This is a genomic window from Kitasatospora sp. RG8, from assembly GCF_017813315.1.
Classification (GTDB): domain Bacteria; phylum Actinomycetota; class Actinomycetes; order Streptomycetales; family Streptomycetaceae; genus Kitasatospora.
Genome location: NZ_JAGIYX010000025.1, coordinates 1 through 57671 on the forward strand (window position 1 = coordinate 1; position 57671 = coordinate 57671).

The window sequence follows — 57671 nt, forward strand, 5'->3', positions numbered from 1 at the left end:
ACCCTGCGCGCCTCCAAGGCGATGCAGGAGCGCGCCTTCGCCGACCCGAAGATCCGCTTCGAGTGGGACAGCGCGGTCGAGGCGATCCACGGCGACCCGAAGCTGACCGGCGTCACCCTGCGCGACACCACCACCGGCGAGACCCGCGAGCTGGCCGTCACCGGCCTGTTCATCGCCATCGGCCACGACCCGCGCACCGAGCTGTTCAAGGGCCAGCTGGACCTCGACGCCGAGGGCTACCTCAAGGTCGAGGCCCCCTCGACCCGGACCAACGTCCCGGGTGTCTTCGGCGCCGGCGACGTCGTCGACCACACCTACCGCCAGGCCATCACCGCCTCCGGCACCGGCTGCTCCTCCGCGCTGGACGCCGAGCGCTACCTGGCCGCGCTGGACGACCTGGAGGCCCAGGCCGCCACCGTCGCGGTCTGAGCCCCCGCACGACCCGACCGACCCCCACGGGGGTGTTCCACGTGGAACACCCCCGCCCCGCCCAGGAAGGAAACAGAACGGGCCCGCCCGTTGTTCTCCTGGCAGCAGCCCTCTCCGTTTGACCCCGAGGAGTCCCCGTGGCCGGCGCCACCACCACCGTCACCGACGCGACGTTCAAGGCCGATGTCCTGGACAGCGAGAAGCCCGTCCTGGTCGACTTCTGGGCCACCTGGTGCGGCCCGTGCCGCCAGGTCGCCCCGATCCTCGAAGAGATCGCGTCCGAGCACGCCGACAAGCTGACCATCGCCAAGCTCGACGTCGACGCCAACCAGCAGACCGCTGCGGCATACAACGTGATCTCCATCCCGACCCTGATCGTCTACAAGGGCGGCGAGCCGGTGAAGTCGATCACCGGTGCCCGTCCGAAGGCCGCGCTGCTGCGCGAGCTGGCCGAGTTCATCTAGGTCCGGCCCACCGCGACGCCACGAGGGCGGGGCTCCCCATCGGGAGCCCCGCCCTCGTCGTATCCGCGGTCCGCGCCCCTGCCGCTGGTAGCCCGGCCCCGTCCTGCCGGCCCCGACGCGCCCGGCCCGCGCCCTGCCGGCTCGCGTCCAGCCGGCCCACGTCGTCTCCGCTCCGGGGCTAGAACGGCCTCAGGGCCGGCTCCTTGCGCCCACCGCCCAGCAGCCGCTCCAGCGCCACCTCCACGTCCCCGCGCCAGGAGAGCGTGGTGCGGGCCTCCAGCCGGAGCCGCGGGTAGCGCTGGTGCGGGCGGACGGTCTTGAAGCCGACCGCGAGCAGGTGGTCGGCGGGCAGGACGCAGCTCGGCGGCTGCCGTCCGACGGCGCCGAACGCCTCGATCGCCTTCACCCCCCGCCCCAGCAGGTCCTTGGCCACCGTCTGCACCAGCACCCGGCCCAGCCCCTGCCGCTGGTAACCCGGCAGCACCCGGCTGATCATCAGCTGAACGGCGTCGGGCGAGACCGGACTGGTCGGGAACGACTGCGACCGCGGGACGTACGCGGGCGGGGCATAGAGCACGAAGCCGACGGGGTTGTCGTCCACGTAGACGATCCGGCCGCACGAGCCCCACTCCAGCAGCACCGCGGAGATCCACCCCTCCTTCTCCAGCTCCGGCTTCCCGGCCTCCACCGCCGCGCGGCCGCTCACCGGGTCCAGCTCCCAGAACACGCAGGAGCGGCAGGTGGTCGGCAGATCCGCGAGGTTGTCCAGCGTCAGCGGAGCGATCCGGCGTCCCATTCCCCGCACCTCCTCGTCCACTCCACAATCGAGCATTCCCCCCGAACGGCGATGGGTGCATGTTTCACGTGAAACACCGCTCACGTGGAACATGCACCCATCGGGTCGTCGCCTCGGCCTGATCAGCCCTGCGACAGCCGCAGCCCGTCCTCGCCCGGGGCCAGGCTGTCCAGGATCCGGTTGAGGTCCTCCACCGAGCCGAACTCCAGCACGACCTTGCCCTTGCCCAGCTTGCCGCCGCGCTGCGAGACCTCGACCTTGACCCGGGTGTCGAAGCGGTCGGAGAGGCGGCTCGCCAGGTCGTTGAAGGCCGGGGAGAGCAGCTTGCCGGCCTTCGGCCCGGCCGGGCGTTGCTGCTGCGGCTCGGGGTCCATCAGCTTCACGATCTCCTCGGTGGTCCGCACCGAGAGGCCCTCCGCGACGATCCGCTTCGCCAGCTCCTCCTGCCGCTCCGCGTCGGGCACGCCGACCAGGGCCTTGGCGTGGCCCGCGGTCAGCACCCCGGCGGCGACCCGGCGCTGCACGGACGGCGAGAGCTTCAGCAGCCGCAGGGTGTTGGTCACGTGCGGACGCGAGCGGCCGACCCGGTCGGCCAGCTCGTCATGGGTGCAGGAGAAGTCCCGCAGCAGCTGGTCGTAGGCGGCGGCCTCCTCCAGCGGGTTCAGCTCCGCCCGGTGCAGGTTCTCCAGCAGGGCGTCCAGCAGCAGCTTGTCATCCTCGGTGGCCCGGACGATCGCCGGGATCTGCTCCAGCCCGGCCTCCCGGGAGGCCCGCCAGCGGCGCTCGCCCATGATGAGCTCGAAGCGCTCCGGCGCGACCTGGCGCACCACGACCGGCTGGAGCAGGCCCACCTCCTTGATCGAGGCGACCAGCTCGGCCAGCTTGTCCTCGTCGAAGACGTCCCGCGGCTGGCGCGGGTTCGGCGTGATCGAGTCCAGCGGCAGCTCGGCGAAGAAGGCCGTGACCGCCTGCTCCGGCTCCGCCGCGGCGACCGCACCGTCCTGCTCCGCCTGCTCGCGCAGGGTCTCCGCGGCCGCCCGGGCCGCCACCGTGCCCCGGCCGTTCGGCAGCACCGGCACCGCCGTCGGCGACACCGTGCCGGTCGCCACCACCGCGGCCGCAGCGGGCTGTGCCGCCGTCGCGCCCGCCGTCGGCGTTCCGGCCGGGATCAGTGCGTTGAGCCCCCGACCCAGACCCCTGCTGCGACCACTCACCGATTGCCCTCCGTCGTACCGTGCTGTGCCATCGGGGCGCTCTGCCCCGGCTCGCCGTCCCGCTGCTGCCCCACCAACGAGCCGCCGCCTCCTGCGGGCACCGCCCGCATCGCCAGCTCCCGGGCCGCCTCCAGGTAGGAGAGCGCACCGGTCGAGCCCGGGTCGTAGGTGAGCACCGTCTGACCGTAGCTCGGCGCCTCCGAGATCCGGACCGAGCGCGGGATCGCGGTGTGCAGCACCTCCTGCTGGAAGTGCGTCCGGACCTCCTCGGCGACCTGGGCGGCCAGCCGGGTGCGGGCGTCGTACATCGTGAGCAGGATGGTGGAGACGTGCAGCGTGGGGTTGAGGTGCGCCCTGACCAGCTCGACGTTGCGCAGCAGCTGTCCGAGGCCCTCCAGCGCGTAGTACTCGCACTGGATCGGGATCAGCACCTCCTGGCCGGCGACCAGCGCGTTGACCGTCAGCAGGCCGAGCGAGGGCGGGCAGTCGATCAGGATGTAGTCCAGCGGCTGCTCGTACGCGGCGATGGCGCGCTGGAGCCTGCTCTCCCGGGCCACCAGGGAGACCAGCTCGATCTCCGCACCGGCCAGGTCGATGGTGGCGGGGACGCAGAACAGGCCCTCGACGTCCACCACCGGCTGCACCACGTCGGCCAGCGGCTTTCCCTCGACCAGGACGTCGTAGATGGACGGCACCTCGGCGTGGTGGTCGATGCCGAGTGCGGTGGAGGCGTTGCCCTGCGGGTCGAGGTCCACCACCAGGACGCGCAGTCCGTGCATGGCGAGCGCCGCGGCCATGTTGACGGTCGAGGTGGTCTTCCCCACCCCGCCCTTCTGGTTGGCCACCACGATCACGCGGGTGGCGGCGGGCCGGGGCAGCCCTTCGCCCGCTCGGCCGATCGCCTGGACCGCAGCCTGGGCAGCACGCGCGATGGGCGTGTCATCGATCTGGTCGATGGTCTCCGAGTCCTGCATGGAGGTCAGTGTTTCACGTGAAAGCGGAGCGGCAACAGTCGCCGCCCGGAAGAGACCGAGCCCGCGGCGGAGCCGCAGATCCAAAGTGTCCGAGAGGAGAGAGCGACGTTTCACGTGAAACACCATGCCCGCAATGTCGGAAATCTGACGGTGCGACACTCCGATGGGATTCCGTCACCCGGACGGCCCCCGCCCGTCCCCCGCCCGTCCCCCGGCCGTCGCCCACGATCCGGGAAGCCCTCGAAAGCCGACGGGCGGGTGGTCCGAGGACCACCCGCCCGGGGTGAAACACCGTCTCGCAGCGGCCTCAGCGGCTGCGGCGCCGCCCGCCGCGGCCGGTCCCTGCGCCGCGCACCGCACCGGCGTTGCGCCCGGCCCGGGCCGCCTTGGCGCGCCGGGTGGCCGCCTTCACGCCGCCGGGGCTCTCCCCCGCCTTGACCTGGACCACCCGGGTCGAGGTCTCCAGGGTGCCCTCGCCGACCGAGATCACCGTCCACTCGACCGCGCCCAGCTTGGCCAGGCCGGCCCGCGACTCCGCGAGCTCCTGCTCGGCACTGTCACCCTTGAGCGCCAGCATCTGCCCGTGCGGGCGGAGCAGCGGCAGGCCCCAGCCGGCCAGCCGCTCCAGCGGCGCGACCGCGCGGGCCGTCACCACGTCCACCGCGAGCTTGCCGACCATCTCCTCGGCCCGACCGCGCAGCACCGTGACGTTCTCCAGCCCCAGCTCCCGGACGACCTCCTCCAGGAAGGTGGTCCGCCGCAGCAGCGGCTCCAGCAGCGTCACCGAGACGTCCGGACGGGCCAGCGCCACCGGGATGCCGGGCAGCCCGGCTCCGGAGCCGACGTCGCACAGGGTGGATCCGGGCGGCAGCAGCTCGGCCAGCACCGCGCAGTTCAGCACGTGGCGGTCCCAGAGCCGGGGCACCTCGCGGGGGCCGATCAGCCCGCGCTGGACGCCCGCGGTGGCCAGCAGCTCGGTGTAGCGGACCGCGGCGTCGAAGCGGTCACCGAAGACCTCCCGGGCCACGGCCGGGGCCGCGGCCAGCCCCTCGGCGGCCGTGTCGGCCGCGCCATCGGTGCCCGGACCCGCCGGACCCTCGGCCTCGGAACCGCCGGCACCCGCCACCGGTCCTCCGGCAGCCGCGCTCTCCGTGTCCATCTCGACCTCTCTGCTCCCCGGATCCACCGACCCGTTCTCCGCACCGTTTCACGTGAAACATCTCTCGCGGGCAGCAACACCCCGCGAAGGGACGACGACCCCGCCCGCACGAGGCGGACGGGGTCGAGTCCTCTGACGGTCACCGGTCGCCTGCGCGGCCGGTCATCGACTTCCCCTGGCTCAGGCCGGCAGCACGACCACGCACCGCTGGGGCTCCTCGCCCTCCGACTCGCTGCGCAGTCCGGCCGCGGCCACCGCGTCGTGGACGACCTTGCGCTCGAACGGCGTCATCGGCCGCAGCTTGACCTGCTCCCCCGTGCTCTTGGCCTGCTCCGCGGCCTCGGCCCCGAGCGCGGCCAGCTCGGACCGCTTGCGGGCCCGGAAGCCGGCAATGTCCAGCATGAGGCGGCTGCGCTCGCCGGTCTCCCGGTGGACAGCCAACCGGGTCAGCTCCTGCAGCGCCTCCAGCACCTCGCCGTCCTGGCCCACCAGGCGCTGCAGCGCACGGTCGTTGCCGTCGCTGACGATGGACACCAGGGCGCGGTCGCCCTCCACGTCCATGTCGATGTCACCGTCGAGGTCGGCGATGTCGAGCAGACCCTCCAGGTAGTCCGCCGCGATGTCGCCCTCCTGCTCCAGACGCGAGACGAGGCTCTCGTCGGCGCTGGCAGCGTCCTCGACCTCGACGGCGGAGGTGGTGGTGCCTTCCGTCACTGATGGACTCCTTCAAGGATGGGCCCGGTTGGTGGGCCGGGAACGAGGTTCGGGGGCCGCCGGGCGGGGCCGGCCGGTCCGGTCAGGACTTCTTCTTCGGCCTCTGGCCGCCCTGCCCACCGCGCCTCGGCTGCTGCCGGCCGCCCTGCCGGGCCGGGCCCGACTTGGCCCCACCGGGCCGGCTCGCCGCCGGCTTGGCGCTGCCGGAGTCGGCCTGAACGGTTCCCGCGGACTCCACGGGCTCCTCGGCCGGGGCCGCGTCGTCCTTGGTCAGGCTGGCGGTCTGGGCGCCGCCGCTGTGCTGGCGCTGGGCCTTGGTCTGCTTCCGCGGCTGCTGGCGGCGCACCTGCACGGCGTCCTCGACCACGGCCTCCGCGGAGGTCGTCGCCGTCTTCTTCGGCGGCAGGATGCCCCAGAGCGCGCCCTTGATCACCGAGCCGTCCGGGTTGAGCCGGCCCTGCTTCTTCAGTCGGGCCTGGCGCTCGTCCCAGGCCTTGCTGCCCGGAGTCGGGTTGTTGCGGATGACGATCAGCTGCTGGCCCATGGACCAGACGTTGGTGGTCAGCCAGTAGACCAGCACACCGACGGGGAAGTTGATGCCCATCACGGCGAACATGATCGGGAAGACGTACATCAGCATCTTCTGCTGCTGCATGAACGGCGTCTTGACCGTGAGGTCCACGTTCTTGGTCATCAGCTGGCGCTGCGTGATGAACTGCGACAGCGACATCAGGATGATCATCACCGCGGTGACGATCTTGACGCTGGTCTCGGTGCTGCCGACGAAGGTCGCGGACAGCGGGGCACCGAAGATGTGCGCCTTGCCGGCGCTCACCAGCAGGTCACCGTGGATGACACCGATCGGCTTGCCCTTGGCGACCGAGGCCAGCACGCCGTAGAGGGCGGTGAAGAACGGCGCCTGCACGAGGATGGGAAGGCAGCTGGAGAACGGGTTGGTACCCGCCTCCTTGTACAGCTTCATCATCTCTTCGGACTGGCGCTGCTTGTCGTTCTTGTAGCGCTCCTGGATGGCCTTCATCTTCGGCTGGATCGCCTGCATGGCCCGGGTCGCCTTGATCTGCTTCACGAAGAGCGGGATCAGGCAGATCCGGATCACGACCACCATGGAGGCGATGGCCAGACCCCAGGCCCAGCCACCGTCCGGGTCGAAGATGTGGCTGTACAGCGAGTGGAACTGGACGATGATCCAGGACACCGCTGTGTACAGGGGGTTCAGGAAGGAGAAGGTCACCGGTCAGGCTCCTTGGACATTGGGATCGGCCCCAAGGGACCAATGGTCGCCGGGCCCTCGGGGTCCGGACCGGCGGGGGGCGTGGTCACCGGCTGTCCGGCGGCGGACCGGCTGTTCAGCAGGTCTCGCAGTCGGCGGTGCCACACCGGGTGCTTGCGCGGCGGGACATGATCGACCCCGCCGGGCGTCCACGGATTGCAGCGCAGGATGCGCCAGGCGGTCAGGCCGCCGCCCTTGACCGCCCCGTGCACCTTCACGGCCTCGAAGCCGTAGTGCGAACAGGAGGGGTAGTAACGGCACACCGGACCGAGCAGTGGGCTGATGGTCCACTGGTAGACCCGGATCAGACCCATCAGCAGGTACTTCATCGCCCTGCTCCCGTCGGCGCCGTCACGGCGGGCTCCGCCTTCAGCAACCGCTTGAGCGCCGCGTCCAGATCGCGTTCCAGGTCCTGGTACGAGGCGGACGCGGCCTGGGGCAGCGCACGCACCACTATCAGGCTACCGGCGGGCAGCCTGGACAGACGATCACGAACGAGATGGCGAAGCCGGCGCTTGACCAGGTTCCGGACGACGGCCGGGCCGACGGCCTTGCTCACGACGAAACCCGCACGCGCCGAAGGAGTCCCCTCGGCGACGTGCGGGCGGGAGTCGCTGGTCCGGTCGGCCTGCCCCTTCGGGTCACCGTCTCTGCTGAGATGGACGACCAGTAGGGGCCGGCCGGCCCGGCGACCGCGTTTCACCGCGGTCGCGAAGTCCTGGCGCCGCCGCAGCCGATTCTCGGTGGGCAGCACAACAGACTCTGGCGCGGATCAGGCGGAGATGGCGCTGCGGCCCTTGCCACGGCGGGCGGCCAGGATGGCGCGGCCGGCGCGGGTACGCATACGCAGCCGGAAGCCGTGGGTCTTCGCGCGGCGACGGTTGTTCGGCTGGAAGGTGCGCTTGCTCACTCGGGGGCTCCTGAGGTGAATCGTAGGATGACGGGATGTCGCTTGGCCGTCACCGTGCGTCCGCGTGATCTCCCCTGATACGGAAATCCGGCCCATCGCCCCAGTTCGGCTGGGGTTTGAGGCAATCCACGGCGCCCGTGCTGCGCGCCTTATGGAGCGGGTGGACCCGCGGACATGCGGCAGCGGCCATCGACAACTCGACCTGGTTACGGTACGCGGGACGGGGCACGAGGGTCAAACCAGCCGTTCGCGCCGGGCGGGCCCGGACCCGCCGGGCGGCCCTCGGCCGTCCCACCCACCGACCCCGTCGCCCACAGCCTGTGGACAACGACTTGATCCGGCTCTGTTCGCTGACTACCGTTGCAGGACTTGTCTGGTTTGTTCTGCGTCGTCGGACGCCAACGGACCACAGCTCCACAGTCTCTTGATCCACTACCCCTGCTGGAGCCGCGGGGACCCGAGAAAGCGTGCACCAGTGGCTGATGTCAACAGCGACCTCGTCCCGGTCTGGGCGAGAGTCGTCGAGCGGCTGGTCGGCGACCCGGATGTCGGGGAGATGGACAAGCAGTGGGTGCAGCGCACCCAGCCGATGTGGATGATGCACGACACCGCCCTGCTGGCGACCCCCAACGAGCGGGCCAAGCAGGTGCTGGAGGGCCGGCTGCTGCCGCAGCTGACCGAGGCCCTCAGCCGCGAGCTCAGCCGTCCCGTCCGGATCGCCGTGATGGTCGACGCCAACGCCGTGCCCACCGCGCCCGCGCCGGCCCCGGCCGAACCGCCGGCCGCCGAGCAGGCCGGCGAGCCGTGGACGCGCTCCGAGGGCGGCGGCGAGTACGGCCACCAGGCCCACCAGGCCCACCAGGCCCGTCAGCCCCACCCGGGCCACCCCGGCCACCAGTACGAGCGGCCGTACGAGTCCGAGTACGAGCAGGACCAGTACGGGGCAGGCGGCTACCAGGAGCACCAGGCCCCCGCGTACGGCGGTCAGCCCTCGCCCTACGGCGGGCCGGCCCAGCAGCCGCCGTGGGAGAGCCACCAGGGGTACCCGGAGCAGTCCCCCGGCTATCCCGAGCCCGAGCCGCCGACCTCGCGCCCGGCTCCCCGTCCGGTCCCCGGTCCGCCCGCGACCACCCAGGGCGACCTGTTCGGCGGCGCCTACGGCCCCGGTCCCGGCGAGCACCCGCGGACCGCCGCGGGCCGCCGCTCCCCCGCGGCCCGCCCGGCCCCCGGCCGCCCCTCGGACAAGGCCCCGGCCGAGCGCGCCACCGACCGCCCGGCCGTGCCCGGCGTCCCGGCCCCGCCCGGCGCCCCTCCGGCCGGCGGCTCCCGCAAGGACGAGCCGGCCGCCCGGCTGAACCCCAAGTACCTCTTCGACACCTTCGTCATCGGCGCGAGCAACCGCTTCGCGCACGCGGCGGCGGTGGCGGTCGCCGAGGCCCCGGCCAAGGCGTACAACCCGCTCTTCATCTACGGCGAGTCCGGGCTGGGCAAGACCCACCTGCTGCACGCCATCGGGCACTACTCGCGCAGCCTCTTCCCCGGGACCCGGGTGCGCTACGTGTCCTCGGAGGAGTTCACCAACGAGTTCATCAACTCGATCCGGGACGGCAAGGCGGACGCGTTCCGCAAGCGCTACCGGGACATGGACATCCTGCTCGTGGACGACGTGCAGTTCCTGGCGAGCAAGGAGTCCACGCAGGAGGAGTTCTTCCACACCTTCAACACCCTGCACAACGCCAACAAGCAGATCGTCCTCTCGTCCGACCGGCCGCCCAAGCAGCTGATCACGCTGGAGGACCGGCTCCGCAACCGCTTCGAGTGGGGGCTGATCACCGACGTCACCCCGCCGGAGCTGGAGACCCGGATCGCGATCCTGCGCAAGAAGGCGATCCAGGAGCAACTGAACGCCCCCGCGGACGTGTTGGAGTTCATCGCCTCCCGGATCACCCGCAACATCCGGGAGTTGGAGGGCGCCCTGATCCGGGTCACCGCCTTCGCCAACCTCAACCGGGCGCCGGTGGACCTGGAGTTGGCCGGCATCGTCCTCAAGGACCTGATCCCGGGCGGGGACGAGGACGCCGGGCCGGAGATCACCGCGCAGGTCATCATGCAGCAGACCGCCGCGTACTTCGGGCTGGGCGTGGACGACCTCTGCGGCTCCTCGCGCAGCCGCGTGCTGGTGACGGCCCGGCAGATCGCCATGTACCTCTGCCGGGAGCTGACCGACCTCTCACTGCCGAAGATCGGCGCCCAGTTCGGCGGCCGCGACCACACCACGGTGATGCACGCCGACCGCAAGATCCGGTCCCTGATGGCCGAGCGCCGCTCGATCTACAACCAGGTCACCGAGCTGACCAACCGCATCAAGAGCTAGTCCGTCCACAGCCGTTGAAGGGCGTCAGGAGCCATCCTGACGCCCTTTCGGCATATCCACAGGTGTGCGCGGCCGATTCGCTGGGCAGGGTTGCGGGTGACGGACGCCGCGCCACTGCGCAGGCGGCGTCGAACATCTGACCGGGGATTCGAACCCGCCGGGCGCGAACGGCCGTTGTCCACAGCCGGAGCCGCTTCTCCACCGTCCACAGGCCGGTGAGCCCCGAGTTATCCAGAATTCCTCCACAGGCCCGCCGCCGCTACGCTCTTCCGCGCAGGTCAGGTGCCTGTGGACTTGTGCACAACGGTTATCCACAGGATGTGGACAATTGGCGGGCCGTCAGAGGGCCGTCCGGGTTATCCACCGGTTGTCCCCAGGGCCGTCCGGGTTATCCCCAGGTTGTCCACAGCGGCGTCCACAGTTCGACAACCTTGTGGTGGCGTTCATGCCCTGGTGTGAAAGGCGTCACGTAATGTTGACCGGGCCCCGTGGATAACCGGGCCCGGATCTGGGGACAGCGCTGGGGATAACCTGTGGATACCCACCGTCGCCTGTGGGTAACGCTCCGCTGTCCACAGCGGGCCGTGTCCGTCCACAGCTGCCGTCCACACCTCCTGTGGACAAAAAACCGGGCCTGACCTGCCGAAACAGGGTTATCCACGGTTTCCACAGGCCCTACTACTACTGCTACACCTATAGACCAGTCGACTCGTTCAAAAGCGGGTGGGCTCGAAATCTGTGGACAACCGGACCCCGACATTTGTTCGGCTTGCTTCCGCCCGTCTGCCCCGTCTGTCGGTGGAGTACGTCAGACTGTCCTCGGCGACTGGAAGCGGAGTGGCAGAGCTCGGCGGTCAGCCGCACCGAAGACCAAGATCAGAAGAACCAGACGTGCGAGCGGGAGCGCTCGATCCAGGAGGCGGTTACCGGTGAAGTTCCGGGTGGAGCGTGACGTCCTCGCGGAGGCGGTGGCCTGGGCTGCCCGCAGCCTCCCGGCACGGCCGCCGGTGCCGGTGCTGGCCGGCCTGCTGCTGACGGCACAGGACGGCAGCCTGGCGCTGTCCGGCTTCGACTACGAGGTCTCGGCCCGGGTCGAGCTGGAGGCCGACATCGAGGAGCCCGGCACCGTGCTGGTCTCCGGCCGGCTGCTGAACGACATCTCGCGCAACCTTCCCAACAGGCCTGTGGAGATCTCCACCGACGGCCAGCGGGTCAGCGTGGTCTGCGGCAGTTCCCGGTTCACCCTCCCCACCCTCCCGGTGGACGAGTACCCGGCCCTGCCCCAGATGCCGACCGCCACCGGCACCGTCCCGGGCGACGTCTTCGCCTCGGCGGTCAGCCAGGCCGCGGTGGCCGCGGGCCGCGACGACACCCTCCCGGTGCTCACCGGTGTCCGGGTCGAGATCGAGGGCGACCGGATCACCCTGGCCGCCACCGACCGCTACCGCTTCGCCGTCCGCGAGCTGCTGTGGAAGCCCGAGCAGCCGGACATCTCCGCGGTCGCCCTGGTGCCCGCCAAGACCCTCCAGGACATCGCCAAGTCCCTGGGCAGCGGTGACAACGTCTCGATCGCCCTGTCCTCGGGCGGCGCGGGCGAGGGCCTGATCGGTTTCGAGGGCGCCGGCCGCCGGACGACCACCCGGCTGCTGGAGGGCGAGTTCCCCAAGTTCCGCAGCCTCTTCCCGACCGAGTTCAACGCGATCGCCGCGATCCAGACGCAGCCCTTCCTGGAGGCGCTCAAGCGCGTCTCGCTGGTCGCCGAGCGCAACACCCCGGTCCGGCTGAACTTCGAGGAGGGCGTGCTGACGCTGGAGGCCGGTTCGGGCGACGACGCCCAGGCCACCGAGCGGATCGACGCCTCCCTGGAGGGCGACGCCATCTCGATCGCCTTCAACCCGGGCTACCTGGAGGAGGGCCTCAAGGCCATCGACTCCGCCTACGCCCAGCTGAGCTTCACCACGCCGACCAAGCCGGCCCTGCTCAGCGGCAAGGCCTCGGTCGACACCGAGGCGGACGAGGCCTACCAGTACCTGATCATGCCGGTCCGCCTCTCCGGCTGATCCGGTTCGCCCCGGCGTCCCGACGCGTTACCCACAGGCTGTGCTCAGCCTGTGGAAGGCCTCCCCCGGTCGGCCCGACCGCGGGGAGGCCCTTGCGCTTCAGCGCGTAGGCTCAGAGGGCGCGGCAACGGCGCCGCCGGCAGGCATGTCACCACAGGTAAGGACTTGGTCATGGAGCTCGGCCTCATCGGTCTCGGCAAGATGGGCGGCAACATGCGCGAGCGGATCCGCCGCGCCGGCCACACCGTCATCGGTTACGACCGCAACCAGGACATCTCCGACGTCGAGAGCCTCCAGGAGCTCGTCACCAAGCTCCAGGGCCCGCGCGTGGTCTGGGTCATGGTCCCGGCCGGCGCCGCCACCCAGGCGACCGTGGACGAGCTCGCCGAGCTGCTCTCCCCCGGTGACGTGGTCGTCGACGGCGGCAACTCCCGCTGGACCGACGACGTCAAGCACGCCGAGGCGCTGGCCGCCAAGGGCATCGGCTTCGTCGACTGCGGCGTCTCCGGCGGCGTCTGGGGCCTGGAGAACGGCTACGCCCTGATGTACGGCGGCGCGGCCGAGCACGTCGCCAAGGCCAAGCCGGTCTTCGACGCGCTGAAGCCGGAGGGCGACTTCGGCTCCGTGCACGCGGGTGCGGTCGGCGCCGGCCACTTCGCCAAGATGGTCCACAACGGCATCGAGTACGCGATGATGCAGGCCTTCGCCGAGGGCTGGGAGCTGCTGGAGGCCGCCCCCGAGGTCACCGACGTGCGCGAGGTCTTCCGCAGCTGGCAGGAGGGCACCGTCATCCGCTCGTGGCTGCTCGACCTGGCCGTCCGCGCCCTAGACGACGACGAGCACCTGGCCAAGCTCAAGGGCTGGGCCGCCGACTCCGGCGAGGGCCGCTGGACCGTCGAGGCCGCGATCGACCACGCCGTGCCGCTGCCGGCGATCACCGCCTCGCTCTTCGCCCGCTTCGCCTCCCGCCAGGAGGACTCGCCGCAGATGAAGATGATCGCCGCGCTGCGCAACCAGTTCGGCGGCCACGCGGTCGAGTCGAAGTAGTCCCGTCACTGCCCGGGGGCCTGCCCCCGGGCGAGCACAGTCACAGAAGGCGAGCGCAGTCCACAGCCATGCACGTCGCGCATCTGTCGCTCGCCGACTTCCGGTCGTACGCCCGGGCCGAGGTACCCCTCGACCCGGGCGTGACCGCCTTCGTCGGACCGAACGGCCAGGGGAAGACCAACCTGGTCGAGGCGATCGGCTACGTCGCCACCCTGGGCAGCCACCGGGTCGCCACCGACGCGCCGCTGATCCGGCTGGGCGCCGAGCGGGCGGTGGTCCGCGCCTCGGTGGTGGCCGGCTCCCGCACCACGCTGGTGGAGCTGGAGATCACCCCGGGCAAGGCCAACCGGGCCCGGATCAACCGCTCGGACAACGTCCGGCCGCGCGACGTGCTGGGCCTGCTGCGGACCGTGCTGTTCGCCCCCGAGGACCTCGCCCTGGTCAAGGGCGACCCGGGCGAGCGCCGGCGCTTCCTCGACGAGCTGCTGACCGCCCGCGCCCCCCGGCTGGCAGGGGTGCGGCAGGACTACGAACGGGTGCTCAAGCAGCGCAACGCCCTGCTGAAGACCGCCGCGATGGCCCGCCGGGCCGGTGGCGGCAAGGGCGCGGACCTCTCCACCCTGGAGGTCTGGGACGGCCATCTGGCGCGCGCCGGAGCCGAGCTGACCGCCTTCAGGATACAGCTGGTGGCCGCTCTCCAGCCGCTGGTGTCGGCCGCGTACGGGCAGCTCGCGCCCGCGGGCGGGGAGACCGTGCTGGAGTACCGCAGCTCGTTCGAGGGCGAGCTGCCCTCCAGCCGCGAGCAGGCGGAGGAGCAACTGCTGCAGGCCCTCCAGGCGGTCCGCAAGCAGGAGGTCGAGCGCGGGCTGACGCTGGTCGGCCCGCACCGCGACGAGCTGGTGCTCCGGCTCGGCCCGCTGCCCGCCAAGGGCTACGCGAGCCACGGTGAGTCCTGGTCGTTCGCCCTCGCCCTGCGGCTGGCCTCGTACGAGCTGCTGCGCGCCGACGGCGGGGAGCCGGTGCTGATCCTGGACGACGTCTTCGCCGAGCTGGACGCCACCCGGCGGGACCGGCTGGCCGAGCTGGTCGCCGGCGGGGAGCAGGTGCTGGTCACCGCGGCCGTCGCGGAGGACGTGCCGAAGGCGCTGGCCGGGGCCCGGTACGCGGTGGCCGACGGCGCGGTGCGCCGGGTCGACGCCTGACGCCCGGGGCCGGCAGCCGGACCCGACGTCCGGACCAGAGGCCCGTGCCGACGTCCGGGCCGGGCGGCGCCCCCGCCGCCGGGCTCCCCCCGCCCCGCGCAGGAGCGGTCCCCTTCACACCCTCACACTTTCCGCCCGTGCCCGACCGGTGCACCGGCGGCCCGCCGCCCTCCGCTCCCGTACGCTGGACGGCTCACCGTTGTCCACAGCCTGGGGATAGGAGATCGCCGTGAGCGAGCCGGCCGAGAACCCCCCGCAGCCGGCCGGCGCCGGTCCGGACGCCGCCGGACCGACCGGCGCCGATCTGGCCCGCTCGGCGCTGCGGGCGGCCAGGGCGCAGGCCAAGCAGCGCGGCGAGCAGGTCAGGGAGAAGCGCGAGGCGAAGCGGCACGGCCTGCGCAGCGGTGCGCGTTCGGACGGCCGCGACCCGGTACCGCTGGGTGCGGCGCTCAACCGGCTGCTGACCGAGCGCGGGTGGGAGTCCTCGGCCGCGGTCGGCGGCGTGATGGGCCGCTGGCCGCAGATCGTCGGCCCGGACATCGCCGCGCACTGCGCCCCCACCTCCTACGACGACGCGGCCGCGGTGCTCGTCGTGCAGTGCGACTCCACCGCCTGGGCCACCCAACTCCGCTGGCTGGCAAGGCAATTGGTGGCACGTCTGAACCACGAGCTGGGGCACGGCACGGTCAAGACCATCAAGGTGCTCGGGCCGGCCGCGCCGGTCCGCGGCTACGGCCGGCTGCGGGCGCCGGGCAGCAAGGGGCCGGGCGACACCTGGGGCTGACCGGGGCCCGCCCGGTGCCGAGCGGACCGGGATCTTCCGGAACCCCTGACGGCCCTTCCAGGCGCTCTGAGCCCCCGGGGCGAGTATCGGGACATGTGCAGAGGGGATTCAGGGCGGCGTATCTGCCCTCAGAGGCTGCCAAACGCCCATCTCTGTCAGTCGTACCGGTAGACTGAGAGCCAAACACTGTTGCTAGTGGCAACCGAGTCGAAACGCCGTGGTCGCACGCCCGCCCACACGGGGCGGGGATGCGGCCCGTGCTGTGCCAGAGAGGGCGCTTCGTGGCCGATTCCGGCAACCCCAGCCAGACCCCAGACCAGACCGACCAGGGCGAGAAGTCCTACAACGCCAGCAACATCCAGGTGCTGGAGGGCCTCGACGCCGTCCGCAAGCGTCCCGGCATGTACATCGGTTCCACCGGTGAGCGTGGGCTGCACCACCTGGTGCAGGAGGTCGTGGACAACTCCGTCGACGAGGCCATGGCCGGGCACGCGGACACCATCGACGTCACGATCCTGCCGGACGGCGGCGTGCGGGTGGTCGACAACGGCCGCGGCATCCCGGTCGGCATCGTCCCCGGGCAGGAGAAGCCGGCCGTCGAGGTCGTGCTCACCGTGCTGCACGCGGGCGGCAAGTTCGGCGGCGGCGGGTACGCGGTCTCCGGCGGTCTGCACGGCGTCGGCGTCTCGGTGGTGAACGCGCTCTCCACCCGGCTCGCGGTGGAGATCCACACCGAGGGCCACCGCTGGACCCAGGACTACAAGATGGGCGCGCCGACCGCCGCCCTGGTCAAGGGCGAGGCCACCGACCGCAACGGCACCAGCGTCACCTTCTGGGCCGACCCGGACATCTTCGAGACGACGGTCTACTCCTTCGAGACGCTCTCCCGGCGCTTCCAGGAGATGGCCTTCCTCAACAAGGGCCTGAGCATCTCGCTGACCGACGAGCGCCCCGAGCACGCGGACGAGGACGGCAAGCCGCTCTCGGTCACGTACAAGTACGACGGCGGCATCGCGGACTTCGTCACCCACCTCAACTCCCGCAAGGGCGAGGTGATCCACCCCTCGGTGATCGACTTCGAGGCGGAGGACAAGGAGAAGGCGATCTCGGTCGAGGTCGCGATGCAGTGGAACTCCTCCTACACCGAGGGTGTCTACAGCTTCGCCAACACCATCCACACGCACGGCGGCGGTACCCACGAGGAGGGCTTCCGCGCCGCGCTCACCGGTCTGGTCAACCGCTACGCGCGGGACAAGAAGCTGCTCCGCGAGAAGGACGACAACCTCTCCGGCGAGGACATCCGCGAGGGTCTGACCGCGATCATCTCGGTCAAGCTCGGCGAGCCGCAGTTCGAGGGCCAGACCAAGGACAAGCTGGGCAACACCGAGGCGAAGACCTTCGTCCAGCGGGTCGTCCACGAGCAGCTGAACGACTGGCTGGACCGCAACCCCAACGAGGCCGCGGACATCATCCGCAAGTCCATCCAGGCCGCCACCGCGCGCGTCGCCGCCCGCAAGGCGCGCGACCTGACGCGCCGCAAGGGCCTGCTGGAATCCGCCTCGCTGCCGGGCAAGCTGAGCGACTGCCAGTCCAAGGACCCGGCCGAGTGCGAGATCTTCATCGTCGAGGGTGACTCCGCCGGCGGCTCCGCCAAGCAGGGCCGCGACCCGCGGATCCAGGCCATCCTGCCGATCCGCGGCAAGATCCTGAACGTCGAGAAGGCCCGGATCGACAAGGTCCTGCAGAACACCGAGGTCCAGGCGCTGATCTCGGCCTTCGGCTGCGGCATCCAGGAGGACTACGACGAGTCCAAGCTCCGCTATCACAAGATCGTCCTGATGGCGGACGCCGACGTCGACGGGCAGCACATCCGCACCCTGCTGCTCACCCTGCTGTTCCGCTTCATGCGGCCGCTGGTCGAGGCCGGGTACGTGTACCTGGCGATGCCGCCGCTGTACAAGATCAAGTGGGGCAAGGACGACTTCGACTACGTCTACTCCGACCGCGAGCGCGACGCCACCATCGCGGCGGGCGTGGCGGCCGGGCGCCGGCTGCCGAAGGACGACGCGATCCAGCGCTTCAAGGGTCTCGGCGAGATGAACGCCGAGGAGCTGCGCGTCACCACCATGGACCAGGCCCACCGTCTGCTCATGCAGGTCACCCTGGAGGACGCGGCCCGCGCCGACGACCTCTTCTCCGTCCTGATGGGCGAGGACGTCGAGGCCCGCCGGTCCTTCATCCAGCGCAACGCCAAGGACGTCCGCTTCCTGGACGTGTGACGGGGTCCGCCCCCGTCAGCACAGTCCAGTCACGCGTGAAAGGAAACTGACCACCAGTGGTCGACGACAACCGTCCCGACGGCGAGCAGCCGGACGCCGGCACCACCACGGACACCTTCGTCTCCCGGGTCGAGCCGATCGAGCTCGAGACCGAGATGCAGCGCTCCTACCTCGACTACGCGATGAGCGTGATCGTGAGCCGCGCGCTGCCCGAGGTCCGCGACGGCCTCAAGCCGGTGCACCGGCGCGTGCTCTACGCGATGTACGACGGCGGGTACCGCCCCGAGAAGGGCTACTACAAGTGCGCCCGCGTCGTCGGCGACGTCATGGGCAACTACCACCCGCACGGTGACACCTCGATCTACGACACCGTGGTCCGCCTGGCCCAGCCGTGGTCGCTGCGGATGCCGCTGGTGGACGGCAACGGCAACTTCGGCTCCCCGGGCAACGACCCGGCGGCGGCCATGCGCTACACCGAGTGCAAGATGATGCCGCTGGCCATGGAGATGATGCGCGACATCGACGAGGAGACCGTCGACTTCGCCGCCAACTACGACGGCCGCTCGCAGGAGCCCACCGTCCTGCCCGCGCGCATCCCCAACCTGCTGATCAACGGTGCCACCGGCATCGCGGTCGGCATGGCCACCAACATCCCGCCGCACAACCTCCGCGAGGTCGCCTCGGGTGCCCTCTGGGCGCTGGAGCACCCGGACGCCTCCAACGAGGAACTACTGGAGGCCCTGATCGAGCGGATCAAGGGCCCGGACTTCCCGACCGGCGCCCTGATCGTCGGCCGCCGCGGGATCGAGGAGGCGTACCGGACCGGGCGCGGCTCGATCACCATGCGCGCGGTGGTCGAGGTCGAGGAGATCCAGGGCCGCCAGTGCCTGGTGATCACCGAGCTGCCCTACCAGGTCAACCCGGACAACCTCGCCCTGAAGATCGCCGACCTGGTCAAGGACGGCAAGATCGCCGGCATCGCCGACGTCCGCGACGAGTCCTCCTCGCGCACCGGCCAGCGCCTGGTCATCGTGCTCAAGCGCGACGCCGTCGCCAAGGTCGTGCTGAACAACCTCTACAAGCACACCGACCTGCAGACCAACTTCGGCGCCAACATGCTGGCCCTGGTCGACGGCGTGCCGCGCACGCTCGCGCTGGACGCCTTCATCCGGCACTGGGTCAACCACCAGGTCGAGGTCATCGTCCGGCGCACCCGGTTCCGGCTGCGCAAGGCCGAGGAGCGCGCGCACATCCTGCGCGCCCTGCTCAAGGCGCTGGACATGATCGACGAGGTCATCGCGCTGATCCGGGCCTCCGAGTCGGCCGACGCGGCCCGCAGCGGCCTGATGAACCTGCTCACCATCGACGAGATCCAGGCCAACGCGATCCTGGAGATGCAGCTGCGCCGGCTGGCCGCCCTGGAGCGCCAGCGGATCATGGACGAGCACGACGAGCTGCAGCGCAAGATCGACGAGTACAACGCGATCCTCGCCTCCCCGGTCCGCCAGCGGGAGATCATCTCCGAGGAGCTCACCGCGATCGTCGAGAAGTACGGCGACGAGCGGCGCTCCACCCTCATCCCCTCCGACGGCGACCTCTCCATCGAGGACCTCATCGCCGAGGAGGACATCGTCGTCACGATCACCCGTGGCGGCTACGTCAAGCGGACCCGCTCCGACCTCTACCGCTCGCAGAAGCGCGGCGGCAAGGGCGTGCGCGGCGCCCAGCTGAAGCAGGACGACATCGTCGACCACTTCTTCGTGACGACGACGCACAACTGGATCCTGTTCTTCACCAACAAGGGCCGGGTCTACCGCGCCAAGGGCTACGAGCTGCCGGACGCCGGGCGCGACGCCCGCGGCCAGCACGTGGCCAACCTGCTGGCCTTCCAGCCGGAGGAGCACATCACCCAGGTGATGGCGGTGCGCACCTACGAGGACAAGCCGTACCTCGTCCTCGCCACCCGGGCCGGCCTGGTGAAGAAGTCCGCCCTGAAGGACTACGACTCCCCGCGCTCCGGCGGCCTGATCGCGATCAACCTGCGCCAGGACGAGCACGGCCGGGACGACGAGCTGATCGGTGCCGAGCTGGTCTCCGCCGAGGACGACCTGCTGCTGGTCTCCCGGAAGGCCCAGTCGATCCGGTTCACCGCGACCGACGACGCGCTGCGGCCCACCGGCCGCGCCACCTCCGGCGTCAAGGGCATGTCCTTCCGCGAGGACGACGAGCTGCTCTCGATGAACGTCGTCCGTCCGGGCACGTTCGTCTTCACCGCCACCGACGGCGGCTACGCCAAGCGCACCGGGGTGGACGAGTACCGTGTCCAGGGACGCGGCGGCTACGGCACCAAGGCGGCGAAGATCGTCGAGGGCCGGGGCTCGCTGGTCGGCGCGCTGGTGGTCGACGACACCGACGAGATCATGGCGATCACCCTGTCGGGTGGGGTGATCCGCACGAGGGTTTCCGAGGTTCGTGAAACCGGACGTGACACCATGGGCGTCCAACTGATCAACCTCGGAAAGCGCGACGCGGTCGTGGGCATGGCCCGCAACGCGGAGGCCGAGGACGAGGAGTCGCTGGAGGACGAGGTCGCAGGCACCGAGTCCCCCGAGGTGGCCGAGGGTACGGAGACGGTCGCCGGCGGCGAGGACGCCCAGGCCTGAGCCGAACCGTGGGCCGGTGTCGCAGCGTCGAGAAGGATGGGCGCGGCGGCACCGGCCGCCGACCAGTTCCGGGCAATCCCGCCGGGCGCTGGATGACGAGTGACGACGCAGGACGGTGTTGCCGTCCTGGTGGGAAGTGCGGGAGGACCAGTGAGTGGAGCCACGGGTGCTGCGGGAGGAGCCACCGGCGGCCGTCCGGGCGCAGCACAGGGCGGCGGGGGCTACGGGGTGCCGCAGCCGCCGGCCGAGCACCCGGCTTCGTCCACCTCGCTGATGCCACCGGTCGGTGCGGCGGGTCAGGGCGGCGGGGCGACGTACGGCGGCCAGCCGGCCACGCCCCCGCCGTCGGCGGGCGGGTTCTCGCAGCCGACCACGTACGCCAAGGGGCAGCCGACGCCGCCCCGGGGCACCCGGGTGAGCGGTAACACCCCGCCCGGCGGCACGCCGGTCCCCGGCGGTGCCCCGCGCCGTCCGGCCGCCGCGCCGGCCGCGGCCGGGCCGGGCCTGGGCCGGACCCGCAAGGCCCGGCTGCGGATCACCAAGGCCGACCCGTGGTCGGTCATGAAGGTCAGCTTCCTGCTGTCGGTGGCGGTCGGGATCATCATCATCGTGGCGGCCGCCGTGCTGTGGATGACGCTGGACTCGCTCGGGGTCTTCGACTCGCTGACCAAGACCCTCAAGGAGGTCACCGCCGGCGAGGCCCCCAACAGCGGCATCAACCTGATGGACTACGTCGGGTTCGGCAAGGTGATGACCTTCACCTCGCTGATCGCCGTGGTCGACGTGGTGCTGCTGACCGCGCTCTCCACGCTCTCGGCGTTCATCTACAACGCCGCGGCCGGCTTCACCGGCGGCATCGAGCTGACCCTGGCCGAGGAGGACTGACCTCGGGCCGGGAGGAGCCGTTTCCGGCCACCGTGGCCGGTGGCTGACCCCAGGTCAGAAATTCCCCGGTGTACGGAATGAGCGGGCCCCGCAGGCTGTTCCAGCCTGCGGGGCCCGTCGGCGTTCGGGTGACAGCCGACCCCCGCGGCGTGCCGCCCGGATCGGCGTCCGCCACGGTGGGATTTGCTGGGTGCGCTCGTGTCGAGTTTCCGAGTGCCGCAGGCCGCCCCCCGGTCCGAACGGCCGGGGAGGGCACGGCTGTGCAGGTACGGCTGGACGGAGGCGCGCGATGGCTCAGCTCGCAAGGCAACTGGTCGAGGCCCTGGAGGGGCTCCTGGGGGCCCCGGTGCCACTGCGGGTACAGGTCTGGGACGGCAGCACGGCCGGGCCGCCGGGGGCGCCCACCGTCGTGCTGCGCAACCGCCGCGCGCTGCGCCGCCTGCTCTGGCAGCCGGGCGAGCTGGGCCTGGCCCGGGCCTACGTATCGGGCGACCTGGAGGTCGCGCCCGGGACCGACCTCTACGAGGTGCTGACGGCGGTCGCGCACTTCTCCGAGCGCCCCGAGATCCGGCTGCTCCGGCTGGGCCCGGCCGACGTGCTCGGCCCCAAGGGCCGCGCGGTGCTGCGGGCCCTGCTGCGGGCCGGTGCGCTGGGCCCGCAGCCCACCCCGCCGCCGGAGGAGGCCAGGGCGGTCCAGGGGCGGCTGCACAGCCGCAGCCGGGACCGCGCGGCCATCAGCCACCACTACGACGTCGGGAACGACTTCTACGGCCTCGTCCTGGGCCCGTCGATGGTGTACTCCTGCGCGTACTGGGCGCCCGCCGCGAAGAGCCTGGAGGCGGCGCAGGAGGCCAAGCTCGACCTCATCTGCCGCAAGCTCGGCCTGCGGCCGGGGATGCGGCTGCTGGACGTCGGCTGCGGCTGGGGCTCGCTGGTGCTGCACGCGGCCGCGCACTACGGCGTCACGGCGGTCGGCGTCTCCATCTCCGAGGAGCAGGTGGCGCTGGCCCGCCGGCGGGTCGAGGAGGCCGGCCTCGCCGACCGGGTGGAGATCCGCCTCCAGGACTACCGGGAGGTCCCGGACGGCCCGTTCGACGCGATCTCCAGCGTCGGCATGGCCGAGCACGTCGGCACCGAGCAGTACCGGGTCTACGCCGCGGGCCTGTACCGGCTGCTGGTGCCCGGGGGCCGCCTGCTCAACCACCAGATCGCCCGCCGTCCCAACCACCCGGGTGAGCCGTACCGCCCCAGCCCCTTCATCGACCGTTACGTCTTCCCTGACGGCGAGCTCTCCCCCGTCGGTTCCACGGTGGCCCGGCTGGAGGAGGCCGGCTTCGAGGTGCGCGACGTCGAGTCGCTGCGCGAGCACTACGGGCTGACCCTGCGCGAGTGGGTGGCCAACCTGGAGGTGCGCTGGACGGAGGCCGTCCGGCTGGTCGGCCGCGGCCGGGCCCGGGTCTGGCGGCTCTACATGGCGGCCTCCGCGCTCGCCTTCGAGGAGAACCGGATCGGCGTGAACCAGATCCTCGCCGTCCGCACCGGCCCCGAGGGCGCCGCCCGTCTCCCCGCCACCCGCGAGGAGTGGCTGCTCCGTCCCGCCACCGCCCCTCACCAGCAGACCCCTGCCGCGAGCCCCGCCGGACCGGATTTTGGAGATCGGCCGTCGGTCCGCTAATCTTTCAGTGCGGCAAGGGCCTATAGCTCAGACGGTTAGAGCGCTTCCCTGATAAGGAAGAGGCCACAGGTTCAAGTCCTGTTAGGCCCACCACCGCGAAGGGCCCGGAGCGATCTCGCTCCGGGCCCTTCGGCGTTCCCGGGGGCCCGGAGGAACTGCGTGCCGTGCCCGGGAGTTCTCCGGTCGGTGGGGGCGGACGGGCACGGCGGGCGGTGACGGCATGGCGTTGTTCTGGGCGATGAGCATTCCCGGGCTGGTCTGCGCGCTGGTCGTGCTGGCCTTCGTCGACCAGACGGCACTGTGGGCGCGGAAGTCGCGCTGGATCCCGTGGCGGGGAACGGGCCGGGAGGGGCAGGTCTCGGCGACCGGGTTCGAGCAGCTGCACGCGCAGTTCGCGGCGGGCAAGCAGCACGAGCTCGACGAGCGGCGCAGCACCCTGATGCTGCGCGACGAGGAGGGCGAGGGGGCGCCGCCGAGGACCAGGGTGGACCTGGCGGCCGGTACCGCCGTGGTGGTGCCGCCGGCGCGGGACTAGCCGCCGAGGGCCTGCGCGGGCCGGTGGACGACCCGTGCGGGGCGGGCCGGGGACCCCGTCGGGCCGGGCTCGGGCCGGGCCGACCGTACGACAGAAGGTGCGGCGTCAATCCTCCGGCCGGACCGGTCGGTTGGAGGCAGCGGCGGCTGGTCACGATTGGGACACCGGTGTGTATCATCGGCCGCAAGGGCAGTCTGGCACCCGGCAGCCCGTTCGTGCTCGTAACAAATCATGGACTCGTCGGCCCGGCCATCCGGTCGGAGCACGGCTGTTGAGTCCGCTACGCAAGAAGGACGAGGTCCCGCGGTGAAGAAGCTTCTCCTGGTCGCCCTGGTCGCCCTCGGCGGCTTCTTTGTCTACCGTCAGGTCCAGGCGGACCGCGCCGAGCAGGACCTGTGGACCGAGGCCACCGACCCGGTCCCGGCCGGTCGCTGAGGACCCGGACGATCTGACGATCGACGATCTTCGGAGGCGCCGCACGGCGTCTCCCGGGTCGGCCGGCCCGGTCGGGTGACCGGGGCGGCCGGCTTTCCCGGCACCGTCGGGGCGTGAGGTTCCGGGGAGGGCGTGGGATTCCCGCCGGAACCCGGTACGCTAGTGCCCGACGGTGCGCACAGTGCCGTCGAGGGGCTTTAGCTCAGTTGGTAGAGCGCTGCCTTTGCAAGGCAGATGTCAGGAGTTCGAGTCTCCTAAGCTCCACAGTGGAACAGCCGATCGGCCGCCGACCTGAATCCGGGTCAGCGGCCGATCGGCGTTTTCGGGTGTGCTGGACACCCGGGGCGGGCCGGTCAGTGCGGCTTGCGCGGGTCGTGCGGCTTGGGGCGGTCGTCGTCGGGGGCGGGCTTGCCGGGCGGCGGGCCGGGCTTGGGGGCGGTGGTGCCCGCCTCCGCGTGGGGGCCGGCGGCGTCGGACCCGGTGCCCGAGCCGTTCATCTGGGCGTCGGTCTGGCCGGCGCTGCCCGAGGCGTGGGCGCCGGAGTTGCGGGACGTGGTGGCCGTGGCGCCGGTGGCCGCGGTCCGCTCGGGGGCCGGGGGCTCGACCAGCCACTCGGGGTTGCTGTGGTGGCGCCACCACTGCCAGGCCACGATGCCGCTGCCGATCGCGAGGGCGCCGGCGACCGCCAGGCCGGTGGCCCAGCCGCTGCGGTGCTCCCTCCTGGCGTTCCGGGCGGCGAGCTCGCTGATCTCGGCGGAGGTGACGTTGCCGTGCAGGGCGGTCAGCGCGGCGGCGCCGCGGGTCTGGGCCTCCACCGCCACGGGGACGACGGTGGCGCGGGCCTCCTCGACGGCCTGGACGACCCTGGGGCCGATCGTGGTCCGGGCCTGGTCGGTGGCGCGCGCCGCGGAGAGCCGGGCGGCCAGGGCGGCCTCCTGGGCGCGGTGCAGGGCCTTGAGGGCGTTCTGCTGGGCCTCGGGCGGCAGGCTGGCGAAGGCGTGACCGAGCTGCGGGGCGACGTGCTTGACGTACTGGACGCGGGCGCTGTGGGCGGCGTGGGCGGCCTTCGGCCCGACCGCGTCCAGGGCGGGGCCCAGCCGCTGCTTGGCGCCGTCCGCGAGGTGCACCGCGGTCACCTTGGCGGTCACGGCGTAGGGCGCGAGGGTGTCCCGGGTCTTTCCGGCCGTCTCACGAGCTGAGTCCAAACGGGTCACGAGTCTCTCCTCCTGGGTGGCGTCCTATATGCACATATCCACCTGAATGCTGATCATGCATGGTGATTTGTCCCGCAGCACTCCGGGATGGGCCGTACGCGGGGCGGTGCGGGCGGAGGGAGGCCGGGGGGCGGCGCCGAAGGAGACCGGTACGGCGACGTGGGGCGGGGCCGCCCGGGGCCGATCCCGTCGCAGTACGCTGGCGATGCCGGTGTACCCCGTTCGGCGGGGCGCCGCCGGGATTGCGTAGCAGGCGTGCGAGAAGGGGAAACCGCTGATGCTCCCGGACGAGCCCAGGCCGCCGACGGACCGGACCCCGGGGCCCGGGGGAGGCCTGGCGCACTGCTACCGCCACCCCGGGCAGGAGACGGGCATCGGCTGTTCCCGCTGCGGCCGGCCGATCTGCCCGCAGTGCATGGTGAGCGCCTCGGTGGGCTTCCACTGCCCGGAGTGCGTCCAGGGCGCCAACCGCGAGGTCCGGCAGGCCACCACCCGGTTCGGCGGGCAGCTGACCGCGGACGGCGCGCTGGTCACCAAGGCCCTGATCGGGGTCAACCTGGTGGTCTTCGTCCTCGCCGCCTACGTGCTCAAGCCGTGGCTGTCCGAGGACCTCTCGCTGTTCAGCGTGGGCCCGCAGATCACCGGGTTCCCGTACGGCGTCGCGGCCGGACTGGACCAGTGGTACCGGCTGCTGACCGCGACCTTTTTGCACGTCGAGCCCTGGCACATCGCCACCAACATGGTGATGCTCTGGGTGATCGGCCCGCCGCTGGAGGCGGCCCTCGGCCGGGTCCGCTTCCTGGCGGTCTACCTGGTCTCGGGCCTGGCCGGCAGCGCGTTCGCCTTCCTGCTGGCCGGCGGTTTCATGAACTCGCTGGGTGCCTCCGGCGCCATCTTCGGCCTGCTCGGCGCCACCGTGGTGATGTACAAGCGGACCAGGATGCCGCTCGGCCCGGTGGTCGCGCTGCTGGTCTTCAACCTGATCGTCACCTTCTCGGTGAGCGGCATCGACTGGCGCGCGCACCTCGGCGGGCTGATCGCCGGGACGCTCACCGCGATCGGCCTGATGTACGCCCCGCCGGCCCGCCGGCTGCCCGTCCAGACGGTGACGGTGGCCGCGATGGCGGGCCTGGTGCTGGCGATGGTCCTGGTCGGGATGGCCCGCTACGGCGGGTGACGCGCCCGGACGTTTGTCCACAGCGGGTGGGAAGTCGTGCACAGCCAGTTGGGCGAGTGCCCTGTGGACTGCTGTTCTACGCGTGTCCCGCTGTGCCTATTCGGCATTCGGGGGACGGCGCGCGGGGGTGTGGAAAGGGCGCGCGGCGCAGGTTATCCACAGGCCGGGAGGACTTTTCCCCAGTGTGGATAACCATGTGGATAAGCGCGATAAGCGGGATAACCGGATGGTGGAACTCCGGGCGCACGGCCGCGTCCGGGCACACCGCAGCGCCGCCCCGGGCGGAAGTCCTCCCGGGACGGCGCTCGCGCGCTCAGGGCTGGAGCCCCGTCACTTCCACTGGGTGGAGACGCCGAACCCCGCCGCGATGAAGCCGAAGCCCACCAGGATGTTCCAGTTGTGCCAGCTCTCGACCGGCCAGCTGCCACTGGTCACGTAGTAGGTGACGATCCACACCAGTCCGACCAGGAACAGGGCCAGCATCAGGGGGGCAACCCAGCTGCGGCCCGTGCTGATCTTCACCGCGGCGGCCGTGGTCGGCGGGGTGTAATCGGACTTCTTGCGGAGTCGAGACTTCGGCACGAGGAGCTCTCCTGTCGATGCGCTGTGAGACCGCGCAGGGGTTCAGCGGGGGTCGGGCGGCCGGCGATGGCGGTTGTGGAGAACGCTATGGGGACCGCCCCCGCACATGCCACCGGCGTCCGTTAGCGTAGTGGCTCGGCGGGTCCGAAGGAGATAAGGGTACGGTGACTAATTTGTCGATTCCCCCTCGGCCTGCCGGTAGTCGCTCCTCCGGCACCCGAATTGTCGGCCGTGCCCTGACCTGCGCCGTTTTCGCGCTCGCCGGACTGCTCTTCTACATCAGCGCGCAGACCGCCCGCGGGACCGACCTGCGCACCGACAACTCGCTGCTCAGCCTCAGCGACGTGATACGCCAGCGCAGCGCGCAGAACCAGCAGTCCCAGGCGCAGCTCGCCGATCTCCAGGCCCGCTCGCAGGAGCTCACCGAGCAGCAGGGCGGCAACCCCGCCGACGTCTCCCGGCAGGACGCGCTCCGGCAGGGCGCCGCGCTGGAGCCGCTCCAGGGGCCCGGCCTCACCGTGACCCTCAACGACGCCCCGCCGAACGCCACCGCGCGCATCCCCGGGGTGCCCGAGCCCGGCGTCAACGACCTGGTCATCCACCAGCAGGACATCCAGGCGGTCGTCAACGCGCTCTGGCGGGGCGGCGCGGAGGGCGTGCAGGTGATGGACCAGCGGCTGATCTCCACCAGTGCCGTCCGCTGCGTCGGCAACACCCTGCTGCTGCAGGGCCGCGTCTACTCGCCGCCCTACGTGGTGAAGGCCGTCGGGAGGACGGACGCGCTGCGGACGGCGGTCGAGGCGGACCCGACGATCCGCAACTACCTGCAGTACGTGCAGGCGTACGGGCTGGGCTGGAAGGTCCAGGAGAGCGGCGACCTCACCGTGCCCGGCTACTCCGGCACCGCCGACCTGCGCTCGGCGGGCGGCCAGTAGCGCGCGCCCCGCGCTCGGGTGCCAGTGCGGGAAGCCCGCCCCGCGGCCCCGGATCACGGGTCTACTCTTGACCCCAGTCTGTTACGTCGAGGGAGCACCATGTACGGCTGGATCTGGCGTCACCTTCCGGGGAACACCCTGGTCCGGGCCTTCATCTCGCTGCTCCTCGTCCTGGGGCTGGTCTACCTCCTCTTCACGTACGTCTTCCCGTGGGCGGAACCGCTGCTCCCCTTCGGCGACGTCACAGTGGACGGCGGCGACGGCGCCGCGGGCTGACCCGGCGGCACTGCTCCTCCTCCCAGCCCCCGCATCCCACGGAGATAGCGCGCGAATGACCACCCAGCCGAGCCAGCCCCGCATCCTGGTCGTCGACAACTACGACAGCTTCGTCTTCAACCTGGTCCAGTACCTCTACCAGCTCGGTGCCACCTGCGAGGTGGTGCGCAACGACGAGGTGACGGTCGAACACGCGGTGCGCCGCGACGGCGGGACGGGCTTCGACGGGGTGCTGCTCTCCCCCGGGCCCGGTGCGCCGGAGGAGGCCGGGGTCTGCATCGAGATGGTGCACCACTGCGCGGGCATCGGGCTGCCGGTCTTCGGCGTCTGCCTGGGCCTGCAGTCGATCGCCGTCGCGTACGGCGCGGTGGTCGGCCGGGCGCCCGAGCTGCTGCACGGCAAGACCTCGCTGGTGGACCACGAGGACGGCGGGGTCTTCGAGGGCCTGCCCTCGCCGCTCACCGCGACCCGGTACCACTCGCTGGCGGTCGAGCCGGCCACCGTGCCGGACGAGTTGGTGGTCACCGCCCGGACCGGGAGCGGCGTGATCATGGGCCTGCGGCACCGTGAACTGCCGGTCGAGGGGGTGCAGTTCCACCCGGAGTCGGTGCTCACCGAGGGCGGGCACCGGATGCTGGCCAACTGGCTGGCCGAGTGCGGCGATCCGCAGGCCGTCGGCCGTTCGGCCGGGCTCGCCCCGGTGATCGGCCGGGGCTGAGCGGCGTGACCGCGGTGCGTCCGGAGGGGCGTTACCAGTCGGGGGCGGGCCCGCACGAGGGCGGCCGGTACGGCTACTCCCAGGGCCACGGCGGCCCGTACGGGCCGGAGAACCCGCAGTACGGCGGGCCCGGGGCCGACCGGCAGCACCAGCAGCACCAGCAGGACGGCCACTTCCAGCAGGGGGGCCAGCAGGGCGGCCAACAGGGGGGCCAGTACCGGCAGGACGGCCAGTACGAGCAGTACGACCCCTACCAGGCGCAGCAGCCCGCCCAGGGCGGGGCCGAGGACGGCTGGGGCGTCTACGAGCAGGCCGGGCCGCCCGGGCAGCCCCAGGAGCCCCTGGAGCCCCGTCAGGACGGCTCGGGAGGCCCCGACGCGGCCGGGGTGCCCGACGGCCCCGGTCAGCCCGAGTACCCCTGGCTGGCCGACCAGACGCTCCAGCTGCGGCTCCTGCCGGCCTCCGCCGGTGCGGCCGGGCCGCCGCCCGGCGGCCGGGCGGAGCGTCGGCGGGCCGCGCAGGGCCGGATGGCGGTGCGTTCGGGCGGCGGTCGACGCCGCGCGAGCGGCCGGGCAGGCGCCGGGGGAGCGGCACGCCCCAAGGAGCCGGTGGCCGTGGTGGCCGCCCGGTTCGTCGGCGAGCTCTGCATCACGCTCGGCCTGGTGATGCTGCTGTTCGTCTCCTACCAGCTCTGGTGGACCAACGTGCAGGCCGACGCGGCCGCCGACGGCGCCCGCAACCAGCTGGAGCAGCAGTTCGGCTCCCCCCAGCCGGCGCCCGGCGCGTCCGGGCAGCCGGCGCCGGACCCGGCCAAGCCCGAGACCTTCGAGCCCGGCAAGGGCTTCGCGATCGTCTACCTGCCGAAGCTGGGCCTGAAGTTCCCGATCGCCGAGGGCACCTCCAAGTCGGCGGTGCTCGACAAGGGCCTGGTGGGCCACTACACCGGTACCGGGATGCCGGCCGACAAGACCGGCAACTTCGCGCTCGCCGCGCACCGCAACACCCACGGCGAGCCGTTCCGGCACATCAACCAGCTCACCAAGGGCGACAAGGTCGTGGTGGAGACCGCGACCGCGTACTACACGTACGAGGTCACCGGCGGCATCCCGGAGACCCCGCCGTCCAACGTGAGCGTGATCAAGCCGGTGCCCAACGGCTCCGGGTACAACCAGCCCGGCCGGTACATCACGCTGACCACCTGCACCCCGGAGTTCAGTTCCAAGGCCCGGCTGATCGTCTTTGGCAAGATGATCGAGGAACGGCCGCGGAGCCAGGGCAAACCGGCCGGGCTCACGGCCGGCTAGCGGCCGCGGCAGCGCGGTGCGGCGGCGGACGGCCGCCGCACCGGTCGACAGGGACGAGGGGGAGCACAGTGACCCAGGACGCGACGGCGCAACCGGTGGCCGAGGAGGCCTTCCCGCCACCGCCTCCCCCGCCCCGCGGCCGGGCCCGCGGCCGCGCGCTGGCCGCGCTGGGGGTCTTCGGCGAGCTGCTGATCACCCTCGGCCTGGTGCTGGGCCTGTTCGTCGCGTACTCGCTCTGGTGGACCAACGTGCAGGCCGACGCCTCCGCGGACCGGGCCGCCGACCGGCTGCGCAGCTCCTGGGCGGCCGGCCCCACCGCCGCTCCCACCACTCCCGCCGCTCCTGCCCCGGCCTCCCCGGGGGCGACGGCGTCCCCCGGGGCCACGGGAACGCCGGGCCCGGCCTACGCTGCGGGTGAGGGCGTCGGGTTCCTGCACGTCCCGGCGATGGGCCGGGACTACCAGGTGCTGATCCGGATGGGTACCGACACCGACACCCTGGCCGAGGGCGTCGCCGGGGTGTACGAGCAGCCGTACCGCGCGGCGATGCCGTGGGACGAGACCGGCAACTTCGCCCTGGCCGCGCACCGGGACGGCCACGGGGCGAAGTTCCACGACCTGGACGCCGTCCACAAGGGCGACGCGATCGTGGTCGAGACCAAGGACAAGTGGTACGTCTACAAGGTCGACAACACCCTGCCGGAGACGTCCAAGTACGACACCGGCATCGTGGCGCCCGTCCCCAAGGGCTCGGGCTACCAGGGCCCGGGCCGGTACATCACGCTGACCACCTGCACGCCGGTCTACACCTCGCGCTACCGGATGGCCGTCTGGGGCAGCCTGGTGCGGGTCGACGAGATGGACGCCAAGCGGACGCCCCCGCCGGAGCTGCGCCACTCCTGAGCGCCCGCCGGAGCCGCGCCGCTCTCCCGAGCACCCGCCGGAGCGCCCGCCGGAGCTGCGCCACTCCTGAGCGCCCGCCGGAGCCGCGCCGCTCTCCCGAGCACCTGTGGGAACGCCCGAGGGCCCGTCGCAGCGATTGCGACGGGCCCTCGGGCGTTGCCTCAGAGCCAGGGGAACCAGGGCTTAGTTGTTTCCCCCTTTGGGGAGGGTGGCGGATGGGGTGGGGGTGTCCCCTTTGGCAGGCTCCGCCGGCTTGGTCATCAGGATCACCTGCGTGTTCGGGTCCAGCTGGGTGCCCGCCGGCGGGTTGGTGCCCAGAACCACCGAGTTCGGGTCCTGCGGGCCGACGACGCTGTAGCCGAGGCCGGCCTTCCCCAGCTTCTCGATCGCGTCCTGGAGCTTCTGGTTCTGCAGCGGCGGAACGGTGGCCTTGTCCGGTGCCTTGAGGACGGTCAGGACGATCTTCGCGTTGGCCGGGGCCTTGCTGTTGGCCGGGACCGACTGCGAGAGGACGGTGTTGACCTTGGTCGGGTCGTTGGTCGTCGCGGTCTTCGAGGCGTCGACCTGGAAGCCGGCACTCTCCAGCGCGGCCTGCGCGGCCTCCTTCTGCTGGCCGACCACGTTGGGCACGGTGACCTTGGTCTTGCCCTGCGACACGGTGAGCTTGACCGGAGCGGTCGGGTCACCGGGCGCGCTGGCCGCCGGGTCCTGGGCGGTGACCGTCTCCTGCGGAGCGGTGTCGTCGTCCTTGTACTCGGTGGTGACGTTGGTGAAGCCGGCGTCGGCGAGTGCCTTGGTGGCCTGGTCCTTGGTCTTGCCGACCACGTTCGGCACGTTCGCCTTGGCCGGGCCGGAGGAGAGCTGCACCGTGATCACGGCGCTCTCGGCGACCTGGTTGCCGGCCGTCGGGGTCTGGGTGCAGACCTGGTCCTTCTTGACGGCGGCGTCCGGGCAGGCGATCTTCTCGCCCTCGGTCACCACCAGCTTGGGACCGGCCTGCTGGGCCGCGGTCTTGGCGTCCGCCAGGCTCTTGCCGACCAGGTTCGGCGCCGTGACCTTGGGCGCGTCCTTCTTCTCGTCCTTCTTGTCGCTGAACATCGCCTGGGCGACGAAGAAGGTGCCGACCAGGACCAGCACGGCGGCGACCGCCAGCACGATCCAGGAGGTGTTGCTCTTCTTCGGCGGCTCCTCGCCGCGCCGGCCGCCGCGGCCGTAGCCGTCGTCGTAGCCGTCGTTGCCGCCGCCCTGCCCGCCGGCGTAGGTCTGGCCGTAGCCGTCGTCCGGGTAGCCGGGCTGCTGGCCGTAGCCGGGCTGGCCGCCGGCCTGCGGCAGCACCGTGGTGGGGCCGCCGGGCTGCTGCTGCGGCAGCACGTTGGTCTGGCCGTACGGGTCGTGCTGCTGCGGGTAGCCGTTCTGGTCGTAGCCGTACCCGGCCCCGGCGCCCATGCCGTACGCGGCGGCCTGCTGGGCGGCGGCCACCGGCAGGCCGTCGAGGAAGCGCTCGATGTCGTCGCGCATCTCGTCGGCGCTCTGGTACCGGTAGTCGCGGTCCTTGGCGAGCGCCTTCAGCACGATCGCGTCGATCTCGGGGCGGACCTCGGGGTCGAAGGCGGACGGCGGCTGCGCCTCCTCCCGGACGTGCTGGTACGCCACCGCGACCGGCGAGTCGCCGACGAACGGCGGGCGCACGGTCAGCAGCTCGTACAGCAGGCAGCCGGTGGAGTAGAGGTCCGAGCGGGCGTCGACCTGCTCGCCCTTGGCCTGCTCGGGGGAGAGGTACTGGGCGGTGCCGATGACGGCGGAGGTCTGCGTCATGGTCATGCCGGCGTCGCCCATCGCCCGCGCGATGCCGAAGTCCATGACCTTGACGTTGCCCTGCCGGGTCAGCATGACGTTGGCCGGCTTGATGTCGCGGTGCACGATGCCGGCCCGGTGCGAGTACTCCAGGGCCTGGAGGATGCCGATGGTCATCTCCAGCGCGCGCTCCGGCAGCAGCCGGCGGCCGGAGTGCAGCAGCTCGCGCAGGGTCGACCCCTCGACGTACTCCATCACGATGTACGGGATGGAGATCCCGTCGATGTAGTCCTCGCCGGTGTCGTACACGGCGACGATCGCGGGGTGGTTCAGCGACGCCGCCGACTGTGCCTCACGACGGAAGCGGGCCTGGAAGGACGGATCGCGGGCCATGTCGGCCCGGAGCGTCTTCACTGCGACGGAACGGCCGAGCCGGGTGTCATGGGCGAGGTACACCTCGGCCATGCCGCCGCGTCCGAGGACGCCGCCGAGCTCGTACCTGCCGCCTAGGCGGCGAGGCTCTTCCATAGTTCCGACCCTCTCCCTCACCCGCCGGTGAGGTTGTGACGTAGGTGTCCCCGCACGCTCCGAGTGACGCCGGCCCGGCCCCGGGTGGTTCTGCGATCAGGACCCTGTGACGCCTCGCGGGCGGCAACGGGCACACCCGCTGCTTGCGGATACGCTACCGCCCGGACCGCGCCGGACCGGAGTCGGCCGTCGGCCGATACCAGACCGGTATCCGGACGGGGGTGCCGATCGTGACATTCCACTCAGTCGCGGCCGCTCCCTACTTGCCGAGTGCGGCCTGCATCACCGCCTTGGCGACCGGTGCGGCCAGCCGGCCGCCGCTGATGCCGTCACGGTTGTTGGAGCCGTCCTCGACCACGACCGCCACCGCGACGGACTGGCCGTCGGCGGTCTTGGCGTACGAGGTGAACCAGGCGAACGGCAGTCCGGAGTTGTCCTCGCCGTGCTGGGCGGTTCCGGTCTTGCCGCCGACGGTCAGGCCCGGGATCCTGGCGTTCTTGCCGGTGCCGTTCTCCACGACCGAGACCATCATGTCCTGGAGCTTCTGCGCGGTCGCCGGGCTGATCGGCTGCGAGAACTGCTTCTCGGTGTGCTTCGAGATGGTGGTCAGCGAGGCCGAGCGCTCCTGGTCGACCAGGTACGGCTGCATCAGCGAGCCGTTGTTGGCGATGGCGGCGGAGACCATGGCCATCTGCAGCGGGGTGGCCCGGGTGTCGTGCTGGCCGATCGAGTCCAGCGCGACCCCGTCCGGGGTGGAGTTGGTGGGGAAGACGCTCTTCTCGGAGCGGACCGGGGTGTCCACCGTGCTGTTGAAACCGAACTTCTCGGCCTGCGCCCGCATCTTCTCCTTGCCGAGCTCGGCGCCGATCTTGCCGTACACGGTGTTGCACGACCAGTCCATGGCGACCTTGACCGTGGCGTTCTCGCAGGGCTCGTTGTCGCTCTCGTTCTTCAGCTCGGTCTTGGTGCCCGGCAGGAGGTACGACTTCGGGGTCTGCGTCTGGTCGTCGACGTTCTGGAACACGCCGTTCTCGAACGCCGCCGCCGCGGTGACCAGCTTGAAAGTCGAGCCGGGCGGGTACGTCTCGCGCAGCGCGCGGTTGAGCATCGGCTTGTTCGGGTCGGCGTTGAGGTCCGTCCAGGCCTTGGAGTCGGCCGACTCGCTGCCGGCGAAGACCCCGGGGTCGTAGGACGGGGTCGAGACCAGCGCCAGGATCGCCCCGGTGCGCGGGTCGAGGGCGACCACCGCGCCCTTCTTGTTGCCGAGGCCGTCGAAGGCCGCCTTCTGGGCCTTGGCGTTGATCGTCGTGACGACGTCGCCGCCCTTCTTCTGCTCCCCGGTCAGCATGTCCAGGGTGTTGCGGAAGAACAGCCGGTCGTCGGTGCCGGAGAGGATGCCGTCCGACAGCTGCTCCAGCTGGCTGGAGCCGAAGGACTGCGAGGAGTACCCGGTCACCGGCGCGTACATCGGGCCGTCGACCCAGGAGCGCTTGTACTTGTAGCGCAGGCCGTTGACGAAGTCGGACTGGGTGATCGGCTGCCCGCCGACGATGATGTTGCCGCGCGGGTGGGCGTACCGGTCGTAGACCTGGCGCTTGTTGTTCTTGTTGGTGGCCCAGGCGTCGGCCTGGACGCCCTGCACCCAGTTGGTGCGCACCATGAGGGCCAGGATCAGGACGAGGCAGAAGATCGAGACCCGGCGGATCGGCTTGTTCACGAGACGGGTCCCCCCTGGAGCTCGGGCGTCGGGGCGGGTTCCACCCCGGGTCGGCGGGCGCTGTCGCTGATCTTCAGCAGGATCGCGACGAGGGCCCAGTTGGCGACCACCGAGGACCCGCCCTGGGCGAGGAACGGCATGGTCATACCGGTCAGCGGGATCAGGCCGGTGACACCGCCCGCCACCACGAAGACCTGGAGCGCCATGGCCGAGGAGAGGCCGACGGCGAACAGCTTCCCGAACGGGTCGCGGGCGGCGACCGCGGTGCGCAGGCCGCGCTGGACCAGGAGGCCGTAGAGCATGAAGATCGCCATCAGGCCGGTGAGCCCCAGCTCCTCGCCGAAGGAGCCGAGGATGAAGTCGCTCTTGGCGGCGAAGTCGATCAGCCAGGAGCGGCCCTGGCCGAGGCCGGAGCCGGTCACCCCGCCGGAGCCCAGCGCCATCAGCGACTGGCCGATCTGTTCGGTCGAGCCCGGTGGCGGTTTGGGCGAGAAGGCGGCCATCGGGTCGAGCCAGGCGTCGATGCGGGTCTTCACGTGGCTGGCCGTGGAGGCGACCAGGGTGGCGCCGCCGACGGACATCAGCAGGCCGAAGATGATCCAGCTGGTCCGCTCGGTGGCGACGTAGAGCATCACCACGAAGAGGCCGAAGTACAGGAAGGACGAGCCGAGGTCGTTCTCGAAGATCAGGATCAGCAGGCTGAGCAGCCAGATCACGATGATCGGCCCGAGGTCGCGGCCGCGCGGCAGGTAGAGGCCCATGAAGCGGCGGCTGGCCAGGGCCAGGGCGTCGCGCTTCACCATCAGGTAGCCGGCGAAGAAGACGGTCAGGATGATCTTGGCGAACTCACCGGGCTGGATGGAGAAGGCGCCCATCCGGATCCAGATCTTGGCGCCGAAGTCCTCCTTGCGGGCCGGGAAGAAGGCCGGCGCCGCGAGCAGCACCAGGGCCGCCGCCATCGAGATGTAGGTGTAGCGCTGGAGGACCCGGTGGTCCTTCAGGAAGATCATCACGAAGATGAAGAACGCCACCCCGAGGCCCGACCACATCAGCTGGTTGGCGGCCGCGGGGTAGTTGTTGTGCAGCAGCTTCCCGGCCTTGTCGAGCCGCCAGATCATCACCACGCCGAGCCCGTTGAGGAGGGTGGCGATGGGCAGCATCAGCGGGTCCGCGTACGGCGCGAAGCGGCGCATCAGCAGGTGGGCGATCAGTGCCAGCGCGCCCATGCCGAGGCCGTAGCCGAGCATGCCGGCGGGCAGCGAGTCATCCATCGCCAGGCCCACGTTGGCGTACGCCAGGACCGGCAGCACCACCGCGAAGGCCAGCATCGCCAGCTCGGTGTTGCGCCGGTTGGGCGTGCCCTGGGGGGAGATGGTGGTGTTGCCCCGGCGCCGGGAGGACGCGCGGTCGGCCGGAACGTTCCCGGCCCGGCGGTCACCGGACCGGTTGTCCGAGCCGCTGCTCACGTCGGAGGTGCTCATGCGCCCACCCCGATCCGCTCGGCAGGGGTCTGTGACCGCACGCGCCCATCGTTGATTCGCTCGCTTCGCTTGCTCACTTGGTGGCCGCTCCCTGACGGCCGGCAGGCCCGCTCCGGGCGGGCCTATGTCGGGTCGCGGCCGTCACGGCTTCGGGCAGGAGTCGGCCCTCTGCCGCTCCTCGTCGCTGAGACCGGGCAGGTCGCTCTGCGGCCCGGTGGCCGGAGCGGCGGCGCTCTGGCTGGGGGCAGCCGCGCTCGGGGTCGGTGTCGGGGTGGGGGTGGGGGTCGCGCTGGGCGCGGCCGCCGGTCCCCGGACGGTGGCGGAGGGGCTGGGCGTGCTGGCCGTCACGAACCCGACGTGCGCCACCGCCGCGGCGGGCGTGGCGCCCGGCTGCCCGGTGGTCGGGGTGCCGGGGGCCTGGTTGGCCGCGCCGGCCCGGATGTCGGCGACCTTGTGGCAGAACGCGGCCTGTTCGCCGAGCTTCTTCGCCTTGTCGTCGGCGTCGCCGAAGCTGCTGGCCGAGATGGTGTTGGTGACGTGGGTGCGCTGGTCCTGCGGCAGGTACTTGAGTTCGACGTCCTTGTACGACGTGTGCACCGAGGACAGGCTGAGGCCGGCCAGGCTCTGGTTGAGGCCCTGGTAGACCGCGACGTGGTCGCCGTCCACACCGACGTAGTACTGGTCCTGGGTCCACTGGTAGCCGAAGAACCCGGCGCCGCCGAGCAGACCCAGGGTGACCAGGGCGACCACCGAGAGCTTGAGCGCCTTGCCCTTGCGCTTCGGCCGCTCCTCGTCGTCGAACTCCTCGGTGCCGTACACCGGGGGCTCGCCCGCGCCGTAGCCCTCGGCCGGGCCGAAGCCGGCCGGGGCCGCGCCGTAGCCGTCGTAGCCCTCGGCGGGGCCGAAGGCACCCTGCGGGGAGCGCCCGAGGCCGGCCGCCCGGCCCGCCGGGGTGTCGCGGATCGACTGGTCGGTGGCGGCCGAGGACGGCGGGGTCTCGGCGACCGCGCCGACCACCACGGGGACGTCGTTGAACTGGCCGCTCAGGGTGTCCGTGACGCCGACGTCGATGACGTCCGCCACGATGCAGGTGATGTTGTCCGGGCCACCGCCGCGCAGCGCGAGCTGGATCAGCTCCTGCACGGTCTGCTCGGGGGAGTAGAAGCTCCCGAGGGTGTCCTGGAGGGTCTGGTGGCTCACCGGGCCGGAGAGGCCGTCGGAGCAGATCAGGTAGCGGTCGCCGGCCCGGACCTCGCGGATCGACAGGTCGGGCTCGACCTGGCCGCGGCCGTCCAGCGCGCGCATCAGCAGCGAGCGCTGCGGGTGCGTCTCGGCCTCCTCGGGCGTGATCCGCCCCTCGTCGACCAGCCGCTGCACCCAGGTGTGGTCCTGGGTGATCTGCACCAGCGAACCGTCCCGCAGCAGGTAGGCGCGGGAGTCGCCGACGTGCACCAGGCCCATCCGCTGCCCGGTCCAGAGCATCGCGGTGAGGGTGCAGCCCATGCCCTCCAGCTGCGGGTCCTCCTCGACCATCTGCCGGAGGCGGTCGTTGGCGCCCTGGACGGCGTCGCCGAGCAGGGTCAGCAGGTCGGCGCCGGGCACGTCCTCGTCCAGGCGGACGATCGAGCCGAGCACCTCGGAGGAAGCGACCTCGCCGGCCGCGGCGCCGCCCATGCCGTCGGCCACGGCCAGCAGCCGCGGCCCGGCATAGCCGGAATCCTCGTTCCCCTCCCGGATCAGCCCCTTGTGGGAGCCGGCGGCGAAGCGCAGCACCAGGGTCATGCGACCTGAGCCCCCCTCTGGGTCATGGACGGGATGCTGTCCCTCATGCGCTACTACTTCCGCAGTTCGATGACGGTCCTGCCGATACGGATCGGCATGCCAGGCTGGAGCGGCGTCGGCGCCGTGAGGCGCTGCCGGTCCAGATAGGTGCCGTTGGTGGAGCCTAGATCCTCGACCGTCCACTGCCCAGTCTGATCCGGATAGATCCTGGCATGCCGGGAGGACGCGTAGTCGTCGTCCAGCACGATGGTGGAGTCGTGCGCGCGGCCCAGAGTGATGGTCTGGCCCTGCAGCGCGACGGTGGTTCCGGCCAGCGATCCCGCCACCACGACCAGCTGGGTCGGGGCGCCACGGCGGCGCCCGCCGCCCTGGGTCTGCTGCGCCGCGGGGGCACCGGACGGGCCCTGCGGGGCGCGCCCGGGTGCGGGGGTCGGCGCAGCGGCCGCCGTGGCGGCACCGCCGCGGCGGGAGGACCGGGGGTTCACCCTGGTCCCGAACAGGTCACTGCGGATCACCTGGACCGCGACGATGACGAACAGCCACAGCACGGCGAGGAAGCCCAGCCGCATGACCGTGAGGGTCAGTTCTGACATGGCCGGCCCGCCCGTGTGTGAGCGAAGCGCGCGAACAAATCGGACACTACCCTTCGACCTGTCGGTAGACGATGGTGGTGGAGCCCACGACGATTCGAGAGCCGTCGCGGAGCGTAGCGCGCTGGGTGTGCTGTCCGTCCACCACGATGCCGTTCGTGGACCCCAGGTCGAGCACCATCGAGGGCGTTCCGGGCCGGATCTCGGCGTGCTTGCGGGAGACCCCGGGGTCGTCGATCCGCACGTCGGCCTCGGTGGAGCGGCCGAGCACGCAGGCGTTCCCGGTGATCTGGTGACGGGTGCCGTTCACCTCGATCCAGCGGCGGACCGAGGTGCCGTGGCCGGCGCCCGGGAACGGGCGGACGTTGCCGCCGGCGGGGGCGGGCGGGCCCGGGGGCATGGCAGGGGGCGCGGCCGGGGGCGGGGGCGCGGCGTAGGGGGCGGCGCCCTGCTGCTGCCACGGCGCGCCGGGGGCCGGGGCGGCCGGCGGGCGGCCGTAGCCGCCGCCCTGGGTCGGCTGCGCCGGGGCCTGCTGCTGCGGCTCCTCGGCGGCCAGGGTGCGGCTGCGCACCCGGTACAGGCCGGTGTCCAGGTCGTCGGCCTTCTCCAGGTTCACCTGGAGCGTGCCCATGAAGGTGTACCGCTGGGCCTCCGCGTACTCGCGGACCATGCCGGCGAGCTCGCTGCCCAGCTGGCCGGAGTAGGGGCTCAGGCGCTCGAAGTCGTGCGGGCTCAGCTCGACGATGAAGTCGTTGGGCACGACGGTGCGGTCGCGGTTCCAGATGCTCGCGTTGTTGTCGCACTCGCGCTGCAGCGCACCGGCGATCTCCACGGGCTGGACCTCGGACTTGAACACCTTGGCGAAGGTGCCGTTGACGAGACCCTCAAGTCGCTGCTCGAACTTCTTCAGCACTCCCATGGGGCACCCCCTTCCAGGGTTCGTTCGCCTGCCTGCCGACCGGATTCCGGGAAGAGCCCGGTCGCGCCTACTTGCGGTACTTCCGTACTGATCGTATCCACGCCGGGGCCATCCGTACGGTTCCCCGACCGTGTGGTGACCGGGGGTGGGCTCGGACACACAGGGTGACGCATCCCGGCGACAACATGCCAGGGCTACCCGCCGGAAGGGGCCGCCATCCCTCGCTCGCCTGTTCGCCGGGCATCCGTTCGGATGCGCTCGGCCTCCCCCGGAAACGGATTCGGAGGTGACCCGCAGGTCGTGCTACTGTTTTCCACGTCGGAAGGGGCGCCCGCAAGGGAGCCGGATCGAAGAACCGCGAAGGCCACATGGTACCGAGCGGGTCGGCTGATCGGCTGGCAACCACGACAAACACCCATGCGCGGGTGGCGGAATAGGCAGACGCGCTGGATTCAGGTTCCAGTGCCCGAAAGGGCGTGGGGGTTCAACTCCCCCCTCGCGCACAGCGAAGCCCCGCAGATCTTCGGATCTGCGGGGCTTTCTCGTTCTCCGGTGGGACTCGGTGGGACTCGGGGGGCCCGGGGAACCGGGCCCGTGCGCCGGCCCCGGGGGCTCCGGAGCCGGCGATCTGCGCCGGGGCCTCAGCCCCGGCTGGCGGGGAGGTCCGCGCGGACCTCGAAGCCGCCGTCGGCGGTCGGCCCGGCGGTCAGGGTGCCGCCGAGCAGCTGGGCGCGCTCGCGCAGGCCGACCAGGCCGTGGCCGCCGCCCGGCAGGATCTCGGCGGGCAGGCCCGGCGGGGCGTCGTTGCGGACCTCGACCCGCAGGCGGCGGCCCCGGGACCGGACCTTCACGTGCACGGCGGCTTCCGGGGCGTACTTGGTGATGTTGGTGAGCGCCTCCTGGACGGTGCGGTAGGCGGCCCGCTCGACCGCCTCCGGCCACGGCCGGTCACCGGGGGACAGCTCGGCCTCGGCGGCCAGGCCGCTCTCCTCGATCAGCCGGGGCAGGTCGGCCAGCCGGGGCTGCGGGGCCAGCGGGGCGTCCGGGCGCGGGGAGGCGGCCCGCAGCACCCCGACCATCTGCCGCAGCTCGTCGAGGGTGCGCACGGAGAGCTCCCGGATCGTCCGGGCGGTGGCCACGGCGGCCGGGTCGGTGGTGCTGACCTGGAGCGCACCGGCCTGGATGCTGATCAGGCTGACCTGGTGCGAGACCACGTCGTGCATCTCCCGGGCGAGCCGGCCGCGCTCGCTGACCAGTACCCGCTCGGCGAGCAGCCGGCTCTCCCGCTCCTGGCCGCGGGTCAGTTCGTCCAGCCGGGCCGCCAGCTCCCGCCTGGTCCGGGAGAGCAGTCCGGTGGCGGCCGGGCCGGCCGCCAGCATCACGGACTGGATGGCGTACAGCGCGGTCTCCCGGCCGAGCGTGAAGTTCTGCTCGGAGAGCGGCCAGTGGAAGAACTCGACCAGGGCGAAGAGGGTCGCGCAGGGCACCACCACGCGCGGGGCGGGGCGCTCGGCGGCCACGGTGTAGACGGCGGTTATCGGCGCCAGCCAGATGTCGTCGAAGTAGCTGCCGGGCATGGTCAGCAGCAGCACGGTGACCGGGAAGCGTCGGCGCCAGAGCAGGACGACGGCGGCGAGCACGGAGAGCAGCACCTGCCACCAGGGTGCGTCCCGGGCCACCAGCGCGGCGTCCACCAGGGAGTAGAGGGCCGGCAGGAGCAGCATCAGCCACGGTGCGGTGAGCCAGGCCGGCCACCGTCTGGCGGGGAGCGGTTCGGTCGTCATGCCCCGTCGCCGGGCTTCGGCCGGACCAGACCGGCCCGGTGGGCGATGACGGCGGCCTGCACCCGGTTGGCGGCGCCGAGCTTGCCGAGGATCGCGCTGATGTGGTCCTTGACGGTGCCGGTGCCGAGGAAGAGGCGGTCGGCGATCTCGGCGTTGGACAGGCCCTCCCCGAGCAGCGCCAGCACGTCGAGTTCGCGGCCGGTGAGGGTGCGGGCCAGCGTGGCGGCCTCGGCGTCCGGTCCGCCACCGTCCACGTAACCGCCGATCACGGTGCGGGTGACGGTCGGGGAGAGGATGTTGCCACCGGCCGCGAGCACCCGGACGGCGTGCACCAGCTGCTCCGGGGCGGTGTCCTTGAGCAGGAAGCCGGACGCGCCGGCGCGCAGCGCGGTGCCGATGTACTCGTCGGTGTCGAAGGTGGTGAGCATCGCCACCGCCGGCGGGTCGGGAAGGGCGCGCAGCCGGCGCAGCACGGAGATGCCGTCCAGGTCGGGCATCCGGATGTCGAGCAGCACCACGTGCGGGCGCAGGCGCTGGACGCACTGCTCGGCCTGGCCGCCGGAGCAGTCGCCGACCACGTCCAGGTCGGGGGCGGAACCGACGATGAGGCCGAGGCCGGAGCGGACCAGGATCTCGTCGTCCACGATCAGCACGCGGGTGGTGGTGATGGTCCCTCCTCGGTTCGGGCGGCCGGGCGGGCCGGTCCGCTCGATGCAGTCTCGCTGAGCTGTTTCGAGACTAGGGCGTGACGGCCCGGGGTGCCGAAACGCGCACGGCCGGGACCCCCGCCGTTCGGCGGGGGTCGGAATCGGCTACCTGGTTCACGCAATTCTCACTCCGGGTGGGGAACCATGGTGTTGGCTGCCCCTTTGCGGTTCTTCGGCCGCGGTGTCGGGCCGCTGCCCAGTCCGCCGGGCCTGTGCGGGCGCCCGGCGCCGGGCCGTGTGCGGATGCGCCCCACCACCTGATCGTTTGGAATTGAGCTGTGTCGTCCACTGTGAAGCCGGAGCCGTCCGCCGAGCCCGGATCCGCCGCGCTGAGCGAGCGCTGGCGGCCGCGGGCCGCCGCGGCCACCGTCTGGTACCTGCGGCTGCTGGCCCTGCTGAACCTGGTGACGGTGTTGCTGGCGCCGTTCCGGAACCAGGTGACCGAGCACAACGAGGGCGAGTACTTCACCCCGTACCTGCTGACCGCCGGCCTGAGCAGCGCGGTGCTGTCGGTGTTCCTGGCGATCGCGATGCGGCGGCGCAAGCGGGCTGCGTGGATCTTCAACACGGCGCTGGCCGGGCTCTTCGCGGTGCTCTACCTGATCGCCATGGTGCTGCCCGGCGAGCGGTTCAACCACCACGTGCTGAACTACGTCTCCACCGTGCTGACCTGCCTGTTCGTGCTGGCACTGCTGGTCGGGCGGAAGGAGTTCACCTCCAAGGGCGACAGCTCCAACCCGAAGACCGCGGCCGCCACCTTCGTCGGCGGCCTGGCCCTCGGCGGCCTGCTCGGCTCGCTGCTGGTCTGGCTGAACAACGACCTCACCGGCGCCCGGTTCTGGGACTACTTCCGCTACTCGGTCGGCCGGATGATCACCATCACGCCGTCCCAGCACCTGCGCTCGGTGATCGACGCGCCGACCTGGGTGAACGCCGTCATCAACGCGATGGGCGCGGTGCTCTTCCTGCTGGTGCTCTACGTGGCGTTCCGCAGCCCGAAGGACAAGGAGCTGCTGACCGCCGAGGACGAGGAGAGGCTGCGCGGGCTGCTCGACAAGCAGGGCGAGCGGGACTCGCTCGGCTACTTCGCGCTGCGCCGGGACAAGGCCGTGGTCTTCTCCCCCAGCGGCAAGGCGGCGGTGACCTACCGGGTGGTCGGCGGTGTCTCGCTGGCCTCGGGCGACCCGATCGGGGACCCGGAGGCCTGGCCGGGCGCGATCGACGCCTGGCTGTCCGAGGCCCGCGAGCACGCCTGGGCGCCGGCCGTGATGGGCGCCTCCGAGGAGGCCGGGGTGATCTACGCCCGGCACGGGCTGGACGCGCTGGAGCTGGGCGACGAGGCGATCGTCGAGCTGGACGAGTTCTCGCTGGACGGCCGGGCGATGCGGGTGGTCCGCCAGGCGTACAACCGGGTCAAGCGGGCCGGGTACACCGTGCGGATCCGCCGGCACGAGGCCATCCCGGAAGCGGAGATGGCCGAGCTGGTGGCCAAGGCCGACCAGTGGCGCGACGGGGCGACCGAGCGCGGCTTCTCGATGGCGCTGGGCCGGCTCGGCGACCCGGGCGACGGGCGCTGCGTGATGCTGGAGTGCCACGACGGGGACGGCGAGCTGAAGGCGCTGCTCAGCTTCGTGCCGTGGGGCGCGGACGGGCTCTCGCTGGACCTCATGCGCCGGGCCCGGGACACCGAGAACGGGCTGATGGAGTTCATGGTGATCGAACTCCTCCAGCGGGCGGAGGAGGTCGGACTGGCCCGGGTGTCGTTGAACTTCGCGATGTTCCGCTCCGTTTTCGAGCGTGGTTCGAAACTCGGTGCGGGGCCGGTGCTCCGGCTCTGGCGCTCGGTGCTGGGCTTCTTCTCCCGCTGGTGGCAGATCGAATCGCTGTACCGGGCCAACGCCAAGTACCGGCCGATCTGGGAGCCGCGCTACCTGCTCTTCGAGAAGAGCAGCGAGATTCCGCGGATCGGCATCGCCAGTGCGCGCGCGGAGGGCTTCATCACCGCGCCGAGCCTGCCCGCCCTGTTCCGTCGTCGGCACTCCGGAGCCGCGGTCGTCGCCGCTCCCCGGGTGCCGGTGACGGCGCGGGACGGGAAGGGGTAGTCCCTCCGCCGGGGGGCGGAGGGTGCCGGTCGTCCGGATGGGGGTGTTTCAGGGGTTTATCTCCCCCCAGAGGATGACGGCGATCAACATTTATGCCGATGTGGATTGATTAACCGGCTTCTAATGTTGGAGTGGTCGGGGAAGGCGTTCCGGCTTCGGGGATGGCTTCGGGGATTTGGAGAGACGGTCGTGATTCACAGGACCCACGCGGGGGGCGTGCGAAAGGGGCCGCTGGCTATTGCCGGTGCGGCCGCTGTCGCCGAGTGGGGAACGTTGTTCGGGATGGTGCACGAGCGGTTGCGGGCGAGGAAACTCGCCGCCGTTCCGCTCGCCGTTACGGCGACCGCCCTGATCCTGCTGTTCAGTATCGTGCAGCACCTGCCGGGCGGCGAGCGGTTCGTCACCCACATCGGTGTGGTGAAGGCGTCCCTGCCGCTGGACGTCTCGCTGCTGCGCACACCGCTGTCGCTGTACGTTCCGGCGCTGGACCTGCCGGTCTGGGGGGCGCTGGCCCAGGTCCTCGTGGTGTTCGGCATCGCCGAGATCGTGCTCGGGCGGCGGCTGACCCTGGTGGTGGCCTACACCTGCACCCTGGCCGGGACACTGTTCGCCCGGGTGGGGGTGGCGATCGGGCCGCACCACCTGTTCGGCTTCCCGAAGTGGGTGGCCTACGTCCGCGACACCGGCCCCTCGGCGGCCGTGGTGGCGCTGGCGATCTGCATCGCGTTCCGCTGCCGGGCCTGGTTCACGGCCGGGCTGGTGGTGGCGCTGATGGTCGGCGAGGCGGTCGTGCTGCCGAACCTCGCGGGCCTGGAGCACGTCGTCGCGGTGATCACCGCGCTGCTGATCGCCGTCTCGGTGGAGGTCTTCGGGGACTTCTGGCCGCGGGTGCTGGCCGGGGTGGGGGCGGCGACCTCGGTGGCCACGGCGGCCTCGATCGAGGTGGCGGCGGAGGCCCGGCGTCGGACGCCGGCGGGCGCGGCCATTCCCTGACGCGCCCGCCCGCACCACCGGGCCGGGTTCAGGCGGGCGGCAGTGGCAGCTCGAACCAGACCACCTTGCCGACCGCCTTGCGGGCGGTGCCCCAACGCTCGGCGAGCTTGGTGACCAGGGTCAGGCCGCGGCCGGTCTCGCCCAGCTGCTCGGCCGGCTCCAGGGACGGCAGGTTGTGGTTGTCGTCGCTGACCTCGACCAGCAGCTTGTCCACCCGGATCAGCTGGAGCTGGACGCGGTCCCTGGCCACCCGGACGGCGTTCGTCACCAGCTCGCTGACCAGCAGCTCGGTGGTGTCGGCGAGGGCGTCCAGGTGCCAGCCGGCCAGCTGCTCGCGGACCAGCGCGCGGGCCCGGCGGACCTCGCGGTGGTCCACGGTGAGGTCCCAGGTGGCCACCTCGGTCGGCGCGACGCCGTCGAAGCGGGCCACCAGCAGGGCGACGTCGTCCTTGCGGTCGTCCGAGTGCAGCCGCTCCAGCACCACGTCGCAGGCCTGCTCGGGGCTCTGCCGGGGGTCGATCAGGTTGCCGCAGAGCGCGGCCAGCCCTGCTCCTATGTCGCCGCCCCGGACCTCGACCAGGCCGTCGGTGCAGAGCACCAGCATCGAGCCGTCCGTGACCTCGATGGTCTTGGCGACGAACGGCACCCCGCCGACGCCGATCGGCGCGCCGGCCGGGATCTCCAGCAGCTCGCCGCTGCCGTCCGGGTGCACCAGGACCGGCGGCACGTGGCCGGCGCTGGCCAGCTCGCACGTCCGGTTGATCGGGTCGTAGACCGCGTACAGGCAGGTGGCGAGGTGGTCGTCGCCCAGCTTGTGGGCCAGGTTGTCCAGGTGCCGCAGCAGCTGGCCGGGCGGCAGGTCGAGGGCGGCCAGGGTCTGCATCGCGGTGCGGAAGCGGCCCATCGCCGCGGCCGAGTGCAGTCCGTGGCCCATCACGTCGCCGACCACCAGGGCGACCCGGCTGCCGGGCAGCTGGATCGCGTCGAACCAGTCGCCGCCGACCTCGGCCTTGGAGTCGCCCGGCAGGTAGCGGTGGGCGATCTGCACGCCGGGGATCTGCGGCGGCCGGGTCGGGATCATCGAGCGCTGCAGGGTGGTGGCGACCTTGGACTCGGCGCGGTGCAGCCGGGCGTTGTCCAGCGACAGCGCGGCGCGGGCGGCCAGCTCCTTGAGGGTGGCGGCGTCGCCCTCGTCGAACGGGGCCCGGTCGGGCAGCCGGAGCAGCTTGAGGATGCCGAGCACGGTGCCCCGGGCGGAGAGCGGCACCACCAGCATCGAGCGCCCGGTGACCACCGAGGCGAGCCGGGGGCCGCCCAGCGCGGCGGCGTAGTCCACCGCGACGTCCTGGCTGACCACCGGGACCAGGACGGGCTGGTTCAGCTGGAGGGCCATGCCGGGCGGGGTGCGGCGCGGCATGGCGACCAGGGAGCCCTCGGCGAGGACGTGGTCCCACTGGCCGGCGGACTCGTTGGAGACCAGGGCGACCCGGCGCAGCATCGTGTCGTCGTCCGGCCGGGCCTCGGGCAGCTCGGAGTCGGAGATCAGGCCGTCCACCAGGTCGACGCAGGCGAAGTCGGCGACCCGGGGGACGAGCACCTGGCAGAGCTCGCGCGCGGTGAAGCCGAGGTCCAGCGTGGTGCCGACCTTGCCGCCGACCTCGTTCAGCAGCGCCAGCTGTTCGCCGGCCTGGCCGTTGGTGAGGAACGGGCCGAGCCGCCCGGCGGGCGGGGCAGCGCCGTCCGCTCCGGCGGGGGAGGGGACGGTCGGGGGTGGGGTCTGGTCGCCCCGACGGGCCTGGTGGCCGTTGGCGGACGACTCGACGGCGGCCTGCTCGATGGTGGCGCCTCCTCTGGGCGGGGCCGGGACGGACGGGGCTGCCGCGGGCGTGCCGCTCACGGCGCCGGCGGGCCGGGCGGGCCGGTCGGCGGTCTCGCGCTGGGCGGGCAGGGGGCCGGGCGGGCGCCGGCCGGGCGCGGGCTGCTCGGGCTGCGGCGGTGGTCCCAGCCGGGCGGCGCGCTGCTGGGCGGTCGGGTAGCGGCGGCCGATCCCGGCGGCCGCGTGCGCGGCGCCGGTCGGCGGGTCGGCGGGCAGGACGGGCAGCACGGTGGCCGGGTCCAGCCGCAGGGCGGGAAGTCCGGCCCGGACCAGCCCGTCGAGCAGCTGCTCCCGGTGGCCGGCGGGCCCGGCCGGCAGCAGCCGGGCGAGCGGCTCCGGCAGCGGGCGGCCGGGCGGGGTCAGGGTGGCGGAGAGCCGGTGGAAGCCACCCCGGGCGGCGGGGGCGGCGGCGAAGGGCAGCAGGCGCTCGCCGAGGGCCAGTCGCGGGCCGGCCGTGCGCAGCGGGCGGGCGTCGGCGGCCAGGGCCAGCAGGCCGCCGCCGGCACCGGCCTGCGGGTAGGCCCACCAGAGCACGTCGCGCAGGTGCTCCTCGCGGTCGACGACCGGCATCTGCCCGGCCCAGGGACGGCCTTCGCCGGTCAGGGCGGCCAGGGTGTCCAGCGCGTCGCAGCGGCGGCGGGCGGCGGTGGCGGCCGGGACGGGGAGGCTGCGCGGTTCGACGGCGGGCAGCAGGCCGGTGGCGGGGCGGTCGCGGACGACCTCGGCGCGGTGCCCGAAGAGCTCCTCGGCGGCGCGGCTCCACTGCGAGATCCGGCCGGACCGGTCGACCAGCACGAGGGCGAGCCGCACCTGGGCGACCACGCCTGACGGCTGGTCACCCGGGGCGGCCGCGGGCTCGGCGGCGGCGGCCGCCGGAAGCGGTGTGGAGTTGGGCTCGTCCACCATGGATTCGGTCTGCTCCCGCCTGGCCGCCACGCCTGGAGGCGGCCGTCTCTCTGGAGGAAGGCACGCTGTTGCGCATACCAGCGAAGCACGGACAGGGTCGGGCTCGATAGCGAAACGGGGAGATTCATCAGTATCAGTTGCGCGTCACGGCGCGAGCGGGCGCGACGGGCCGACGATCTGGCGCACGGACACCGGTCCGCACTCCCCGTCCACCCGGTCGGAGCAGCGCGCGCGAGGGTAGGGTGGGCGGCCGGGCCGCCCGGGGCGCGGGTGCGCCGTACCGGGACGGTCGCCCGCGGGCGGGCCGGCCGTACGGGCCGCACGCCCCGTACGGGCCGGACCACCGGCACGACCAGGACGAGACAGAGGCGAGAAGTGACCGCGCAGATCCCCGTCCGCTGGACCGACCCGGAGCAGCAGGAGCTGGAGGAGCGGGTCGCCGCCTCCGAGCTCGCCTGGCTCACCATGGACGTCGACGTGCAGACGCTGCGGGTCGAGATCGACAACTTCGCCCTGATCCACCACCAGCTGCTCGGCCCGCTCTACGCCCGGCTGGACGAGCTGGACGCGCTGATCGCCGAGACGGTGGCCGCCCGGACCGGGCACCCGGAGGACCTCCGGCAGGCCGCCGAGGCGCGCCGGCGGGTGGACGAACTCCCCGACCTGGACGCCCTGTTCGACAGCGTGCAGGAGCAGGAGGCGGCGCCGCCGGCCGCGCCGGCCCGGGTGCGGCCCGGCCGGGAGGCCCAGCGGATCTACCGCGACCTCGTCCGCCGCGCGCACCCCGACCTGACCACCGACCCGGCCGAGCAGGAGCGCCGGGCCGCGTTCCTCGCCCGGGTCAACGAGGCCTACGCGTACGGCGACAGCGCCGCGCTGGAGGGCCTGGCCGCCGAGTGGTCCACCGCCCCGGAGGCGGCGCCCGCGCCGGACTCCCCCGACCGGCTCGGCTGGCTGCGCCGACGGCTGGAGTGGCTCAACGCCAAGATCACCGCGACCGCCACCGAACAGGTGCGGCTGGAGAACACCGCGATGGGCCAGCTGCTCGCCCTCGCCCCGCAGGACCCGGACGGGCTGCTGGAGGAGCTGGCCGAGCAGCTGCTCGCCAAGGCCGCCGCCCAGCAGGCCGAGCTGGAGCGGCTGCTCGGCGCGGCCGGGGAGCGGCCGCCGGTGGGGGACAATGGCGGTGCCGAGACCGAGCCCCAGGAGAGCCAGACGATGTTCGCCCAGATCCCCACCACCGACGCCGCCTCCGTGCCCGCCGACGCCGCTCTGCTGGACGTCCGAGAGCAGGACGAATGGGACGCCGGGCACGTGGACGGCGCGCTGCACATCCCGATGGGCCAGCTGGTCGCGCGGATCGGCGAGCTGCCGGACGAGAAGCTGTACGTGCTCTGCCGGGTCGGCGGACGCTCCGCGCAGGTCGTCCAGTACCTGGTGCAGAACGGCCGGGACGCGGTCAACGTGGACGGCGGCATGTACGCCTGGGAGGGCGCCGGCCGGCCGATGGTGAGCGGCGGCGGCCAGGACGCGTACGTTCTGTAGTCCCCGGCGGCTCCCCCGCCCGCGGTAGGGCAGGATGGGCGCGCGACCGACCCGGGACGGGACCGGCGGCGCCCGTCCGGGTGGGGACACCTCCCGGCCGACGGCTGGGGAGGGTGCATGGCCGAGGGTGCGCAGGCCCCGTCCGGTGGCAGGGCCTGGTCGACGCCGGCGCTGGCCGTGCTCGTCACGGCCGCCGCGGTGCTGGTCACGGGCACCGGGCTCTTCCTCGCGGCGGTGTTCCTGCACGTCGCCCCGGCCAACTCGCTCTCCCGCGAGTACCGGGAGCAGGTCGACGGCGTGGTGTACCCGGAGTTCGAGCAGAACTGGAAGCTGTTCGCGCCCAACCCGCTCCAGCAGAACGTCAGCCTGGACGCCAGGGTCCGTACCGTCGTGGACGGCGGCGCCACCCGGACCCACGACTGGGTCGGGCTGACCGCCCGGGACATCGCCGCGATCCGCGGCAACCCGGCGCCCAGCCACGCCGACCAGAACCTGCTGCGCCGGGCCTGGGACTTCTACGAGGGCTCGCACAGCGCGCAGGACGACTCCCTGACCAACCCGCGCGGCAAGCTCGCCGAGGAGTACCTCAAGCGGATCGCGCTGCAGCGGTTCGGCCGCGCTTGCGACGGCGAGCGGATCATGGAGATCGAGTTCCGGGTGACGGCCGCGACCGTGCCACCGCCGGGCTGGAGCGGGGAGGCCGCGCCGCCCGCGCCGAAGGTCCGGGAGCTGCCGTGGTGGCCGGTCAACGACGAGGACTACCGGGGGCTCGGGTGAACGGGACGGCGCCGGACGAACTGCTGCCGGCCGAGGTACCCGCGCAGCCCGAGCCCGCGCCCGCCCCGGCGGCGCCCGCACCGGGCTCCGGCCCCGGTGTCGGGGAGCTGTGCGCGCGTGCCTTCGGCGCGTTCACCGGCCAGGTGCTCGGGCGCCACCAGGCGGCGGCGGTGCGGATCGGCTTCGGCCTGGTCTGGCTGGCCCACCTGCTCCGCGAGTGGCCCAACCGCCGGCTGCTGTACGGCGACACCTCGCCCTGGTCGCTCGACCTGGCCGAGCGGCTGCTCGCCGACAACGGCGCGCTGACGGTGCTGCCCTGGTTCGGCGGGCGGCTCTGGTTCGAGCTGGTCTACCACCTGGCGGTGCTGGCCGCCGTCGCGGTGGTGCTCGGCTGGCGGACCAGGGCGAGCAGCGTGCTGTTCATGGTCACCGTGCTGTCGCTGCAGAACCGCAACGTCTTCCTCGGCGACGGCGGCGACAACGTGGTCCACCTGATGGCGGTCTACCTGGTCTTCACCCGCTGCGCCGAGGTCTGGTCGCTGGACGCCCGGCGCCGCGCGCCCGGCCGGACCGGGGTGGTGCTCTGGACGCTGCTCGGCGCGGTCCTGCTGGTCTGCCAGCTGGGCGGCTTCGCCGGGGCGGGCCTGACCTGGACGGCCGACACCTTCCCGTACGCCGGCTGGTCGCCGGTGTTCTGGGGCCTCTGGGCGGTGGCCGGGCTCTGGTGGGCGCTCGGTCGGCTGCGGCCGGACGGCGAGCCGCGGGCGGTGCTGGACGCGCTGGCGACCATGGTGCACAACTGCGCGATGCTGGTGATCGCCGCCGAGGTGGTGCTGATCTACGCCACCGCCGGCTGGTACAAGGTGCAGGGCTCGCGCTGGCAGGACGGCACCGCGCTCTACTACCCGCTGCACCTGGACTACTTCACCCCCTGGCCGTGGCTCTCCGGGCTGGTCGCCTCGGCCCTGCTGCCGGTCTTCCTGATCTCGTACGGGACGGTGATCCTCCAGGTCGCGTTCCCGTTCACGCTGGTCAGCCGGAGGGTCAAGAACGTCCTGCTGGTGGTGATGATGGCCGAGCACCTGGGGATCGCGGTGCTGCTCGGGCTGCCGGTGTTCTCGCTGGCCATGGTCGCGGCGGACGCGGTCTTCCTGCCGACGGCGGCGCTGGTCTGGGCGGCCGCGCGGGTCGCGGGCGCGGGGGCACGGGCCGGGGGCGTGGCCGCGTGGATCCGGGGCTTGCGGTCCCCTCGGGAGCCCCTCCCCTAAGCTGACCGTTATGTCCTGGTTCGCCGCACTCCGAGACACCGCGCGGACCGGACTGACGCTCGACCGGGCGCTCACCGACCCCAAACGGGCGGCCCGCGGCGCCGTCGCCGTCGCCCTGGTGCTCTTCCCGACCCTGGCGGTGGGCGGGCCACGGCTCGCCACCTCGGCCGCGATGGGCGCCTTCATCGCCGGGACGGCCACCTTCCAGCGCAGCTTCCGGCCCCGGGCCTCACTCGCCGTCGCGGCCGGGATCGGGCTCGGCACCAGCACCTTCCTCGGCTACCTGGCCGCCGGGGTGCCCGGGGCGTTCCCCGCGCTGCTCGCCCTCTGGGCCTTCGGCGCCGGCCTGGCCTGGGCGGTCGGGCCGACCGCCGGGGTGGTCGCGGCCAACACCCTGGCGGTGATGCTGGTCGTGGTCCAGCTGCCGGTCAGCGCGCTCGCCGCGTTCGGCCACGGGCTGGTCTGCTCGCTCGGCGGCCTCGCCCAGGCGGCCGTCATCACGCTCTGGCCGATCGGCAGCTGGACCGTCCAGCGCGAGGCGCTGGCCGACACCTACGCCGAACTCGCCGACTACGCCCGCCGGCTGCGCCAGGACCCGACCGCGCACGTCGACCCGGCGCCGTTCATGACGGCCCGGCGCGCGGCCGCGCTGACCCCCTGGCAGGACCGCCACCGGCCGCCCGAGATGCGCGGCCTGCGCGGCGTCGCCGAACGGATCCGCCCCACCCTCGCCGCACTCGCCGACCCCAAGGTGGGCGCCCCCGAGGAGGGCCCCGAACGCGACCGGGCGCGGGCCGTCCTGGCCGCCGCGGCCGAGGCGATGGACGCCCTGGCCAAGGCCGTCCGCACCGGCGATCCGCTGCAACTGCCGCGCTCGGCGCCCGCGCTCACGCTGGCCGTCCCGGTCGAGGGCCCGGAGCTCCGGGGCGCCGCCCGCCGGGCCGCCCGACGGCTGGCCGGTCTGCTCCGCAAGGCCGCCGACACCCTGGAACGCGGCGACGAGGACACCATCAGCACCCCCGTGGTCGGGACCGGTGGGGCGCTGCGCAAGCCGCCGCTCTTCCGGATGCTGCCGGTCGCCGCCCGCGCGCTGAGCCGCCAGCTCCAGCCGCGCTCGGCCGTCTTCCAGCACGCCGTCCGGCTCACCGCGGTGGTCACCCTCGCCTACCTGCTGGCCCGGCTGGCCGGCTTCGAGCACGGCTACTGGGCGCCGATGACCGCCGCCATGGTGATGCGGCCCGACTTCGCGCAGACCTACAGCCGGGGCGTGGCCCGGCTGGCCGGGACGACGGTCGGCGTCGCCGTCTCCACCCTGGTGGTGCAGCTCGCCCACCCCGGCGAGTGCGTGCTGGCCGCGCTCGCGGTGCTCTGCATCGGCGTCGCCTACCTGACGCTGCGCACCGGCTATGCGCTGATGACGGTCGGCGTCTCCTCGTACGTGGTCTTCCTGCTCGGGTTGCAGGCCGGGAACCCGCTGGTCACCGCCGTGGAGCGGGTCGGGCTGACGCTGCTCGGCGGGTCGGTCGCGCTGCTCGTCTACGCGCTCTTCCCGACCTGGCAGACCGCCCGGCTCGGCGAGCGGCTGGCCGAGTGGCTGGCCGCCGCCGGGCGTTACGCGGCCGCCGTGCTCGACGTCTACGAGCACCCGGCGGCGCCGCGCGGGCGGGAGGTCCGCGCGGCGCTGCTGGACTCCCGGGAGGCCCGCTCCGAGCTGCTCCAGGCGATGCAGCGGGCCGACGCCGAACCCGGCCGGCACGCCTCCGGGCTGCCCGGGGTGAGCCGCCGCCAGCTCGACCGGGCCCGCGCCGCGGTCGGCCACCTCGGGCGGGTCGCCGTGCTGCTGGAGGCCCACCTGCCGGTCGCCGACGCCGAACCGGTGCCCGGGACGGCCGAGTTCGCGGAGGAGCTGCGGCTGGCCACCGCGCTGGCGGCGGCCGCGCTGCTCACCGACCGGCCGGTGGAGTTCGGCGCGGTGCGGGAGGCGCACGTCCGGCTGGAGGAGCGGCTCGCGGCGGCGCCGGCGAGTGTGCAGCGGGACGTCGTGCGCTCCAGCGCCCGGCTGCTGCTCCAGGCACTGAGGGACCTGGAACGGGCGCTGCGCGGGGGCGGGACCGCCACGCCGACGCAGTACGGGCAGGAGTCGACGGCGCGTTAGGCGGCGAGCCGTCAGGTGGTCCGTCGGGCGGCCCGGCAGGTGGTCCGTCGGGCGGCCCGCCCGGGGGCGTGCGGGCGCCCCCGGGGCGGGGTGGCAGAGTGAGCGGCATGAACGACGAGCTGGTGCGGGCCTGGCGGGAGGGCGCCGGGGCGCCCGGGACGGTGCTGCTGGACGGCTTCCACGCGCTGAAGCACGCGCTGCGCTTCGGCGGGGACGTCCGGCAGGTGCTCACCGCCGACCGGGCGGCTCTGCTGGCGCTCGCCGCCGAGCTGGCCGCGGACGTGGTGCCCGCCCTGGACGGCCTGGCGGCCGAGCTGCCGGAGGCGGAGCTGCGGGCGCTGGTCCCGCGGCTGCACCCGACCGGCGTGATCGCGCTGGCCGCCCGGCCCACCACCGGCTCCAACCTGGCCGCGCTCGCCCGGCAGCCCCGGACGGCGCCGGTCGTGCTGCTGGAGAACCCGCGCAACCTGGGCAACGTCGGCGCGGTGATCCGGCTGGCGGCCGGCTTCGGGGCCACCGGCGTGGTGACCACCGGCGACCTGGACCCCTGGCACCCGACCGTGGTCCGGGGCAGCGCCGGCCTGCACTTCGCCACCGCCGTCGAGCGGCTGGCGCTGCCGGAGCTCCCGGACGGCCCGCTCTACGTCCTGGACCCGGAGGGGGCGGACGTGCGGACGGTGGCCTTCCCGGACGACGCGCTGCTCGCCTTCGGCACCGAGCGCCACGGGGTCTCGGACGAGCTGAAGGCGCGCGCCGACCGGCTGGTCGCGGTGCCGATGCAGCCCGGGGTCTCCAGCTTCAACCTGGCGACCAGCGTCGCGATGGGGCTCTTCCACTGGATGTCGGGACGCCCGCCGCGGTGACCTGCCGCCGCTGCGGCGGGCCGGACGCCGGGTCAGGCGGCGGCGGGCGGGTTGGCGGGCGAGTACTCGGGGTCGGTCCAGGTCAGCGGAGTGGCGTCGGCCAGTTCGAGGACGCCGGTGACGGTGAGGTCGACCACCCGCTCGGCGCCCGGCAGGCCGGCCGCGGCCTGCTCGGACCAGTCGGTCCGGGCCTCGCCGGTGATCAGCAGCGCCCCTCCGGTCTCGAAGTCCGGCAGTAGCAGCCCGGCGCGCGGGTCGAGCTCCAGGTTGCCGAGGGTCATGAACATGCTGTTGCCGGCGTACTCGGGCCAGCTGAGCCGGTCCGGTCCGAGCACCCGGAGGAAGCCGGGGTTGCCGCCCCGGTGAGAGGCGTCGACCCTTCCGTCCGGGCCGGCCGTGGCGACGAAGAAGGTGTCGGCGGTGGCCACCGCCAGCTGCTGGGCGGTGGAGAGGGCCGGTCCGGAGGCCACCGCGTGCGGGGTGCCCGCGGCCGGCCGCACCAGCGGGCTGCGGCGCTGGATGTACTTCGGGCAGTTGGCGTACACCTGGTCGGCGGCGATCACCAGGCCGCCCCGGCCGTCCGGTGCGGAGCGGCCGTTGAGCCGCATCCGGCGCCGGCCGGCCGGGTCCAGTGCGATGGTGCCGACCTCGGCCGGCCCGGCCAGGACGGCGGCCAGCGGGTCGTCCCCGGCCGGGCGGGCCGCCACCGCGAGGGTCCGCTCGTCGGGGGCCCGGAGGAAGCCGGGCTCGCCGGTGAGCTGGGTGGCCCACAGCCTGCCGTCGGCGTCGGCGGCGCCCACCACCAGGATCCGCCGCTCGGCCAGGAACCGGGCGGCCACGGCGGGGATGGTGCCGCCGATCGCACGGCCCGAGTGGTCGGCCCGGTCGCTGCGGCCGGCCCGGGCCTGCACCGCGCGCTCGCCCGGGTGGTACGGCGTGCTGCCGGTCATGGCGTGCCTCCTGTGCTGGCGGGGTGAGTGGCCCGGGTCGGGCCGGGTTCTAGAAGAAACCGCAGGTCGGGGCGGACTCGGTGGGGGCGGTGGCCTCGGTCTCGTCCACGCCCTTGGGGGTGTAGACCTCCAGTCGGATGCCGTCCGGGTCGGTGAAGAAGATCCCGCCGGAGGCCGAGCCCTCGCGGTGCGGAACGACGCCCTCGTACGCGAACTCGGCGCCCAGCTCGCGCAGCACCTGCTCGGCGGCGCGGACCTCGTCCAGCGAGTCGACCTGGAAGGAGAGGTGGTGCAGGCCGGGCGCGGAGCCGGCGAAGGTACCGGTGCTCTGCTGCCAGAGCGTGATCAGCAGCCGGCCGTCGCGGCCCAGGAAGGCGAAGCGGCGGTCCGGGTCGGTGCCCTCGTTGACCAGCTCCAGGCCGAGGGCGCGCCGGTAGAAGGCCACCGAGCGGTCGAGGTCGGTCACGTTCAGGCCCACGTGGCCGGTCTGCAGGGTGCTGGTGATGGTGCTGGACATGCCTGATCACTCCCGTGGCTCGGACGTCTGCGGACGCCGGGATCTAACCGTCTCCATTGAGGTTAGGGGTTAGATAATGAGGGCGTCAACCGATATGCGGGCACGAAGGGGTTAGGGGTGAAGTGTCGCTAACATGACAAGAAGGGCCGCGGACCCGGCGTCGCACGGGCGCTGGGGGCGCGGTCGGGACTACTCCCACTCCCAGCGGATGCCGACGAGGCCGGGCTGCTGGTCGGGGGCGAGCACGTGGGCACTGGCCGAGGCGCCGATCCAGAGCTGCTCACGGCGGCGGTCGACCTCCGCGCCCGGGGCGCGGTCGTAACGCTCGCAGTGGGCGGGCACGGCCGCCGGGTCGAAGTGCACCTGCAGCACGTACTCGCGGACCGGGACCGCGAAGCGGCGGCTGTACTCCATGGTCGGGGCACCGCCCGACGGGATCTCCACCTCGTACTCGAAGACCGTGCTGTCACCGAGCGCGAGCGGGCGGTCCAGCATGATCTCGCCGACCACCAGCCCGGCCTCCGGGCGGCGGCGGACCCGGCCGAGCCGGCCGTGCCGGACCGCGGTGATCTCCGGGCAGCCGGAGGCCTCCTCGTCGGCCATGTGCACGACCAGGCAGCGGGCCACCCCGCCGACGGTGGCGCGGACGACCTGGCGCATCCGCAGCAGGTTGCCGCGCCGCTCGGAGTCCACGTAGTACGAGTCGTGGATGGAGAGCCGCTCCAGCTCGCCGGCCGGCGGGGCGTCCAGCTCGGCGAACACGTCCGCGATCTTCTGCTCGCCCGGCCAGATGTCCTCCAGCCGCAGGTGTGCGGTGGTGGCGGCGGCGGCCCAGCGGCCGCGCGGGCGGGGCGGGCCGAGCAGCGCGGACAGGGTGGAGTGCGGCAGGCCGAGCAGCTCCTCCAGCAGGAGGACGGCGCGCAGCGAGCTGGCCCGTTCGGGCTGGCTGCGGCCGCGGCGCCAGTAACTCAGGGTGGTGACGCTGACCCTGACTCCACGTTGGGCGAGGGCGGCGCGGATCCGGTCCAGGCTCAGGCCGCTGGCCTCGATCGCCAGGTTCAGGGCGTCGGCGAAGCCCCCGGCCGGCGCGGGGCGGCCGGCGGCGGCTGCTGCTGCGGCGGGTGCCGGGACGGGTGCCGGAGCGGCGGGCGGGACCGGAGCAGCGGGCGGGACCGGCGCGGCGGCGGGTGCGGGCGCACCGGGGCGCGGGCCGACCAGCCGCAGCCGGGCGTCCTGGGGGTTTTGCGAGCCCATTCGGTTACCTTCCCCAGCAGGCGGGTTCGGCGCAACCGGTCCGGCGCCGAGGCGCGCCGTCAGCGGCTTCACCGAGCTGTGGGGAACCCTATGCACGGTCGAGAGGCTACGTCATCAGTCGTGCGTATGACAGTAGTCACGAGTGTTCGACCACAGGGTTAGCGA

The 57671-nt window shown here is 72.6% G+C and carries 49 protein-coding genes and 3 tRNA genes; 29 read left to right on the forward strand and 23 right to left on the reverse strand.

Annotated features, from left to right (window positions below; genetic code table 11):
- Positions 1-429, forward strand: a 429-nt coding sequence (locus tag J5Y04_RS29570; RefSeq protein WP_209415474.1) for an NAD(P)/FAD-dependent oxidoreductase, incomplete at its 5' end; no start/stop codon positions are given.
- 137 nt (positions 430-566) lie between these two features.
- The gene (trxA, locus tag J5Y04_RS29575; protein WP_148643831.1) at positions 567-893 is read left to right on the forward strand and encodes a thioredoxin; all 327 of its coding nucleotides are present in this window, start codon (positions 567-569) and stop codon (positions 891-893) included.
- A 178-nt stretch (positions 894-1071) separates the two neighbouring features.
- On the opposite strand, the gene J5Y04_RS29580 is transcribed toward trxA, so the two are convergent.
- The 9 genes from J5Y04_RS29580 to rpmH all read right to left on the reverse strand — a co-directional run bounded on the left by J5Y04_RS29580 (position 1072) and on the right by rpmH (position 7951).
- On the reverse strand, positions 1072-1689 hold the full coding sequence (locus J5Y04_RS29580) for a GNAT family N-acetyltransferase (RefSeq protein WP_148643830.1): 618 nt from the start codon (positions 1687-1689) through the stop codon (positions 1072-1074).
- Positions 1690-1811: 122 nt separating this feature from the next.
- The gene (locus J5Y04_RS29585; protein WP_209415475.1) at positions 1812-2903 is read right to left on the reverse strand and encodes a ParB/RepB/Spo0J family partition protein; all 1092 of its coding nucleotides are present in this window, start codon (positions 2901-2903) and stop codon (positions 1812-1814) included.
- On the reverse strand, positions 2900-3877 hold the full coding sequence (locus J5Y04_RS29590; RefSeq protein WP_209415476.1) for a ParA family protein: 978 nt from the start codon (positions 3875-3877) through the stop codon (positions 2900-2902). Before J5Y04_RS29590 ends, J5Y04_RS29585 begins: the two co-directional genes overlap by 4 nt.
- A gap of 307 nt (positions 3878-4184) precedes the next feature.
- Positions 4185-5036, reverse strand: a complete 852-nt coding sequence (gene rsmG, locus J5Y04_RS29595) for a 16S rRNA (guanine(527)-N(7))-methyltransferase RsmG (protein WP_209415477.1) — start codon at positions 5034-5036, stop codon at positions 4185-4187.
- Positions 5037-5216: 180 nt separating this feature from the next.
- Positions 5217-5750 (reverse strand): R3H domain-containing nucleic acid-binding protein, encoded by a 534-nt coding sequence (locus J5Y04_RS29600; RefSeq protein WP_209415478.1) that lies wholly within the window; start codon positions 5748-5750, stop codon positions 5217-5219.
- 82 nt (positions 5751-5832) lie between these two features.
- Positions 5833-7002, reverse strand: a complete 1170-nt coding sequence (gene yidC / locus J5Y04_RS29605) for a membrane protein insertase YidC (protein ID WP_209415479.1) — start codon at positions 7000-7002, stop codon at positions 5833-5835.
- A complete protein-coding gene (gene yidD, locus J5Y04_RS29610; protein ID WP_209415480.1) occupies positions 6999-7370 on the reverse strand; it encodes a membrane protein insertion efficiency factor YidD in 372 nt (123 codons plus the stop codon). The genes yidC and yidD overlap by 4 nt, the downstream gene beginning before the upstream one ends.
- Positions 7367-7795, reverse strand: coding sequence for a ribonuclease P protein component (gene rnpA, locus J5Y04_RS29615; protein ID WP_209415481.1), 429 nt, complete (start codon positions 7793-7795; stop codon positions 7367-7369). Before rnpA ends, yidD begins: the two co-directional genes overlap by 4 nt.
- An 18-nt stretch (positions 7796-7813) precedes the next feature.
- Entirely contained in the window at positions 7814-7951 is a 138-nt protein-coding gene (gene rpmH, locus J5Y04_RS29620) for a 50S ribosomal protein L34 (protein ID WP_148643823.1), read from the reverse strand.
- 475 nt (positions 7952-8426) lie between these two features.
- Between rpmH and dnaA the strand changes: the two genes are divergently transcribed.
- The 13 genes from dnaA (at position 8427) to J5Y04_RS29685 (ending at position 24154) form a co-directional block, all read left to right on the forward strand.
- Complete coding sequence (gene dnaA, locus J5Y04_RS29625) at positions 8427-10325, forward strand: chromosomal replication initiator protein DnaA (protein ID WP_209415482.1); 1899 nt, start codon at positions 8427-8429, stop codon at positions 10323-10325.
- A 929-nt stretch (positions 10326-11254) separates the two neighbouring features.
- Positions 11255-12385, forward strand: a complete 1131-nt coding sequence (gene dnaN / locus J5Y04_RS29630) for a DNA polymerase III subunit beta (protein ID WP_148643822.1) — start codon at positions 11255-11257, stop codon at positions 12383-12385.
- 171 nt (positions 12386-12556) lie between these two features.
- Positions 12557-13432 carry a phosphogluconate dehydrogenase (NAD(+)-dependent, decarboxylating) gene (gnd, locus tag J5Y04_RS29635; RefSeq protein ID WP_209415483.1) on the forward strand — a complete coding sequence of 292 codons (876 nt, stop codon included), beginning with the start codon at positions 12557-12559 and terminating at the stop codon, positions 13430-13432.
- Positions 13433-13500: 68 nt separating this feature from the next.
- Positions 13501-14634 carry a DNA replication/repair protein RecF gene (recF, locus tag J5Y04_RS29640; protein WP_209415484.1) on the forward strand — a complete coding sequence of 378 codons (1134 nt, stop codon included), beginning with the start codon at positions 13501-13503 and terminating at the stop codon, positions 14632-14634.
- A gap of 229 nt (positions 14635-14863) precedes the next feature.
- The gene (locus J5Y04_RS29645) at positions 14864-15418 is read left to right on the forward strand and encodes a DciA family protein (RefSeq protein ID WP_209415485.1); all 555 of its coding nucleotides are present in this window, start codon (positions 14864-14866) and stop codon (positions 15416-15418) included.
- Between the two features lie 257 nt (positions 15419-15675).
- Complete coding sequence (gyrB, locus tag J5Y04_RS29650; protein WP_307853368.1) at positions 15676-17697, forward strand: DNA topoisomerase (ATP-hydrolyzing) subunit B; 2022 nt, start codon at positions 15676-15678, stop codon at positions 17695-17697.
- Positions 17698-17753: 56 nt separating this feature from the next.
- A complete protein-coding gene (gene gyrA, locus J5Y04_RS29655) occupies positions 17754-20360 on the forward strand; it encodes a DNA gyrase subunit A (RefSeq protein ID WP_209415487.1) in 2607 nt (868 codons plus the stop codon).
- 150 nt (positions 20361-20510) lie between these two features.
- Entirely contained in the window at positions 20511-21245 is a 735-nt protein-coding gene (locus J5Y04_RS29660; protein ID WP_307853369.1) for a DUF3566 domain-containing protein, read from the forward strand.
- 289 nt (positions 21246-21534) lie between these two features.
- Entirely contained in the window at positions 21535-22920 is a 1386-nt protein-coding gene (locus tag J5Y04_RS29665; RefSeq protein WP_209415488.1) for a cyclopropane-fatty-acyl-phospholipid synthase family protein, read from the forward strand.
- 16 nt (positions 22921-22936) lie between these two features.
- Positions 22937-23013: transfer RNA gene (locus tag J5Y04_RS29670), tRNA-Ile, on the forward strand.
- A gap of 127 nt (positions 23014-23140) precedes the next feature.
- Positions 23141-23455, forward strand: a complete 315-nt coding sequence (locus tag J5Y04_RS29675) for a DUF6191 domain-containing protein (protein ID WP_209415489.1) — start codon at positions 23141-23143, stop codon at positions 23453-23455.
- A gap of 306 nt (positions 23456-23761) precedes the next feature.
- The gene (locus J5Y04_RS29680; RefSeq protein WP_014137031.1) at positions 23762-23890 is read left to right on the forward strand and encodes a DLW-39 family protein; all 129 of its coding nucleotides are present in this window, start codon (positions 23762-23764) and stop codon (positions 23888-23890) included.
- Positions 23891-24081: 191 nt separating this feature from the next.
- Positions 24082-24154, forward strand: a tRNA-Ala gene (locus J5Y04_RS29685).
- A gap of 89 nt (positions 24155-24243) precedes the next feature.
- On the opposite strand, the gene J5Y04_RS29690 is transcribed toward J5Y04_RS29685, so the two are convergent.
- Positions 24244-25104, reverse strand: coding sequence for a DUF5324 family protein (locus J5Y04_RS29690; RefSeq protein ID WP_209415490.1), 861 nt, complete (start codon positions 25102-25104; stop codon positions 24244-24246).
- Between the two features lie 277 nt (positions 25105-25381).
- Here J5Y04_RS29690 and J5Y04_RS29695 point away from each other — a divergent pair, with 277 nt between their 5' ends.
- Positions 25382-26281 carry a rhomboid family intramembrane serine protease gene (locus tag J5Y04_RS29695; protein WP_209415491.1) on the forward strand — a complete coding sequence of 300 codons (900 nt, stop codon included), beginning with the start codon at positions 25382-25384 and terminating at the stop codon, positions 26279-26281.
- Between the two features lie 330 nt (positions 26282-26611).
- On the opposite strand, the gene crgA is transcribed toward J5Y04_RS29695, so the two are convergent.
- Positions 26612-26863: a cell division protein CrgA gene (gene crgA / locus J5Y04_RS29700; protein ID WP_209415492.1), complete on the reverse strand. Its 252-nt coding sequence runs from the start codon at positions 26861-26863 to the stop codon at positions 26612-26614.
- Positions 26864-27036: 173 nt separating this feature from the next.
- On the opposite strand from crgA, the gene J5Y04_RS29705 reads away from it, so the two are divergent.
- The 5 genes from J5Y04_RS29705 (at position 27037) to J5Y04_RS29725 (ending at position 30998) form a co-directional block, all read left to right on the forward strand.
- The gene (locus J5Y04_RS29705; RefSeq protein ID WP_374106134.1) at positions 27037-27798 is read left to right on the forward strand and encodes a DUF881 domain-containing protein; all 762 of its coding nucleotides are present in this window, start codon (positions 27037-27039) and stop codon (positions 27796-27798) included.
- A 99-nt stretch (positions 27799-27897) separates the two neighbouring features.
- The gene (locus tag J5Y04_RS29710; RefSeq protein ID WP_174315663.1) at positions 27898-28074 is read left to right on the forward strand and encodes a hypothetical protein; all 177 of its coding nucleotides are present in this window, start codon (positions 27898-27900) and stop codon (positions 28072-28074) included.
- A gap of 55 nt (positions 28075-28129) precedes the next feature.
- Positions 28130-28792 carry an aminodeoxychorismate/anthranilate synthase component II gene (locus tag J5Y04_RS29715; RefSeq protein ID WP_148643810.1) on the forward strand — a complete coding sequence of 221 codons (663 nt, stop codon included), beginning with the start codon at positions 28130-28132 and terminating at the stop codon, positions 28790-28792.
- 5 nt (positions 28793-28797) lie between these two features.
- Positions 28798-30096: a class E sortase gene (locus J5Y04_RS42250; protein WP_307853370.1), complete on the forward strand. Its 1299-nt coding sequence runs from the start codon at positions 28798-28800 to the stop codon at positions 30094-30096.
- A 68-nt stretch (positions 30097-30164) separates the two neighbouring features.
- Entirely contained in the window at positions 30165-30998 is an 834-nt protein-coding gene (locus tag J5Y04_RS29725; protein ID WP_374106135.1) for a class E sortase, read from the forward strand.
- Positions 30999-31181: 183 nt separating this feature from the next.
- Here J5Y04_RS29725 and pknB read toward each other — a convergent pair whose 3' ends face one another.
- The 6 genes from pknB to J5Y04_RS29755 form a co-directional block, all read right to left on the reverse strand.
- A complete protein-coding gene (gene pknB / locus J5Y04_RS29730; protein ID WP_209415493.1) occupies positions 31182-33320 on the reverse strand; it encodes a Stk1 family PASTA domain-containing Ser/Thr kinase in 2139 nt (712 codons plus the stop codon).
- Between the two features lie 259 nt (positions 33321-33579).
- Positions 33580-35037 carry a penicillin-binding protein 2 gene (locus J5Y04_RS29735; protein ID WP_209415494.1) on the reverse strand — a complete coding sequence of 486 codons (1458 nt, stop codon included), beginning with the start codon at positions 35035-35037 and terminating at the stop codon, positions 33580-33582.
- Complete coding sequence (locus J5Y04_RS29740) at positions 35034-36518, reverse strand: FtsW/RodA/SpoVE family cell cycle protein (RefSeq protein WP_148643807.1); 1485 nt, start codon at positions 36516-36518, stop codon at positions 35034-35036. Before J5Y04_RS29740 ends, J5Y04_RS29735 begins: the two co-directional genes overlap by 4 nt.
- Before the next feature lie 141 nt (positions 36519-36659).
- Positions 36660-38300, reverse strand: a complete 1641-nt coding sequence (locus tag J5Y04_RS29745; protein WP_209415495.1) for a PP2C family serine/threonine-protein phosphatase — start codon at positions 38298-38300, stop codon at positions 36660-36662.
- A 53-nt stretch (positions 38301-38353) separates the two neighbouring features.
- A complete protein-coding gene (locus tag J5Y04_RS29750) occupies positions 38354-38893 on the reverse strand; it encodes an FHA domain-containing protein (protein ID WP_209415496.1) in 540 nt (179 codons plus the stop codon).
- A 46-nt stretch (positions 38894-38939) separates the two neighbouring features.
- Positions 38940-39809, reverse strand: a complete 870-nt coding sequence (locus J5Y04_RS29755) for a DUF3662 and FHA domain-containing protein (protein ID WP_148643804.1) — start codon at positions 39807-39809, stop codon at positions 38940-38942.
- Between the two features lie 419 nt (positions 39810-40228).
- Between J5Y04_RS29755 and J5Y04_RS29760 the strand changes: the two genes are divergently transcribed.
- Positions 40229-40312: transfer RNA gene (locus J5Y04_RS29760), tRNA-Leu, on the forward strand.
- A 138-nt stretch (positions 40313-40450) separates the two neighbouring features.
- Here the strand turns inward: J5Y04_RS29760 and J5Y04_RS29765 are convergent.
- Entirely contained in the window at positions 40451-41593 is a 1143-nt protein-coding gene (locus tag J5Y04_RS29765; RefSeq protein ID WP_245205695.1) for a sensor histidine kinase, read from the reverse strand.
- On the reverse strand, positions 41590-42240 hold the full coding sequence (locus tag J5Y04_RS29770; RefSeq protein ID WP_307853376.1) for a response regulator transcription factor: 651 nt from the start codon (positions 42238-42240) through the stop codon (positions 41590-41592). The genes J5Y04_RS29765 and J5Y04_RS29770 overlap by 4 nt, the downstream gene beginning before the upstream one ends.
- A gap of 338 nt (positions 42241-42578) precedes the next feature.
- Here J5Y04_RS29770 and J5Y04_RS29775 point away from each other — a divergent pair, with 338 nt between their 5' ends.
- Both J5Y04_RS29775 and J5Y04_RS29780 read left to right on the forward strand, forming a co-directional pair.
- Positions 42579-44402 (forward strand): phosphatidylglycerol lysyltransferase domain-containing protein, encoded by a 1824-nt coding sequence (locus tag J5Y04_RS29775; protein WP_374106136.1) that lies wholly within the window; start codon positions 42579-42581, stop codon positions 44400-44402.
- A gap of 282 nt (positions 44403-44684) precedes the next feature.
- Entirely contained in the window at positions 44685-45395 is a 711-nt protein-coding gene (locus J5Y04_RS29780) for a hypothetical protein (RefSeq protein WP_209415497.1), read from the forward strand.
- Positions 45396-45423: 28 nt separating this feature from the next.
- Here J5Y04_RS29780 and J5Y04_RS43300 read toward each other — a convergent pair whose 3' ends face one another.
- A complete protein-coding gene (locus tag J5Y04_RS43300) occupies positions 45424-48177 on the reverse strand; it encodes a SpoIIE family protein phosphatase (protein WP_209415498.1) in 2754 nt (917 codons plus the stop codon).
- A 375-nt stretch (positions 48178-48552) separates the two neighbouring features.
- Here J5Y04_RS43300 and J5Y04_RS43685 point away from each other — a divergent pair, with 375 nt between their 5' ends.
- The 5 genes from J5Y04_RS43685 to J5Y04_RS29810 all read left to right on the forward strand — a co-directional run bounded on the left by J5Y04_RS43685 (position 48553) and on the right by J5Y04_RS29810 (position 54785).
- Entirely contained in the window at positions 48553-49722 is a 1170-nt protein-coding gene (locus J5Y04_RS43685; RefSeq protein ID WP_209415499.1) for a rhodanese-like domain-containing protein, read from the forward strand.
- 117 nt (positions 49723-49839) lie between these two features.
- Entirely contained in the window at positions 49840-50499 is a 660-nt protein-coding gene (locus J5Y04_RS29795) for a DUF5819 family protein (RefSeq protein ID WP_209415500.1), read from the forward strand.
- On the forward strand, positions 50496-51767 hold the full coding sequence (locus J5Y04_RS29800) for an HTTM domain-containing protein (RefSeq protein ID WP_209415501.1): 1272 nt from the start codon (positions 50496-50498) through the stop codon (positions 51765-51767). Before J5Y04_RS29795 ends, J5Y04_RS29800 begins: the two co-directional genes overlap by 4 nt.
- A gap of 10 nt (positions 51768-51777) precedes the next feature.
- Positions 51778-53922: an FUSC family protein gene (locus tag J5Y04_RS29805; RefSeq protein WP_209415502.1), complete on the forward strand. Its 2145-nt coding sequence runs from the start codon at positions 51778-51780 to the stop codon at positions 53920-53922.
- Between the two features lie 107 nt (positions 53923-54029).
- Entirely contained in the window at positions 54030-54785 is a 756-nt protein-coding gene (locus tag J5Y04_RS29810; RefSeq protein WP_209415503.1) for an RNA methyltransferase, read from the forward strand.
- Between the two features lie 32 nt (positions 54786-54817).
- Here the strand turns inward: J5Y04_RS29810 and J5Y04_RS29815 are convergent, their stop codons facing one another.
- The 3 genes from J5Y04_RS29815 to J5Y04_RS29825 all read right to left on the reverse strand — a co-directional run bounded on the left by J5Y04_RS29815 (position 54818) and on the right by J5Y04_RS29825 (position 57506).
- Entirely contained in the window at positions 54818-55735 is a 918-nt protein-coding gene (locus J5Y04_RS29815) for a pyridoxamine 5'-phosphate oxidase family protein (protein ID WP_209415504.1), read from the reverse strand.
- Positions 55736-55784: 49 nt separating this feature from the next.
- Complete coding sequence (locus J5Y04_RS29820) at positions 55785-56252, reverse strand: VOC family protein (protein ID WP_209415505.1); 468 nt, start codon at positions 56250-56252, stop codon at positions 55785-55787.
- 189 nt (positions 56253-56441) lie between these two features.
- On the reverse strand, positions 56442-57506 hold the full coding sequence (locus tag J5Y04_RS29825; protein WP_209415506.1) for an XRE family transcriptional regulator: 1065 nt from the start codon (positions 57504-57506) through the stop codon (positions 56442-56444).
- Positions 57507-57671: the final 165 nt, after the last annotated feature.

Bases quoted from the DNA above. Each gene is read 5' to 3' on its own strand.
- J5Y04_RS29580 (WP_148643830.1), bottom strand. From the start codon at position 1,689: ATGGGACGCCGGATCGCTCCGCTGACGCTGGACAACCTCGCGGATCTG.
- J5Y04_RS29590 (WP_209415476.1), bottom strand. From the start codon at position 3,877: ATGCAGGACTCGGAGACCATCGACCAGATCGATGACACGCCCATCGCG.
- rsmG (WP_209415477.1), bottom strand. From the start codon at position 5,036: ATGGACACGGAGAGCGCGGCTGCCGGAGGACCGGTGGCGGGTGCCGGC.
- yidD (WP_209415480.1), bottom strand. From the start codon at position 7,370: ATGAAGTACCTGCTGATGGGTCTGATCCGGGTCTACCAGTGGACCATC.
- gnd (WP_209415483.1), top strand. From the start codon at position 12,557: ATGGAGCTCGGCCTCATCGGTCTCGGCAAGATGGGCGGCAACATGCGC.
- recF (WP_209415484.1), top strand. From the start codon at position 13,501: ATGCACGTCGCGCATCTGTCGCTCGCCGACTTCCGGTCGTACGCCCGG.
- J5Y04_RS29665 (WP_209415488.1), top strand. From the start codon at position 21,535: ATGGCTCAGCTCGCAAGGCAACTGGTCGAGGCCCTGGAGGGGCTCCTG.
- J5Y04_RS29675 (WP_209415489.1), top strand. From the start codon at position 23,141: ATGGCGTTGTTCTGGGCGATGAGCATTCCCGGGCTGGTCTGCGCGCTG.
- J5Y04_RS29695 (WP_209415491.1), top strand. From the start codon at position 25,382: ATGCTCCCGGACGAGCCCAGGCCGCCGACGGACCGGACCCCGGGGCCC.
- J5Y04_RS29710 (WP_174315663.1), top strand. From the start codon at position 27,898: ATGTACGGCTGGATCTGGCGTCACCTTCCGGGGAACACCCTGGTCCGG.
- J5Y04_RS29715 (WP_148643810.1), top strand. From the start codon at position 28,130: ATGACCACCCAGCCGAGCCAGCCCCGCATCCTGGTCGTCGACAACTAC.
- pknB (WP_209415493.1), bottom strand. From the start codon at position 33,320: ATGGAAGAGCCTCGCCGCCTAGGCGGCAGGTACGAGCTCGGCGGCGTC.
- J5Y04_RS29740 (WP_148643807.1), bottom strand. From the start codon at position 36,518: ATGAGCACCTCCGACGTGAGCAGCGGCTCGGACAACCGGTCCGGTGAC.
- J5Y04_RS29745 (WP_209415495.1), bottom strand. From the start codon at position 38,300: ATGACCCTGGTGCTGCGCTTCGCCGCCGGCTCCCACAAGGGGCTGATC.
- J5Y04_RS29750 (WP_209415496.1), bottom strand. From the start codon at position 38,893: ATGTCAGAACTGACCCTCACGGTCATGCGGCTGGGCTTCCTCGCCGTG.
- J5Y04_RS29755 (WP_148643804.1), bottom strand. From the start codon at position 39,809: ATGGGAGTGCTGAAGAAGTTCGAGCAGCGACTTGAGGGTCTCGTCAAC.
- J5Y04_RS29765 (WP_245205695.1), bottom strand. From the start codon at position 41,593: ATGACGACCGAACCGCTCCCCGCCAGACGGTGGCCGGCCTGGCTCACC.
- J5Y04_RS29780 (WP_209415497.1), top strand. From the start codon at position 44,685: ATGGTGCACGAGCGGTTGCGGGCGAGGAAACTCGCCGCCGTTCCGCTC.
- J5Y04_RS43300 (WP_209415498.1), bottom strand. From the start codon at position 48,177: ATGGTGGACGAGCCCAACTCCACACCGCTTCCGGCGGCCGCCGCCGCC.
- J5Y04_RS29795 (WP_209415500.1), top strand. From the start codon at position 49,840: ATGGCCGAGGGTGCGCAGGCCCCGTCCGGTGGCAGGGCCTGGTCGACG.
- J5Y04_RS29805 (WP_209415502.1), top strand. From the start codon at position 51,778: ATGTCCTGGTTCGCCGCACTCCGAGACACCGCGCGGACCGGACTGACG.
- J5Y04_RS29810 (WP_209415503.1), top strand. From the start codon at position 54,030: ATGAACGACGAGCTGGTGCGGGCCTGGCGGGAGGGCGCCGGGGCGCCC.
- J5Y04_RS29815 (WP_209415504.1), bottom strand. From the start codon at position 55,735: ATGACCGGCAGCACGCCGTACCACCCGGGCGAGCGCGCGGTGCAGGCC.
- J5Y04_RS29820 (WP_209415505.1), bottom strand. From the start codon at position 56,252: ATGTCCAGCACCATCACCAGCACCCTGCAGACCGGCCACGTGGGCCTG.
- J5Y04_RS29825 (WP_209415506.1), bottom strand. From the start codon at position 57,506: ATGGGCTCGCAAAACCCCCAGGACGCCCGGCTGCGGCTGGTCGGCCCG.